The 57,327-nt window shown below is 69.4% G+C and carries 53 protein-coding genes (2 of these 53 running past the window's edge); 27 read left to right on the top strand and 26 right to left on the bottom strand.

From position 1 onward, the window contains the following. A protein-coding gene (locus ACFSJG_RS15635; protein ID WP_378486445.1) for an ABC transporter permease crosses the window boundary here: on the top strand, positions 1-570 show its 3' portion. The gene continues 225 nt to the left of window position 1, outside the view; 570 of the gene's 795 nt are visible here — the last part of the coding sequence; its start codon lies off the left edge, out of view; the stop codon is at positions 568-570. Between the two features lie 17 nt (positions 571-587). Here the strand turns inward: ACFSJG_RS15635 and ACFSJG_RS15630 are convergent, their stop codons facing one another. From ACFSJG_RS15630 to ACFSJG_RS15605, 6 genes are all read right to left on the bottom strand, one after another. Further along, positions 588-1,334: an anti-sigma factor gene (locus ACFSJG_RS15630; protein ID WP_378486150.1), complete on the bottom strand. Its 747-nt coding sequence runs from the start codon at positions 1,332-1,334 to the stop codon at positions 588-590. Further along, positions 1,334-1,900 carry a sigma-70 family RNA polymerase sigma factor gene (locus ACFSJG_RS15625; RefSeq protein ID WP_378486149.1) on the bottom strand — a complete coding sequence of 189 codons (567 nt, stop codon included), beginning with the start codon at positions 1,898-1,900 and terminating at the stop codon, positions 1,334-1,336. Before ACFSJG_RS15625 ends, ACFSJG_RS15630 begins: the two co-directional genes overlap by 1 nt. An 89-nt stretch (positions 1,901-1,989) precedes the next feature. After that, positions 1,990-2,784, bottom strand: a complete 795-nt coding sequence (locus ACFSJG_RS15620; RefSeq protein WP_378486148.1) for a DUF1295 domain-containing protein — start codon at positions 2,782-2,784, stop codon at positions 1,990-1,992. Further along, complete coding sequence (locus tag ACFSJG_RS15615; protein ID WP_378486147.1) at positions 2,781-4,049, bottom strand: class I SAM-dependent methyltransferase; 1,269 nt, start codon at positions 4,047-4,049, stop codon at positions 2,781-2,783. The genes ACFSJG_RS15620 and ACFSJG_RS15615 overlap by 4 nt, the downstream gene beginning before the upstream one ends. Continuing rightward, positions 4,046-4,777 carry a DUF1365 domain-containing protein gene (locus ACFSJG_RS15610; RefSeq protein ID WP_378486146.1) on the bottom strand — a complete coding sequence of 244 codons (732 nt, stop codon included), beginning with the start codon at positions 4,775-4,777 and terminating at the stop codon, positions 4,046-4,048. The genes ACFSJG_RS15615 and ACFSJG_RS15610 overlap by 4 nt, the downstream gene beginning before the upstream one ends. After that, positions 4,774-6,069: an NAD(P)/FAD-dependent oxidoreductase gene (locus ACFSJG_RS15605; RefSeq protein ID WP_378486145.1), complete on the bottom strand. Its 1,296-nt coding sequence runs from the start codon at positions 6,067-6,069 to the stop codon at positions 4,774-4,776. Before ACFSJG_RS15605 ends, ACFSJG_RS15610 begins: the two co-directional genes overlap by 4 nt. A gap of 131 nt (positions 6,070-6,200) precedes the next feature. Here ACFSJG_RS15605 and ACFSJG_RS15600 point away from each other — a divergent pair, with 131 nt between their 5' ends. Both ACFSJG_RS15600 and ACFSJG_RS15595 read left to right on the top strand, forming a co-directional pair. Next, positions 6,201-6,812: a lipocalin family protein gene (locus ACFSJG_RS15600; RefSeq protein ID WP_378486144.1), complete on the top strand. Its 612-nt coding sequence runs from the start codon at positions 6,201-6,203 to the stop codon at positions 6,810-6,812. Between the two features lie 150 nt (positions 6,813-6,962). After that, positions 6,963-8,570 carry an AMP-binding protein gene (locus ACFSJG_RS15595; protein ID WP_378486143.1) on the top strand — a complete coding sequence of 536 codons (1,608 nt, stop codon included), beginning with the start codon at positions 6,963-6,965 and terminating at the stop codon, positions 8,568-8,570. Here the strand turns inward: ACFSJG_RS15595 and ACFSJG_RS15590 are convergent. The 7 genes from ACFSJG_RS15590 to ku form a co-directional block, all read right to left on the bottom strand. Next, positions 8,567-10,051, bottom strand: coding sequence for an SDR family oxidoreductase (locus tag ACFSJG_RS15590; RefSeq protein WP_378486142.1), 1,485 nt, complete (start codon positions 10,049-10,051; stop codon positions 8,567-8,569). The two genes, ACFSJG_RS15595 and ACFSJG_RS15590, sit on opposite strands and share 4 nt — an antisense overlap. Further along, positions 10,048-11,430, bottom strand: coding sequence for a TIGR01777 family oxidoreductase (locus ACFSJG_RS15585; RefSeq protein WP_378486141.1), 1,383 nt, complete (start codon positions 11,428-11,430; stop codon positions 10,048-10,050). Before ACFSJG_RS15585 ends, ACFSJG_RS15590 begins: the two co-directional genes overlap by 4 nt. 54 nt (positions 11,431-11,484) lie before the next feature. Next, on the bottom strand, positions 11,485-13,152 hold the full coding sequence (locus tag ACFSJG_RS15580; RefSeq protein WP_378486140.1) for an SLC13 family permease: 1,668 nt from the start codon (positions 13,150-13,152) through the stop codon (positions 11,485-11,487). A 53-nt stretch (positions 13,153-13,205) separates the two neighbouring features. After that, positions 13,206-14,558 carry a cryptochrome/photolyase family protein gene (locus tag ACFSJG_RS15575; protein ID WP_378486139.1) on the bottom strand — a complete coding sequence of 451 codons (1,353 nt, stop codon included), beginning with the start codon at positions 14,556-14,558 and terminating at the stop codon, positions 13,206-13,208. Next, complete coding sequence (locus ACFSJG_RS15570; protein WP_378486138.1) at positions 14,555-15,604, bottom strand: iron-containing redox enzyme family protein; 1,050 nt, start codon at positions 15,602-15,604, stop codon at positions 14,555-14,557. The genes ACFSJG_RS15575 and ACFSJG_RS15570 overlap by 4 nt, the downstream gene beginning before the upstream one ends. A 68-nt stretch (positions 15,605-15,672) precedes the next feature. Further along, entirely contained in the window at positions 15,673-15,942 is a 270-nt protein-coding gene (locus ACFSJG_RS15565; RefSeq protein ID WP_378486137.1) for a DUF7218 family protein, read from the bottom strand. 198 nt (positions 15,943-16,140) lie between these two features. Then, positions 16,141-17,085, bottom strand: a complete 945-nt coding sequence (ku, locus tag ACFSJG_RS15560; RefSeq protein WP_378486136.1) for a non-homologous end joining protein Ku — start codon at positions 17,083-17,085, stop codon at positions 16,141-16,143. Positions 17,086-17,586: 501 nt separating this feature from the next. On the opposite strand from ku, the gene ACFSJG_RS15555 reads away from it, so the two are divergent. From ACFSJG_RS15555 to ACFSJG_RS15530, 6 genes are all read left to right on the top strand, one after another. Next, the gene (locus ACFSJG_RS15555; RefSeq protein ID WP_378486135.1) at positions 17,587-17,883 is read left to right on the top strand and encodes a hypothetical protein; all 297 of its coding nucleotides are present in this window, start codon (positions 17,587-17,589) and stop codon (positions 17,881-17,883) included. 46 nt (positions 17,884-17,929) lie between these two features. Further along, a complete protein-coding gene (locus ACFSJG_RS15550) occupies positions 17,930-18,373 on the top strand; it encodes a helix-turn-helix transcriptional regulator (RefSeq protein ID WP_378486134.1) in 444 nt (147 codons plus the stop codon). Positions 18,374-18,383: 10 nt separating this feature from the next. After that, a complete protein-coding gene (locus ACFSJG_RS15545) occupies positions 18,384-18,794 on the top strand; it encodes a VOC family protein (RefSeq protein ID WP_378486133.1) in 411 nt (136 codons plus the stop codon). A gap of 120 nt (positions 18,795-18,914) precedes the next feature. After that, entirely contained in the window at positions 18,915-21,305 is a 2,391-nt protein-coding gene (locus ACFSJG_RS15540; protein WP_378486132.1) for an ATP-binding cassette domain-containing protein, read from the top strand. A 47-nt stretch (positions 21,306-21,352) separates the two neighbouring features. Next, positions 21,353-22,228 carry a universal stress protein gene (locus ACFSJG_RS15535; RefSeq protein ID WP_378486131.1) on the top strand — a complete coding sequence of 292 codons (876 nt, stop codon included), beginning with the start codon at positions 21,353-21,355 and terminating at the stop codon, positions 22,226-22,228. A 154-nt stretch (positions 22,229-22,382) separates the two neighbouring features. Beyond that, positions 22,383-22,655 (top strand): hypothetical protein, encoded by a 273-nt coding sequence (locus tag ACFSJG_RS15530; protein WP_378486130.1) that lies wholly within the window; start codon positions 22,383-22,385, stop codon positions 22,653-22,655. Positions 22,656-22,738: 83 nt separating this feature from the next. Here ACFSJG_RS15530 and ACFSJG_RS15525 read toward each other — a convergent pair whose 3' ends face one another. Both ACFSJG_RS15525 and ACFSJG_RS15520 read right to left on the bottom strand, forming a co-directional pair. After that, positions 22,739-22,921, bottom strand: coding sequence for a CDGSH iron-sulfur domain-containing protein (locus ACFSJG_RS15525; protein WP_378486444.1), 183 nt, complete (start codon positions 22,919-22,921; stop codon positions 22,739-22,741). Positions 22,922-22,994: 73 nt separating this feature from the next. Then, entirely contained in the window at positions 22,995-23,621 is a 627-nt protein-coding gene (locus tag ACFSJG_RS15520) for a HemK2/MTQ2 family protein methyltransferase (protein ID WP_378486129.1), read from the bottom strand. A 127-nt stretch (positions 23,622-23,748) separates the two neighbouring features. Here ACFSJG_RS15520 and ACFSJG_RS15515 point away from each other — a divergent pair, with 127 nt between their 5' ends. Further along, a complete protein-coding gene (locus tag ACFSJG_RS15515) occupies positions 23,749-24,702 on the top strand; it encodes a TIGR03557 family F420-dependent LLM class oxidoreductase (RefSeq protein WP_378486128.1) in 954 nt (317 codons plus the stop codon). A 248-nt stretch (positions 24,703-24,950) separates the two neighbouring features. Here the strand turns inward: ACFSJG_RS15515 and ACFSJG_RS15510 are convergent, their stop codons facing one another. Next, a complete protein-coding gene (locus tag ACFSJG_RS15510) occupies positions 24,951-25,811 on the bottom strand; it encodes an LLM class F420-dependent oxidoreductase (protein ID WP_378486127.1) in 861 nt (286 codons plus the stop codon). A gap of 141 nt (positions 25,812-25,952) precedes the next feature. Here ACFSJG_RS15510 and ACFSJG_RS15500 point away from each other — a divergent pair, with 141 nt between their 5' ends. Beyond that, a complete protein-coding gene (locus tag ACFSJG_RS15500; RefSeq protein ID WP_465270024.1) occupies positions 25,953-26,606 on the top strand; it encodes a PaaI family thioesterase in 654 nt (217 codons plus the stop codon). 57 nt (positions 26,607-26,663) lie between these two features. Here ACFSJG_RS15500 and ACFSJG_RS15495 read toward each other — a convergent pair whose 3' ends face one another. Further along, positions 26,664-27,260: a TetR/AcrR family transcriptional regulator gene (locus ACFSJG_RS15495; RefSeq protein ID WP_378486126.1), complete on the bottom strand. Its 597-nt coding sequence runs from the start codon at positions 27,258-27,260 to the stop codon at positions 26,664-26,666. A gap of 158 nt (positions 27,261-27,418) precedes the next feature. On the opposite strand from ACFSJG_RS15495, the gene ACFSJG_RS15490 reads away from it, so the two are divergent. The 4 genes from ACFSJG_RS15490 (at position 27,419) to ACFSJG_RS15475 (ending at position 32,900) form a co-directional block, all read left to right on the top strand. Next, a complete protein-coding gene (locus tag ACFSJG_RS15490) occupies positions 27,419-27,979 on the top strand; it encodes a nuclear transport factor 2 family protein (RefSeq protein WP_378486125.1) in 561 nt (186 codons plus the stop codon). Between the two features lie 184 nt (positions 27,980-28,163). Then, entirely contained in the window at positions 28,164-29,360 is a 1,197-nt protein-coding gene (locus tag ACFSJG_RS15485; protein ID WP_378486124.1) for an ABC transporter substrate-binding protein, read from the top strand. 67 nt (positions 29,361-29,427) lie between these two features. After that, positions 29,428-32,175: an ABC transporter permease subunit gene (locus tag ACFSJG_RS15480; protein WP_378486123.1), complete on the top strand. Its 2,748-nt coding sequence runs from the start codon at positions 29,428-29,430 to the stop codon at positions 32,173-32,175. Then, positions 32,172-32,900 carry an ABC transporter ATP-binding protein gene (locus ACFSJG_RS15475; protein ID WP_378486122.1) on the top strand — a complete coding sequence of 243 codons (729 nt, stop codon included), beginning with the start codon at positions 32,172-32,174 and terminating at the stop codon, positions 32,898-32,900. The genes ACFSJG_RS15480 and ACFSJG_RS15475 overlap by 4 nt, the downstream gene beginning before the upstream one ends. An 860-nt stretch (positions 32,901-33,760) precedes the next feature. Here ACFSJG_RS15475 and ACFSJG_RS15470 read toward each other — a convergent pair. Together ACFSJG_RS15470 and ACFSJG_RS15465 are read right to left on the bottom strand one after the other, a co-directional pair. Further along, entirely contained in the window at positions 33,761-34,132 is a 372-nt protein-coding gene (locus ACFSJG_RS15470; protein WP_378486121.1) for a hypothetical protein, read from the bottom strand. A gap of 46 nt (positions 34,133-34,178) precedes the next feature. After that, the gene (locus tag ACFSJG_RS15465) at positions 34,179-34,814 is read right to left on the bottom strand and encodes a TetR/AcrR family transcriptional regulator (RefSeq protein WP_378486120.1); all 636 of its coding nucleotides are present in this window, start codon (positions 34,812-34,814) and stop codon (positions 34,179-34,181) included. Positions 34,815-34,937: 123 nt separating this feature from the next. Between ACFSJG_RS15465 and ACFSJG_RS15460 the strand changes: the two genes are divergently transcribed. The 3 genes from ACFSJG_RS15460 (at position 34,938) to ACFSJG_RS15450 (ending at position 37,877) form a co-directional block, all read left to right on the top strand. Beyond that, complete coding sequence (locus ACFSJG_RS15460) at positions 34,938-36,392, top strand: NAD(P)/FAD-dependent oxidoreductase (RefSeq protein WP_378486119.1); 1,455 nt, start codon at positions 34,938-34,940, stop codon at positions 36,390-36,392. Between the two features lie 241 nt (positions 36,393-36,633). Beyond that, positions 36,634-37,230 carry a hypothetical protein gene (locus tag ACFSJG_RS15455; protein WP_378486118.1) on the top strand — a complete coding sequence of 199 codons (597 nt, stop codon included), beginning with the start codon at positions 36,634-36,636 and terminating at the stop codon, positions 37,228-37,230. Between the two features lie 2 nt (positions 37,231-37,232). Then, a complete protein-coding gene (locus tag ACFSJG_RS15450; protein ID WP_378486117.1) occupies positions 37,233-37,877 on the top strand; it encodes an RES family NAD+ phosphorylase in 645 nt (214 codons plus the stop codon). A 148-nt stretch (positions 37,878-38,025) separates the two neighbouring features. Here the strand turns inward: ACFSJG_RS15450 and ACFSJG_RS15445 are convergent, their stop codons facing one another. Beyond that, the gene (locus ACFSJG_RS15445) at positions 38,026-38,541 is read right to left on the bottom strand and encodes a hypothetical protein (protein ID WP_378486116.1); all 516 of its coding nucleotides are present in this window, start codon (positions 38,539-38,541) and stop codon (positions 38,026-38,028) included. Positions 38,542-38,639: 98 nt separating this feature from the next. Between ACFSJG_RS15445 and ACFSJG_RS15440 the strand changes: the two genes are divergently transcribed. Further along, on the top strand, positions 38,640-39,668 hold the full coding sequence (locus ACFSJG_RS15440; protein ID WP_378486115.1) for a tyrosine-type recombinase/integrase: 1,029 nt from the start codon (positions 38,640-38,642) through the stop codon (positions 39,666-39,668). A 9-nt stretch (positions 39,669-39,677) separates the two neighbouring features. On the opposite strand, the gene ACFSJG_RS15435 is transcribed toward ACFSJG_RS15440, so the two are convergent. Beyond that, positions 39,678-40,274, bottom strand: a complete 597-nt coding sequence (locus ACFSJG_RS15435; protein ID WP_378486114.1) for a DUF8020 domain-containing protein — start codon at positions 40,272-40,274, stop codon at positions 39,678-39,680. Between the two features lie 352 nt (positions 40,275-40,626). After that, positions 40,627-41,976 (bottom strand): NADP-specific glutamate dehydrogenase, encoded by a 1,350-nt coding sequence (gene gdhA, locus ACFSJG_RS15430; RefSeq protein WP_378486113.1) that lies wholly within the window; start codon positions 41,974-41,976, stop codon positions 40,627-40,629. 344 nt (positions 41,977-42,320) lie between these two features. Between gdhA and ACFSJG_RS15425 the strand changes: the two genes are divergently transcribed. Then, entirely contained in the window at positions 42,321-43,727 is a 1,407-nt protein-coding gene (locus ACFSJG_RS15425; RefSeq protein WP_378486112.1) for an NAD(P)/FAD-dependent oxidoreductase, read from the top strand. Positions 43,728-43,748: 21 nt separating this feature from the next. Here ACFSJG_RS15425 and ACFSJG_RS15420 read toward each other — a convergent pair whose 3' ends face one another. Together ACFSJG_RS15420 and ACFSJG_RS15415 are read right to left on the bottom strand one after the other, a co-directional pair. Next, complete coding sequence (locus ACFSJG_RS15420; protein ID WP_378486441.1) at positions 43,749-44,207, bottom strand: PaaI family thioesterase; 459 nt, start codon at positions 44,205-44,207, stop codon at positions 43,749-43,751. Between the two features lie 225 nt (positions 44,208-44,432). Then, on the bottom strand, positions 44,433-45,257 hold the full coding sequence (locus tag ACFSJG_RS15415; protein WP_378486111.1) for a hypothetical protein: 825 nt from the start codon (positions 45,255-45,257) through the stop codon (positions 44,433-44,435). A gap of 144 nt (positions 45,258-45,401) precedes the next feature. On the opposite strand from ACFSJG_RS15415, the gene ACFSJG_RS15410 reads away from it, so the two are divergent. The 3 genes from ACFSJG_RS15410 (at position 45,402) to ACFSJG_RS15400 (ending at position 48,852) form a co-directional block, all read left to right on the top strand. After that, positions 45,402-46,832, top strand: coding sequence for a FecCD family ABC transporter permease (locus tag ACFSJG_RS15410; RefSeq protein ID WP_378486110.1), 1,431 nt, complete (start codon positions 45,402-45,404; stop codon positions 46,830-46,832). A 95-nt stretch (positions 46,833-46,927) separates the two neighbouring features. Continuing rightward, positions 46,928-47,923, top strand: coding sequence for a FecCD family ABC transporter permease (locus ACFSJG_RS15405; protein WP_378486440.1), 996 nt, complete (start codon positions 46,928-46,930; stop codon positions 47,921-47,923). Further along, positions 47,920-48,852 carry an ABC transporter ATP-binding protein gene (locus ACFSJG_RS15400; RefSeq protein WP_378486109.1) on the top strand — a complete coding sequence of 311 codons (933 nt, stop codon included), beginning with the start codon at positions 47,920-47,922 and terminating at the stop codon, positions 48,850-48,852. Before ACFSJG_RS15405 ends, ACFSJG_RS15400 begins: the two co-directional genes overlap by 4 nt. Position 48,853: 1 nt before the next feature. Here the strand turns inward: ACFSJG_RS15400 and ACFSJG_RS15395 are convergent, their stop codons facing one another. Further along, positions 48,854-51,400, bottom strand: a complete 2,547-nt coding sequence (locus ACFSJG_RS15395; protein ID WP_378486439.1) for a bifunctional lysylphosphatidylglycerol flippase/synthetase MprF — start codon at positions 51,398-51,400, stop codon at positions 48,854-48,856. 8 nt (positions 51,401-51,408) lie between these two features. Continuing rightward, complete coding sequence (locus ACFSJG_RS15390; protein WP_378486108.1) at positions 51,409-52,719, bottom strand: alpha/beta hydrolase; 1,311 nt, start codon at positions 52,717-52,719, stop codon at positions 51,409-51,411. Between the two features lie 116 nt (positions 52,720-52,835). Here ACFSJG_RS15390 and ACFSJG_RS15385 point away from each other — a divergent pair, with 116 nt between their 5' ends. From ACFSJG_RS15385 to gndA, 4 genes are all read left to right on the top strand, one after another. Beyond that, the gene (locus ACFSJG_RS15385) at positions 52,836-53,258 is read left to right on the top strand and encodes a BlaI/MecI/CopY family transcriptional regulator (protein WP_378486107.1); all 423 of its coding nucleotides are present in this window, start codon (positions 52,836-52,838) and stop codon (positions 53,256-53,258) included. 30 nt (positions 53,259-53,288) lie between these two features. Then, positions 53,289-54,233, top strand: coding sequence for a M56 family metallopeptidase (locus tag ACFSJG_RS15380; RefSeq protein ID WP_378486106.1), 945 nt, complete (start codon positions 53,289-53,291; stop codon positions 54,231-54,233). 298 nt (positions 54,234-54,531) lie between these two features. Beyond that, on the top strand, positions 54,532-56,592 hold the full coding sequence (locus ACFSJG_RS15375) for a DEAD/DEAH box helicase (RefSeq protein WP_378486105.1): 2,061 nt from the start codon (positions 54,532-54,534) through the stop codon (positions 56,590-56,592). 159 nt (positions 56,593-56,751) lie between these two features. After that, positions 56,752-57,327, top strand: the 5' portion of a protein-coding gene (gndA, locus tag ACFSJG_RS15370; protein WP_378486104.1) for an NADP-dependent phosphogluconate dehydrogenase. Its footprint extends 876 nt past the window's final position; the window shows 576 of its 1,452 coding nt (coding positions 1-576); its start codon is at positions 56,752-56,754; its stop codon lies beyond the right edge, outside the window.

Raw genomic sequence — 57,327 nt, 5'->3', positions numbered from 1 at the left:
GGACTCGGCATGGTCGAGGACCTGCAGAAGGGGATCATCGACCGGTTCCGGTCCCTGCCGATGGCGCCGTCCGCGGTCCTGATCGGCCGCACCTCCACCGACGTGATCATCAACGTCATCAGCCTGGTGGTGATGTCGCTGACCGGCCTCGCGATCGGGTGGCGCATCCACTCGTCCGTCCTCGAGGCCGCCGCCGGCTACGCGCTGATGCTGCTGTTCGCGTACGCGCTGTCGTGGGTGATGGCGGTCGTCGGGATGTGGGTGCGCACCCCCGAGGTGTTCAACAACGCCAGCTTCATGGTGATCTTCCCGCTGTCGTTCATCGCGAACACCTTCGTCGACCCGTCGTCGATGCCGACGGTGCTGCGGGTGATCGCCGAGTGGAATCCGGTGTCCGCGTTGACGCAGGCGGTGCGAAACCTGTTCGGCAACACGAACCCGCAGATGCCGCCGCCGGAGGCGTGGCCGCTGCAGAACCCGATCCTGGCGTCGCTGCTGTGGATCGCGTTGATGCTGATCGTGTTCGTGCCGTTCGCGATCCACCGCTACAAGAAGGCCGTGAGCCGCTGATCGCCTCGGGCCCCCGGTCAGGTGAGGGGCAGCTGCGCGAAGGGCTGACCCGTCGGCTGCGTGGATCCGCCGGGAGGCTCGACGGTGAACGCGAGCGCGGTGGCGCCGCTGATCCCGTTCAGCACCGCCGTCGTGGACGGGGCGACCGCGGTCGCGTCCATGGTGCCCGCGGACACCATGTCGTCGGACTCTCCGACCAGCCACATCTGGTACACCGTGCCCGGCGCCGGCGGCGTGACGTTGTTCATCACGAGGACTCCGGCGTCGGCGTCCTTCGAGTACACGACCGTCGCGGTGCCGCCGCCCTCGATCGCACCCGACGAGGTGCGGACGTCGTCGGCCGCGAGCACCTGCTCCGCGGTCGGCGCCGGTTCGTCGGTGAGCAGTCGGGTCGCGACCACGCCGCCGCCGACGGCGATCACGACGGCCGCCGCCGCGGCGAGCACCACCGTCCGCAGCCGGCGCCGGGAGCGCCTGGCGGCCAGGTCGATCGGCGGGGAGCCAGCGTCCGGGCGGTCCGCGGCGATCGCCGCGAGGATGCCGGACCGCAGCCGCTCCGGCGGTTCCGTCGCCGTCGCCGCGGACAGCTCGGCCATCGTCTCGCGGGCCTCGCGGACGCGGCGGGTGAACTCGGCGGACTCGGTTGCGGACGCCGCCGCCACGGCCGCGTCGACCTGTCCGCGTTCGGCGTCGGTGAGCGCGTCGAGGGCGTACACCTCGGCGAGGTCGAGGCGGTCGCCGTCGGAGAGGGTCGGATCGGTCATCACTGCTCACCCCCAAGGCACTGGCGCAGACGGAGCAGCCCGTCCCGGATCCTGGACTTCACGGTCGGCAGGGTGGCCGAAAGCTGTTCGGACACTTCCCTATACGTCAAGCCACGGTAGTAGGCGAGTTCCACGGACTGACGTTGCAGGTCGGTGAGGGTCCCGAGGCACCGCACCACCAGGTTCCGGTCCTCCCGGCGGGTGACCTCCTCGGAGACACTGTCGAAGGGGGAGTCGACGGACGCGGCCTGGTACCGCGACTCCCGGTCCGACCCGGCCTGCTCGGCGCGCACCCGGTCCACCGCCCGCCGGTGCGCGAGGGTGATCACCCACGACAACGCCGACCCCTGCGTCTCGTCGAAACTCGCGGCGGTACGCCACACCTGCAGGAACACCTCCTGCGTGGCCTCCTCGCTGTATCCCGGATCGCGCAGCACCCGCAGCACCATCCCGTACACGCGGGCGCGGGTCAGGTCGTAGAAGCGGGCGAACGCGTCCTCGTCGCGATCGGAGACGCGCCGAAGCAGTGCCGCGAGGGTGTCGGTGTCACCGCTCACGCCGGTCATGCGTCCTGTCCGCTCATCGGACGGAAGCCTATAGGCGCGTGTCGGGACGCTCAACACGCCCACCCGGCCGTCCCGCGCCGGCACGGCGATCACCGTCGTGGTGGCCGCGGGACGAAGAACGCGACCCGCCGCTGATAGTCGCGGTAGCCGGGCCGCGTGGCCATCGACTTCTCCAGCAGCCGCGCACCCGTCGCCCACACCAGGAAGTACGTCATCAGCACCGGGGAGGCCGCGGTGAGCACACCGGGCCACACCGACGCGCAGATCAGCCACACGCCCCACCACACGCACGCGTCCCCGAAGTAGTTGGGATGCCGCGTCCACGCCCACAGTCCGCGGTCCATGATGCGGCCCCGGTTGGCCGAGTCGCGGGTGAACCGGAGCATCTGCCGGTCACCCACCGCTTCGAACGTCACGCCCGCCGCCCACAACACCACTCCGACCCAGACCGCGACCGCGCCCACGCCACGGGCCGGACCGAGTACCGCCGACACCTGCAGGGGCAGCGACACGAACCACTGCGCGGCGCCCTGCGTCGCGAACACCCGCAGCACGATCGTCGCCGTCGACGCGCCCCCGGCCCGCTCCAGCAGATCCTCGTAGCGGGGGTCCTCGCCCTTGCCCGCCGACTTGCGGTGCATGTGGGCGCTCAACCGCACACCCCACACCGCGACCAGCGCGAACAGCAACCAGCGGCGGCCGGCGTCACCGTCGCCGAGGACCGCCGCGACCAGGGCGACGAGGACGAACCCGATGCCCCACGCGACGTCGACCACGTTGACGCGGCCGATGCGCCGGCCCACCGCGAACGCGCCCGCCTGCACCACCGCGAGAGCGGCCAGGGACGCCGCCGACACGGCAAGGAAGGTCGCCGCGGCACTCATCGCGCACCGTCCTTCGTCAGGACGAACTGCTGGACGTCGAGGTACCCGGACCGGAACCCGGCCTCCGAGTACGCGAGGTAGAACTCCCACATCCGCCGGAACGTGGCGTCGAACCCCAACTCCGCCACCGTGTCCGCGTGCGCGACGAACCGCTCACGCCACAACCGCAGGGTGTCCGCGTAGTCGTGGCCGAAGCCGAACCGCTCCACCGTTCGCAGTGCGGTGCCTCGGGCGGCGCCCTCCAGCGCCTCGGTGGACGGCAGCAGCCCCCCGGGAAAGATGTACTTGTGGATCCAGGTGTAGGTGCCGCGGGACGCCCGCATCCGCGCGTCCGGCATGGTGATCGACTGCAACGCCACCCGGCCGCCGGGAGACAGCAGCCGGTCGATCGTCGCGAAGTACGTTCCCCAGTACTCGAATCCGACCGCCTCGATCATCTCCACCGACACCACCGCGTCGTACTCGCCGCGCACTGCGCGGTAGTCGAGCAGGTCGATCCGGACCCGGTCCGCGAGCCCGGCGTCGGAGACCCGGCGGCGCGCCCACTCCTGCTGCTCCGCCGACAACGTCACCGACCGCACCGTCGCGCCGCGCCGCGCCGCCCGGACGGCGAGTTCGCCCCAACCGGTACCGATCTCGAGCAGCCGCGTCCCGGGCCCGACCGCAGCCGCGTCGAGCAACCGGTCGATCTTGCGATGCTGCGCCCCCGGCAGCGTCTCCCACGTCGCCCGGATGTCACCGAACAGGGCACTCGAGTAGGTCATCGTGTCGTCCAGGAACAGCGCGAACAGCTCGTTCGACAGGTCGTAGTGCCGGGAGATGTTGGAGCGGGTGTTCTCCTCCGAATTGCGTTCCGTCACCGGCTGACCAGGCAGCACCAGCGGCCGCAGCACCTGCAGCGCCCGCGGCACCAGGGCCGGCGCCGCCGCCGCGAACGGGGTCAGGACGGCCGCCGGGTCCGGGGTGTCCCAGTCACCGGCCATGTACGCCTCGCCGAAGCCGACCAGCCCGGCCGCGGCGACCCGGCGCGCGAACACGCCGGGGCGGTGCACCACCATCCCCGGTGATCCGGGACCGCCGGCACCGACGACGGTGCCGTCCGGGTACTCCACCCGCACGTCGAGGCGCGACGCCGCCCGGCGGAACAGACGATCCGCGATCAGGGCACCCCACCGGGCGCGCGGTCCTGCCGGGACCTGCGCGACGTCGGGCCATCGTGTGGGGTCCGGTGTCGCGTCGATGCCGTGGGTGTGGGTGATGGTCATCGGCTGGCCTCCAACTGCTGGGACGGGACGGTTCGGCGGGGGACGACGGGCAGGCCGCGCAGCCACAGCACGACACCCTGGATGCGGATGCGCGCGGCCACCAGCTGCGGCGCCAGCGGGACCCGGAGCACCGCGCCCGCCACCCGGACGGTGGTCACGGGGGTGCGTTTGCCGTGCATCGACGCGACGAACGGGCGGTGGCCGTCGCGGTGCAGGGTCACCGACACCGCGAGCTGCGTACCCGGTTCCGGCACCTGCAACGTGTACCGGCCCTCGACCGGGTTGAACGGCGACACGTAGAACACCTTCTCGGTCTCGACACGCCCGTCGGCGTCGGGGAACAGCACGTACGGGTGCCTGCCGCCGTACGTGTTGTGCACCTCGGCGACCACGCACCGGACGGCGCCGGTGTCGTCGTGGCACCAGTACAGGCTGAGCGGGTTGAACACGTAGCCGAACGCCCGCGGCGCGAGCAGAGCCGTGACCCGCCACCCGGTCGGGTCCACGCCGGCGTCGGCGAGGACCTCGTCGAGCCCGGCCCGCAGCGACGGTTCGCCGGCGAAGTGGTCCCGCCCGTCGAAGCGGGCGAAGGGCCGCAACCACACCGGCAATCGCGGCAGGTCGTCGAGGTCGACGAACCAGCTGAGACCGCGATAGGTGAACGCGTGCCGCAGCGGCGTGCGCCGGACGTGCCGGATCCGGGTGCGGTACAGCGCGGGCGCCGTCACGACGACACCCCCACCAGATGCGTCGCCCCGACCCGCCGCGCCGCGCGCAGCCCCGACGCGGCACCGTCCTCGTGGAAACCCCACCCGTGGTAGGCGCCCGCGAACGCGACGACGTCGTCGTCGAGTTCCGGCAGGCGCCGCTGCGCCGCCACCGATTGCGGGGTGTACTGCGGATGTTCGTAGGTCATCTCGGCGATGACGGTGGCCGGGTCGATGCGGTCCCCGCCGCCGAGGGTGACGAGGAACCGGCGGTCGGGCACGTCCAGCCGCATCAGCCTGCTCATGTCGTAGGTGACGACGACACCCGCCGCCTCCTCTCGGGGGATCAGGTAGTTCCACGACGCGCGCGCCGCGGCGGCGCGGGGCACCAGCGACGAATCGGTGTGCAGCCGGGCCACGTTCGTCGAGTAGGGGATCGCGCCCAGCACCGCCGACTCGGCCGCCGTCGGGTAGTCGAGCAGCCGCAGCGCCTGCTGCGGGTGCACCGCGACCACCGCGGCGTCGAAACGGCGACGGTGCCCGCCCGCCGTCAGCCACACACCGTCGGTGCGGCGTTCGAGCCGCTGCACCGGGCACCCGGTGCGTACCTCGTCGACGGTGGCGGCGATCCGTTCGACATAGCGGGCCGACCCGCCGGTGACGGTCCGCCACTCCGGCGACCCGAACACGGTGAGCATGCCGTGGTGGTCGAGGAACGTCAGCAGGTACCGCGCCGGATACCGCAGCGCGAGCGCGGGATCGCACGACCACACCGCCGCGACCAGCGGGGTCATGAAGTGGTCGGTGAAGTACCGGGAGAACCGCAGCCGGTCCAGGAACGCACCGAGGGTCTCCTCGTCGCCGTGCACGGCGGAGTCGAGCAGTGTCCGCGCCGCCCGATGGAACCGCAGCACCTCCCCGAGCATCACCAGGTGTCTGCCGCGGGTCAGCATGCGTGCGGTCGGGAACAGTCCCGACAGGCCCTTCGCGCCCGCGTACTCGATCCCGGTCGCCTCCGCCCGCACCGACATCGACATGTCCGTCGGCTGCGTCGGCACGCCGACCTCGTCGAACAGTGCGCACAGCGTCGGGTAGGTGCGGTCGTTGTGGACGATGAAACCGCTGTCCACCCGCACCTGCCGTCCGCCGCCGAGGTCGACGTCGTGGGTGTGGGCGTGCCCGCCGAGCCGGTCGTCGGCCTCGAACAGGGTCACCCGGTCCCGTTTCGCCAACACGTACGCCGCGGTCAGGCCCGCGACGCCGCTGCCGATCACGGCGACGGAACGGCCCGGCGGCGCTGAAGAAGTCGTCATGACCGGTGTTCGGTGCCGTCGCACCCCCGGATGGGTGGGTTCCGCCGAATCCCGGAAGCGCCGACCCATCCGGGCCGGGACCGGCTCCGAACACCGGGCGACACATCCCCGACACGAGAAGGAGCAGCACTGTGCGCACGACCGGGAGACTCGCCAGGATCCTCGCCCTCGGAGCCGCCGCGCCGGCACTCGCCGGTGCCATGGCACTGTCGCCCGCGGTCACCGCGGGCGCCCAGCCGTGGACACCGCTCACCCCGGTCGAACGGGTCGACCTGCCGCGCTATCTCGGGACCTGGCATCAGCTCGCCGCCAACCCGGCACCGTTCAACCTCGACTGCGTCCGCGACACCACCGCCCGCTACGACCTGATCGACGACCGCGACGTGCGGGTGGAGAACACCTGCACCACCGTCACCGGCGACCGCCGCGGCATCGTCGGCAACGCCCGCGTCAACGGGCCCGCCGAACTGCACGTCTCGTTCCCCTCGGTGCCGGGCCAGGATTCACCCGACGGTCCGAGCAACTACCTCGTCGCGCACGTCGCCGACGACTACTCGTGGGCACTCGTCGGCGATCCCAGCCGGCTGTCGGGCTTCGTGCTGTCCCGGACCCCGGCCGTCGACGCGGCCCGCTGGCAGGAGATCCGGCGCGTCGTCGAAGCGAACGGCTACAACTCGTGCCTGATGCTCACGTCCCCGACCACCGGCGGACTGCCCGACATCCGCCCCCTCTGCACCGTCTGACGCCGGACCCGTGCGCGGATTCGGTAGTTCCCACTACGGAATCCGCGCACAGGTTGCGAAGCCGTTCAACCGTTTTACCGTTCCCTCCGGTGAACTGTCGCTACGTTGGTGACACCCGACAGCACCCCGCACCGCCCGAAGGGAATGACGATGCAGTTCAACCTCGCGGACGTCTTCGACACCGTCGCCTCCGCCGTCCCCGACCGTGTCGCACTGACCTACGAGGGTGTGAACTTCACGTACGCCGAACTCGACGCCGAGGCGAACCGGACCGCGCACCTGCTGGCCGGCGCGGGGATCCAGCCGGGGGAACACGTCGCGCTGTTCCTGAAGAACAGCGTCGAACACGTCACCAGCATCCTCGGTTCCGTCAAGATCCGGGCGGTGCCGATCAACGTCAACTACCGGTACACGCACGCCGAACTTGAGTACCTGTTCACCAACTCCGACGCCGTCGCGGTCGTCGTCGAACTGCCCGAACACCAACGTGCCCTCGCCGACCTGCTCGACGTCTGCCCGCTGATCCGGACGGTGTTCGTCGTGGGGGAGACCACCGACGAACTCCGCACCGCCGCCGCGGCCCGGGAAGTCACGGTCACCGCCTTCGCGGAGGCGCGGACGCTGCCCACCAGTGGGGAGTTCGCCCCCCGCTCCGGCGACGACCTGTACGTCCTCTACACCGGCGGCACCACCGGATACCCCAAGGGTGTCATGTGGCGTCAGGACGACTTCTTCCGCAAGCCGCTGTCCGGCGGCAACCCGTACGGTGACGACCCGCGGCGCGACCTCGCCGAGGTCGCCGCCGCCGCGAAGGAGTTCCCCGAGTTCGCATTCCTCATCGCCGCGCCCCTCATGCACGGTGCCGCGCTGTACTCGCTGTTCACCTTCTTCACCCTCGGCGCCCGCGTCGTCCTCAAACGCGACTTCACACCGAAGGAGGTCGTCGAGTCCATCGAGAAGGACCGCGTCCAGGTGATCCTCATCGTCGGTGACGGCATGGGACTGCCGCTGGTCGACGAGATGGAACGACGCCAGGGCGAGATCGACTTCGGTTCCCTGTTCTCCATCACCTCCGGTGGCGCGATCTGGTCCGTCGGCGTGCGGGACCGGATGCTCGCGGTGAAGCCGGACCTGGTGCTGCGGGACAACTTCGGCGCCTCCGAGTCCGGCAACGACGGCGCCTTCACCGTCGACGAGGCGGGCAACCTGCGGATGCCGCCGTCGCCGAACATGATCGTCGTCGACGAGGCCCTGGAGACGATCGCACCGGGAACCGACGAGATCGGCTACATCGCCCGCATCGGCAACATCCCCCTCGGCTACTACCGGGACGAGGACAAGTCCGCCCGCACGTTCCCCGTCCGCGCCGACGGCACCCGACTGTCGGTGCTCGGCGACATGGGCCGGGTGGAGGCCGACGGCACCATCGTCTTCCTCGGCCGCGGATCGCAGTGCATCAACACCGGCGGCGAGAAGGTGTTCGCGGAGGAGGTCGAGGCCGCGCTGCACGCGCACCCGTCGATCTCCGACGCGCTGGTGGTGCCCAAACCCGACGAACGCATGGGACAGCAGGTCGCCGCGGTCGTCGCGGTCTACCCGGACGCGCCCGCGCCGACCCTCGAGGAGATCCAGCGGCACTGCCGAACGACCCTGGCCGGCTACAAGATCCCCCGCGCCGTCGTGCTCGTCGCCGAGGTCAAGCGCACGCCTGCCGGCAAGGCCGACTACCGCTGGGCGACATCGGTGGCCGCCTCCTAGCCGGCACCGGAGGACGGACCCGACCGACCGGCGGCACCGGCGATGTTCTCGAGCATGCCCGTGAAGATCACCCGGTGGAACGGCACCAGCGCATACCAGTAGAGGCGCCCCGCGACGCCACGTGGGAGGAAGACCGCCCGCTGCCGGATCCGCGTGCCGCCGGTCGGCAGGCCCGTCAACCGCCATTCGAGCCACGCGCCGCCGGGGGCACGCATCTCCGCCCGCAGCCGCAGCAGCTCGGGCCGGTCGATCCTCTCGACGCGCCAGAAGTCCAGCGCGTCACCGGTGTGCAGGGTGCGGGGGTGGCGTCTGCCCCGCACCAGACCGACACCGCCGACGGCGCGGTCGAGCCATCCCCGCACCGCCCACGCCAACGGGAACGAGTACCAGCCGTTCTCGCCGCCGATCGCCTCGACCACCGACCACACCGACGCCGGGTCGCTGGCGGCGTCGAAGTCGCGTTCGTCGACGAACGCCGTCGCGCCCGCCCAGTCCGGGTCCGACGGCAGCGGATCCGCGGGTGCGGACGACGCGTTCGCCCACGTCGTCTCCACCTCACCGCGCTCGATGCGGCGCAGCGCCAGCCGGACCGCCTCCCGGTACCCGGTCAGCCCTCCGGGCGGGGGCGGGATCAGCTCGTCCACGGCGTGGTCGTGCATCACGGCGTCGGTGCCGACCGACTCGATCAGGGCCCGCCCCAGACTTGGCGGGATCGGTGTCACCAACCCGATCCACAGCCCGGCGAGCCGCGGCGTCAACACCGGCAACACGACGATGCGCCGCCGCCGCAGTCCCGCCACTTCCGCGTACACCTGCATCATCTCGCCGTACCGCAGGATGTCGGGACCGCCGATGTCGACGATCCGGCTCCGCGGCAGCCGCGCGGTGACCGCGCCGACGAGATAGTGCAGCACGTCCCGCACCGCGATCGGCTGGATCCGGTTGTTCACCCACCGCGGGGTCGTCATCACCGGCAACCGATTGCTCAGGTGGCGGATCATCTCGAAGGACGCCGACCCCGATCCGATCACCACCCCGGCCTGCAGCACCAGCGTCGGAACCGCCGACTCGGACAGGACACGACCCACCGCGGCCCGCGACCTCAGGTGCGGCGACAACGCCCCGGTCTCCGGATGCAGCCCACCGAGATACACGATCCGGCCGACACCCGCGTCCTCGGCCGCGGTGGCGACATTGCGGGCGCAACGCTGCTCGACGTCCTCGAATGCGCCGCGCCCACCCATCGAATGCGCCAGGTAGTAGACGACGTCGACGTCACCGCACGCGCGCCGCACCGACGCGGCGTCGTCGAGGTCGCCGCGCACCACCTCGACGTCCCGCGCCCACGGCACGTCCCGCAGCTTGTCGGGGGTGCGGGCCAGGACCCGGACCCGGTACCCCGACTCGACGAGCAGCGGCACCAGCCGGCCCCCGACGTAACCGGTGGCGCCCGTGACCAGGATGTGCCGCGGCTCGGTCACGGTGTGGCCGCGATGTGTCCGAGCTGGTGACGCAGCGACTCCTCCAGGCTCGCGCGGCGGAAACGGTGCCCGGCGTCGACCAGCGCGGTGGGCGTCACCCGCTGACTCGCGGTCGCCAGCTCACGGGCCCCCTGCTCGCCGAGCAGCAGCCGCGGACCGAGATCGGGGACCGGGAGCAGCGCGGGCCGGCGCAGCACGAACGCCAGCGTGCGTGCGTACTCCGAAGCCTGGACGGGGGTCGGCGCGACCGCGTTCACCGCACCCGACAGCGCCGGATCGGTGAGCGCCCGCCCGTACACGTCGATCAGGTCGTCGACGTCGATCCACGACAGCCACTGGGTGCCCGACCCCAGCCGGCCGCCGAGCCCCGCCCCGAACAGCGGACGCATCAGGCGCAGGGTGCCCCCGCGTGGCGTCTGCACGATCCCGGTCCGCACCCGCACCACCCGCAGTCCCGCGTCGGCGGCGGGCGCCGTGGCGTCCTCCCACTCGGCGACCACGTCGGCCAGGAACCCGTCACCGCGATCGGCGGTCTCGGCGAGCGGTTCGTCGCCGCGGTCGTAGCCGTAGATGCCGATCGCGGACGCGGACACGAACACCCGCGGCCCACCGCGGGTGTTCGCCGCGACCGCGGCGAGCCGCCGCGTCGGCTCGATGCGGCTGTCCCGGATCGCGGCCCGGTGCCCGTCGGTGAACCGGCCCGCGATCGACGCACCGGCGAGGTGCACCACTGCGTCGACCTCGACGAGCAGGTCCGCGGCCGGGTCCTCCGGATTCCACTGCCTCTCGTCGGCAGTGCGGGGTGACCGGCGCACCAGCCGCACCACCCGGTGGCCGCCCGTGGTCAGGTACGCCGCCAGCGCGGTCCCCACCAGACCGGACGCGCCGGTGACCGCGACGGTCGACGGGCGCGCACCACGCTCCCGTGCCTCGCGGTGCGCCGCCAGGTCGTCGGCGCACTGTCGGTGCCGGTATCGGAACATCTGCCGCAGCAACGCTGCCGGGGCGGGCGTCTCGACGCGGTCGGTGATGCGGGTGAATTCGGCGGCGTCGCCCGCGTCCGCCGCCACCTCGGTGAAGGTGTGCTCGTGCCGCCACGGCAGCGACACACCCACCCGAGGCCACACCGGGCCGACCCGGTCGATCCGATCGACGAAACGACGCGGCGGGTCGTATCCGGCGGGGTCGTGCGCGGCGACCCACCGCACCCCGCCGGGCAGCGACACCACCGCGTGCCCGTCGGCCAGCGAATGCGACTCCGCCACCACCCCCACCGGCTGCCACGGCGGCAGCAGACGCTGCAACGCACCAGGGCTGGCATGCCAGTCGAACACCTCTCGGATCGAGGCGGGCACGGTGGACGAGTACTCGATTCCCATCTCCGACTCCTTCGCGGGGGCCTGACTCGACTGTACGGAGCGCAGCCGCCGGCCTCAGCCCACGACCGTCAGCAACACCGAGCCGACACCGATCGCCGACAGCGCCACCGCCACGGTGAGGGGGACACCGAACCGCACGAACGTCGCGGTCGAGTACCCGCCCGGACGCAGCACCATCAGGTTCGACTGGTGGCTGTACGGGTTGAGGAAGGTGAACGAGATGCACGTCCCGATCAACGTCAACAGCACCACGGGATCCAGCCCGGCGACCGCCGCGACCTCGAGCGCGATCGGGGTCAGGATCGCGGCCGCCGCGGCGTTGGTCACCGCGTTCGTCAGCAGCGTCGTCCCGATCACGAAGACCAGGACCACCAGCAGCGCGGTGTCACCCGCCAACGACACCACCGCATCGGAGATGTGACCGCCCAGACCGCTCTGCACGACGATCGTCCCGAGCCCCACCGATCCGGCGATGATCGCCAGGATGTTCCAGTTCAGCGCCCGCACCGCCGATCGCGGGGTGAGGACACCGGTGAACACCATGAGCACCGCCCCCGCCACGGCGCACAGTTCGACCGCCGCGATCCCGAACGACGCCGACACGATCGTGCCGACGAGGACGGCGACGGCGATCCACGTCTTCGCCGTCTGCGGCGCCGTGCCGGACAGCTCCCGCCACATCGCCACGAGCGAGTTCTCGGCCAGCGCGTCCGCGGACGCTGCGGTCACCAGGCACAGCTCGCCCGGCTCGGCGGGCGCGTCCCGCAAGAGGCGGGTCGTCTGCGCCGCGACGACCGCGATGTCCTCGCCCTCCTCGAGGTCCCGCACCGTCTTCTGCTCGTTCGTGGCGATCGTGACCAGGAACAGGCGTTGCGGCGCGAGACCGAATCGCGGATTCGCCCACAGGGTGCGCACCCCGGTCTCCGTCGCCCGGTACACCAGGGTGTCGCCCGCCTCCAGCGGCGTCGCCGCATCGAGGGGGTCACCCCAGCGCCGGATCTCGACGAGCTCGAACTCCGCGGTGGAGTCCACCCCGATCTCGGCCGCCGTCCGCCCGGTCGCGAGGGCGCGCGGAGCGATCGGGATCTCTGCCTGCCACGAGAGGTCCCGGTCCTGCACCTGCGGCCGACGGCCCAGCATCCTCGGCGCCGCCACCATGAGCACCACCCAGCCGACCAGCGCCACCGGGACCGCGACCGGCACGAACGAGAACATCGTCAACTGCACACCGGCCGGTTCCGCGAGGCCCGCGATCACCAGATTCGAGCTCGTGCCGATCAGCGTCGCCGACCCCGCCAGCGTCGTCGCGTGCGCGATCGGCAGCAACAGCCCGCGCGCCGGAATCCCGTTCCGCTGCTGCAATTCCTTCGCCGCCGGAATCAACATGGCCACGATCGGGGTCGTGTTGATGAGCGCGGACACCACCCCCACCGCAGGGATCAGCCTGCCCAGCGCCTGCCCCGCGGTCCGAACCCCCGACAACAGCGCGTGCGTCAACCGGGAGACCGCACCCGTCCGCAGCACTCCCTTCGCGATGACCAGCATCGCGGCGATGGTGATGACGCCGCTGTTGCTCAGGCCGGCGAACAACTCGGCGGGAGTCGCGATCCCCACCACGCCCGCGACCACCAGCGCCGTCGTCAACGCCAGCACCGCGGGCACCGCCCCGGTCGTCATCACCACCAGGGTCACCACCACGATCACCGCTGCGACAACCGCCATACGACCGATCGTGTCAACTCGCACGGCGATCCGCGCGACGTGACACTCCGGGATCAGCGAATCCGGGCGTACCGGTCCAGCGCGACCTGCCGCTCGTGGGCGTGGTCGACGATCGGTTCCGGGTAGCCCGGCGGCGGACCGTCCGGGAGGCGGTGCACCCGCTTACCCGGCACCGACCGCAACTCCGGCACCCAGCGCCGCACGTAGTCGCCTTCGGGATCGAACTTCTCACCCTGCACGGTCGGGTTGAACACCCGGAAGTACGGGGCGGCGTCGGTACCGCAGCCCGCGGTCCACTGCCAGCCGTGCTGATTGGACGCCAGGTCCCCGTCGACGAGATACCGCATGAAGTGCCGTGCGCCGCGCCACCACGGGAGGTGCAGGTCCTTCGTCAGGAACGACGCGACGATCATCCGGACCCGGTTGTGCATCCAGCCCTCGCCGAGCAGCTGCCGCATCCCGGCGTCGACGATCGGGAACCCGGTGCGGCCCTCCGCCCACGCCTCGAACGCCCGGTCCGCGTCCGGACCCGAGTCGTGCACGATAGCGTCGAAGCGGTCGTTGTAGTTGCCGCGCGCCGTGTCCGGGCGGTGGTGCAGGACGTCGGCGTAGAAGTCCCGCCACGCGAGTTCGCTGCGCAGCGTCGCGGCACCGTCGTCGCTGCGACCGGCAATGTCCCGCAACATCGTTCGCGGATGGATGCACCCGAATTTCAGGTACGGCGACATCCGGCTCGTCGCGTCGAGATCGGGGCGGTCACGGCCGTCCGCGTAGCCGGCGAGCTCATCCTCCTGGAACTCGTGCCAGCGCCGCAGTGCGGCCGCCTCCCCGGCCGGGGGCAGCGCGGGGCCTTCGACCGCGGCGGTCGGGATCGGCACCCGGGCCTTCGATCCACGAGGATCCACCCAGGTGACCGTGCCGGCGCTCGTCGCGGCCGGGGCCCGCCAGCCGTGGTCGAGCCAGGCCTTCCGGAACGGGGTGAACACCCGGTACGGGGTTCCGTCCGACTTCACGATCCGTCCGGGGGACACCGCGTACGGCGATCCCGACCGAACCAGTGGCACCGCATCGAGCGCCGCCTCGACCGCCGTGTCACGGCGGGCTCCGTAGGGGCCGTGGTCCGCGCTGACGTGCACGGAGACGGCACCGAACTCGGTGGCCACTGCGGGCACCACGACAACCGGGTCGCCGCGCACGACGAGCAGGCGACCGTCGAGATCGTCGTCGAGGGCGCGGAGACACTCGAACAGGAACCGTCGTCGCGGCCCACCCGACGGGCCCAGCAGCGCGTCGTCGAGCACGAACATCGCGACCGCTGCTGTCGCGTCGTCGGACGCCGCCAGCAACATCGGCAGGTCGTGCAGGCGCAGATCCCGGCGGAACCACACCAGCGTGGGTCTGGTCATCCGTCCATTGTCGCTGGCGCCGCGCCCACCCCATGCAACCGCGACTCGCGCACGGCGAGCAGCGAACTCGCGCCCCCGGACCATGCGTGCAGCAGATGCGCGGCGAGCCTGCCTTCGAGCAGCTCCGTGGCCTGGATCCCGAACACCACGTCGGCCGCCAGCTCCGGTTCCGCGTCCAACAGGCCGCCGACCACATCACGGCGCAACACCTGCTCGTGCACCGCGTCGGCTTCCACGTGCTCGGCGTAGAACCGCACACACTCCGCCGGCGCCGACATCCGCTCGAGCGCGGCGACCAGCGCCTTGGCGCTCGGCGGTGTCGTCGCCTCGGCGGTCGCGAAGTGTCCGACGAGTGCCCCCCGCAGGCCGCGGTGCAGTCCGAACAACGACACCAGGTTCACCGTCGCGAGGGTCTCCGGCGGTACGTCGTCGAGATACCCGAGATAGCTGCTGTCCAGTTCGGCGGCGCGCAACAGATCGGAGAACAGGCGCGAGTGCATACGCTCGCCGTCACCGCCCCCGAACTCGTCGAACTCGACAGCGACAAACGCCGCCTTCGGCGGGCCGTGCAGCCGCGGGATCGCCCACGCCAGCGGATCGGCCTCCTTCAGGTGGTAGATGGACCGGTGCGCGAAGTACTCCCGCATCTGGTCCCAGGACCCGTGGTCACGCAGGTACGCCGCGACCGATCCCTCGCCGGCCTCGGCGACCGAGACCGCGTCCAACTCGGCATCGGCATCACTGCCTCCCGCAACCTCGGCCCGCAGACACCGCAGGAACCGGCGCTCCATGTCGCCCCGTAACCGGATCAGTTCAGGGTCCCACTCCCAGTCCGGGTCGACGCCGACGAACCCGCGGTAGTGGAGCTCGTAACACACGTGCAGCGCCAACTGCAGATCACCACCCAGCGGGTCCGCATGGCCGAGGCCGGAATCCGCCCGCATCGAGCCCGCTGAGCCGTCGGCGAGGGTCGCGATCACCCGGCACGACACCGGGCCGCGGGGCATCGGCAGGGGCCGGGCCCGGACATCAACGCCCGTGGTCATACAGCACCTCCAGGTCGGCGACAGGGAGTTGGACGGCGAGGTCGAACCGCTGCGGGGTGCGCTCGGCGTCAGTGGTTGCGAAGCGCACTGATCAGCTTCGACTTGGTCATCGACGAGTAGCCCGTCAATCCGATCTCCTTCGCCCGCTTCCGCAACTCGGGAACAGTGCGGTCCTCGTACGACTCGCCGTGCCCGCCCTTGCGTCCGACACTGCTGCGGCCACGCGCAGCGGCGGCATTGGATATCCGCGCAGCCTTCTCCTTCGAGTCGCCCTTCTTGCGTAGTTCTTCGTACATCTCCTGATCCTTCAGGTGCGGATCCGAGCTGTTCTTCGGCATCGGCGTTTCTCCTCACTCGTCGAGCGGGTTCTCTCTCGCCTACCCAAAGCACTGGGACGGCAAACATGGATCGGAAGGCCGTGACGCGGAACGTCTCGAGGTTCGGGTCCGAAGGCAGCCTCGCCCGTCGTCGGTTGCCCCGACAGGCGCCACGCCGGACGGCCTGCACGGGGCTGCGCCTCCAGTGCAGGTACTGGGCTACTTCTTCGCCCCGGCCGCCTTCTTCGGTGAGGTCTTCTTCTCCGAGGCCTTCCGGGCCGCGCCGGACTTCTCGGGAGATGCCTTCTTCGACGATGTCTTCCCAGGCGGACTCTTCGTCGACGACGCCTTCCTGGGCGACGTCTTCGTGGGCCGCGACGTCGACGACGTGGACCCGCGAGACGCCTCGATGCTGTTCGAGAGTGCCTCCAGCAGACTCGTGACCTCGTCGTCGGCAGTGACCGCTGCCGAAGGCGGTGTCGTCGTGTCCCCGCCCTCGATCCTGGTGCGCACCAATTCCTTCAAGGCCTTCTGGTACTCGTCCCGGTAGGCGTCGGCGTCGAAGACGGGTTCGGCCATCGTCTCGATGAGCTGCGCCGCCATCTTCATCTCCTTCGCACTGACCTGCGGCGGATCGGCACGCAGGAAGTCGAAGTCGGGGGTGCGTACCTGCTCCGGCCACAGCATCGTCTCGACGACGATGTCGTCCCGGTACACCCGCAGCAGCGCCAACGACTCCCGTTGGCGGATGGCGATCTTCGTCACCGCGACCTGTCCCGCCTTGCTCATCGCGTCCCGCAGCATCACGAACGGTTTGACCGCCGACTTCTCCGGCTCGAGGAAGTACGTGCGGTCGAAGTGGATGGGATCGACGGATTCGATGGGAACGAAGGCGAGCACCTGGACTGTGTGTGCACTCGGCAACGGCAGTTCGGCGAGATCCTCGTCGGTCAGGACCACCATCTGGCCGTCGGCGGTCTCGTATCCCTTCCCGATCTCGTCGTAGGGCACCTCGGAGTCCTCGGCGGCGCAGAAGCGACGGTGCTGGATCCGCGATCCGTCCGGAATGTGGACCTGGTGGAACGACAGGCTCTGATCCTGCGTGGCCGCGAACAGGCGCACCGGGATCGCGACCAAGCCGAAGGTGACCGTCCCCTTCCACATCGACCGCATTCTCGTTCGCCTCCTCCGACACAAAGCGCCGCCTGTACCTCTTTCCCAGTCTTGCCGCACTTCAAACGGCGCGGCGCAGTCGAGGCGATCACTGGACCCTTCGGTGTCTGCGTGGTAGACCGGAACTTGGTTGAGAAAGCAGCCTTCCCTCGGGTCGAGACGGCCTGAGAGTTGCATCGACAGAAAGTCGGCTCACCATGAACCATGTCGTATCTGCGCCGCTCGAAGTCGTTCCTTCTCGTCGGCATGCAGGGATGATCGCCCTGGTGTCCGCATGCCCCGTAGGCGTGACCACCGCGGTCGTCACGACGTCGCCGGTCCTGTCCGTCCTCGTCGCAGCGGGCACGGCAACGTGTGTCGCCGTCGCAGGGCTCATGATCTAGCAATACCGCGCAAAGGCATGTGATTACTCATCGATTCGAGCGGAGACCCGAGAAGGAGTTTCCGACCCTCACGAAGAACGCCCGCGAAGAAGGTGTGGAGGCAACCGAAATGGCCACACACAACCCCGAAGACCTTCCCATCGACCCGGTCCACACCAACCGGGAACACCCGGGAGAGGCGATTGACGACTCCCGTAACTGGCCGGGATACGGTCTCGTGCTACTCGGCATCGCGACGATGGGAATGACCCTCGTCGCCGCGGGCTACGGGTTCGCCGGCTGGGCCACCCTGGGCGCCATCCTGTGTGTGACGTTCTTCGTGGTCGGCGCGAGCATCGTCCTTGCCGAGCACGCCCACGTCAAGCATGTCGAGGGACGGCGACTGACGAGCCAACTCGGCCATTGACCCGTCGCGCTGCATGCCGCCCGGTCCCACGTGACACCATCGGACCGTGACCGCACGACCGGGATCCGACCAACGCCTGCGTGACCTCGCCCTGCTGCGGCGCGTCCGTGACCGCATCGACCGCGACTACGCGCAGCCACTCGACGTGGAAGCCCTCGCTCGCGACGTGAACATGTCCGCGGGCCACCTGAGCAGGCAGTTCCGGCTCGCGTACGGCGAGGCGCCCTACAGCTACCTGATGACCCGCCGCATCGAACGGGCGATGGCCCTGCTCCGCCGCGGCGACCTCAGCGTCACCGACGTCTGCTTCGAGGTCGGCTGCTCCTCGCTCGGCACCTTCAGCACCCGCTTCACCGAACTCGTCGGCGTGCCGCCGAGCACGTACCGGCGTGAGGCCGCGCAGGCAACGGCCGGGATGCCGTCGTGTGTCGCCAAACAGGTCACCCGACCGATCAGGAATCGAGAAGCGACCGCTCCGCACAGCCCCTAGCGTGGATTCCATGAAACTCACCATCCACTCCAGCTTCCTTCCGCAGAACGACCCCGACGCCGCCCTCGCGTTCTACCGCGACACTCTCGGCTTCGAGGTCCGCAACGACGTCGGCTACAACGGCCTGCGCTGGCTGACCGTCGGCCCGGCCGGCCAGCCCGAGACGTCGATCGTCCTGTATCCGCCGGAGGCCAGCCCCGGCGTCACCGACGACGAACGCCGCCTCATCGGCGAGATGATGGCGAAGGGCACCTACGGCAGCCTCCTGCTCGCCACCCCCGACCTCGACGGCACCTTCGAGAAACTGGCCGCCGGTGACACCGAGGTGATCCAGGAACCGACAGACCAGCCGTACGGCGTCCGCGACTGCGCGGTCCGTGATCCCGCGGGCAACATGATCCGGATCCAGCAGGCGAGTTGAACGACGCGGCCGTCACTCGACGGCCGTGACCCACCGAATCGGACATACTCGATGGCGGCGATGCCCTTCGGCGGGCACCGCCGCCGCGGGGAGCGCACCCATGCATCGAACGGAGACACGATGACCACGGCCACCAGGTCCACGAAGCAGCCAACCGCGAAGCATGCGGCCGACAGCCACGACCTGATCCGCGTGCACGGTGCCCGCGAGAACAACCTCCAGGGCGTCGACGTCGAACTCCCCAAACGACGGTTGACCGTGTTCACCGGCGTCTCCGGTTCCGGGAAGAGCTCCCTCGTGTTCGCGACGATCGCAGCCGAATCGCAGCGCATGATCAACGAGACGTACAGCGCGTTCGTGCAGGGCTTCATGCCGACCCTCGCCCGGCCCGACGTCGACGTCCTCGAAGGCCTCACCACCGCGATCATCGTCGACCAGGAACGGATGGGCGCCAACCCGCGGTCCACCGTCGGCACCGCCACCGACGCCAACGCGATGCTGCGCATCCTGTTCAGCCGTCTCGGCACCCCACACATCGGGTCGCAGCAAGCGTTCTCGTTCAACGTCGCCTCGATCAGCGGCGCCGGCGCCGTGACCGTCGAGAAGGGCGGCCGCACGGTGAAGGAACGCCGCAGCTTCAGCATCACCGGCGGCATGTGCATGCGCTGCGAGGGCCGCGGCTCGGTGTCCGACTTCGACCTCACCGCCCTCTACGACGACAGCAAGTCCCTCAACGAGGGCGCGCTGACCATCCCCGGCTACAGCATGGACGGCTGGTACGGCCGGATCTACCGCGGCAGCGGATTCTTCGACCCGGACAAGCCGATCGCGAAGTACACCAAGAAGCAGCTCAACGACCTGCTGTACAAGGAACCGACGAAGATCAAGGTCGACGGCATCAACATCACCTTCGAAGGATTGATCCCGAAGATCCAGAAGTCGATGCTGGCCAAGGACCGCGAGGCCATGCAGCCACACATCCGGGCGTTCGTCGACCGCGCCATCACCTTCCAGACCTGCCCCGACTGCGCCGGCACCCGGCTCAGCGCAGAGGCGCGATCGTCGAAGATAGGCGGCGTCAGCATCGCCGACGTGTGCGCCATGCAGATCAGCGACCTCGCCGACTGGGTCCGCGAACTCGACGAACCGTCGATGGCGCCGCTGCTGAAGTCACTCGGCGACACCCTCGACTCCTTCGTCGACATCGGCCTCGGCTACCTCAGTCTCGAACGGCCCGCCGGCACCCTGTCCGGCGGCGAGGCCCAACGCACCAAGCTGATCCGGCACCTCGGTTCGTCGCTCACCGACGTCACCTACGTGTTCGACGAACCCACCATCGGCCTGCACCCGCACGACATCCAGCGCATGAACGACCTACTGCTCCAGTTGCGGGACAAGGGCAACACCGTCCTCGTCGTCGAACACAAGCCGGAAGCCATCGCGATCGCCGACCACGTCGTCGACCTCGGTCCCGGCGCGGGCAGCGACGGCGGTCACATCGTGTTCGAGGGCACCGTCGACGAACTGCGCGCCAGCGACACCGTCACCGGCCGGCACCTCGACGACCGCGCCACGCTGAAGGAGTCGTTCCGGACGTCGACCGGCGCTCTGGAGATCCGCGGCGCCGACACCCACAACCTCCGCGGCGTCGACGTGGACATCCCGCTCGGTGTGCTCGTTGTCGTCACCGGTGTCGCGGGCTCCGGGAAGAGCTCCCTGATCCACGGCTCGGTGTCCACCCGCGACGACGTCGTCGCCATCGACCAGGGCGCCATCAAGGGGTCCCGGCGCAGCAACCCCGCCACCTACACCGGCCTGCTCGACCCCATCCGCAAGGCGTTCGCCAAGGAGAACGGCGTCAAACCCGCTCTGTTCAGCGCCAACTCCGAGGGCGCGTGCCCGAATTGCAACGGCGCGGGCGTCGTCTACTCCGACCTCGCGATGATGGCGGGGGTGTCCACGCCGTGCGAGGTGTGCGAGGGCAAGCGGTTCCAGGCAGAGGTCCTCGACTACACGTTCGGCGGCAAGGACATCAGCGAGGTCCTCGGCATGTCCGTCGCCGAAGCCGAGGCGTTCTTCGGGTCACCGGATGCGAAACTGCCTGCCGCGCACAAGATTCTGCAGCGCCTCGCCGACGTCGGGCTCGGCTACGTGAAGATCGGCCAGCCCCTGACCACCCTGTCCGGCGGCGAACGGCAACGCCTCAAGCTCGCCACCCACATGGGGGAGAAGGGCGACATCTACGTCCTCGACGAACCCACCACCGGCCTGCACCTGGCCGACGTCGAGAACCTCCTCGGTCTGCTGGACCGGCTCGTCGACTCCGGCAAGTCGGTGGTCGTCATCGAGCACCACCAGGCCGTCATGGCACACGCCGACTGGATCGTCGACCTCGGTCCCGGCGCCGGCCACGACGGTGGCCGCATCGTCTTCGAAGGAACCCCCGCCGATCTCGTCGCAGACCCGCAGACCCTCACCGGCAAGCATCTCGCGGAGTACGTCGGCGCCTGACGACCGGAACCCGGCCGCCGCCACGCCACCCAGGAAGGGAGCAACAAATGACCGACAGTGTCCCGATCGTGGTGGGGGTCGACGGGTCACCGTCGGCAGACGAAGCCGTCCGCTGGGCCGCCGTGACCGCCGACCGTCGCCGCGCCCCACTACACATCGTCGCCGCCGCGTTCGTGCAGGGCAGATCCGGTGTCCCCATCGGACTACCACCCGGATACCTCGAGGACCAGGAATCCGAGCGGCGCGGGCACCTGAGCCGAGCCACGACGATCGCGACGGAGACGGCATCGTCAGGATCGCTCACCGTCAGCACCGAACTGGTCGCCGGGGCCCCCAGCCACGTCCTGGTCGAGCAGTCGTCGTCGGCGCAGATGGTCGTGCTCGGTGCGAGGGGCCGCGGTGAGTTCACCGGCGGACTCGTCGGCTCGGTGAGCACTGCGGTCGCCGCACACGCCGACTGTCCGGTCGCGGTGATCCGCGAGCAGTCCGCGGAGGTCCCCGGCGGTACCGTCGTCGTCGGGGCCGACGGGACAGCGAACAGCGAACCGGCCGTGGAGGAAGCATTCATCGAGGCGTCACTGCGTGGCAGCGGTCTGGTTGCCGTGCACGCCTGGTCGGATTTCAGCCTGTCCGCCCTGACCGCGCACGACCATCCGTTCCACTGGCGGTCCGTGAAGGAGCGTGAGGAGGCGGCACTGGCGGAAAGCCTCGCCGGCTTCGCCGAGGACTATCCCGAGGTGACTGTCCGGCACGTCGTCGTCAAGGACCACCCCGTCGACGCGCTCGTCTCGTTCGCGGCGGACGCGCAGCTGGTCGTCGTCGGGAACCGTGGCCGCGGCGGGCTGTCGCGAACGTTCCTCGGGTCGACGAGTCGAGCGCTGGTGCACAAGACGAACTGCCCCACGCTGATCGTCCGCAACTGACCCCGCCCGTCCACCGCGCCGTCGCCGTCGATCACCCCCAGAACACAACGTGCCGGAGAACCGGACAGAACACGTTTGAACGGCGGTTCACACGGGAACCACTACGCCGTGGGCAGCACAACCGCCGCCCGCGGCGTAGGAAGGGGCGTACCTCGTGACCGAGGAGCACATCGAAGGATCGAACACCATCAGGCCGAACGCCGGAGAAGCAATCCGCAACCCGCGCGGGTGGCCCGGTTACGGCGCCGTCATGCTCGGCGTCATCCTGATCGCCCTGTGCGTGCTGGCAGCCGGGTACGGGTACGAGGGGTGGGCGTGGCTGTCCGGCATCGTCGGTGCCGTCGTACTGGTCCTCGGTGCCCTCGCGGTGCTTGCCACGCAACGCCGCTCGCGGCCACTCGACGCGACCCGCGGACCTCACACGTGACCCGTTGCCCAGCCGGAGCGTTCCAGTGAGCGCTCCGGCTGGGCAACCGGGGTAATGCATATGGGCCCGGCCACCACACCCGGTCAGGAATCATCCTCGTGGGGGTCGTGACCGTGAAGTTCGCGACCGTGCCGGAGGAGGGCTCGATGACTCGTGTCGCACAGCGGGTGAATCGAACTCAAGCGGCAACGACACACCGCCACCACCACCCGGTCCGACACCACCACGCGGCCGTCGGTCCCGGTCATCCGGACCGGTCCACGCACCAGCGCCGGCCCGCCGGGGATCCGGCGAATCACGTGCGCATCGGGTCCGTTCCACTCCGGGACGGACTTCGGGTCAGGCGGGACGGTCGCCACGGATCACCACCACTTCCTCCCAGGACTGACCGGGCTCGATCAACCGCTGCGCCCGAAGATTCGACGACTCCCGCTCCATCACGGGCCCGAACGGAATCCGCGCCCGCGCCACCGTCGCCGCCTTCAACCCGGTCTGCCGCAGCTGATCGACGGTGCGGGCAAGTCCGGTCACCTCGGAATGGACGATCAACGCGAAGCCTCCCGGCCGCAACAACTCCGGCATCACCTCGCACAGGGGATCGACGACACTGCGACCCGTCGGGCCACCGTCCCACGCCCGCGAACCCGCGCCGCTGTTCGGCTCGGCGACCGGCACGTACGGGGGGTTCGCGACCACGACGTCGTACGGACCCGACCGGCGAGCCACGTCGAGACCGCCGCGAGCCACCCGGATCGGCAAACGGCGCAGCTGACCGTTCAGCCACGCCGACACCGCCGCCCGAACGGACACGTCCACGGCCATGACGTCCGAGGCGCCACACTGCGCGGCGGCCACCGCCACCGCACCGCTGCCCGTACAGAAGTCGAGAACCTTCGCACCCGTAGGAACACCGGCGGTGGCGAGCGCCTCCGCGAGAAGCCAGGTGTCGGCCTGAGGTCGATACACCCCAGGCAGGCGCACGATGACCCCGGACTGATCGGCAGTAGTCGGCATTGCCGAGAAATGCCCAACCGACCCCGCCGCGAAACATCCCCCACGTGTGACCGGCGGATGTTTCGGGTAACACACGAGCATGAGAATCGGCTACAAACTGTTCGCAGAAGGCTACTCACCGACCGAACTGGTCCGGCAGGCGCGCCTCGCCGAGGATGTCGGCTTCGACTTCGTCGAGGTCAGCGACCACTACCACCCGTGGCTCGACAGTCACGGCCACTCGGGTTTCGCCTGGTCCGTCCTTGCTGCGATCGCCGCGACCACCGATCGGCTCCTGCTGGCAACCGGGGTCACCTGCCCGTTCCTCCGTTACCACCCGGCGATCGTCGCGCAGGCCGCCGCCACCACAGCTCTACTGTCCGACGGCCGCTTCACCCTCGGGCTCGGCACCGGCGAACGGCTCAACGAGCACGTCGTCGGACGCGGCTGGCCGTCCGTCGACGTCAGACGCGAGATGCTCCGCGAGTCGATCGACATCATGCGCCTGCTCTGGTCCGGCGGATACCACTCGTACCGCGGAACGCACCTGCAACTCGAGGACGCCCGCGTCTTCGACCTACCGGAATCCCCACCACCGATCGTTGTCGCGGCAGGAGGGGGAGCGGCCGCACAGCTGGCAGCCGAGTACGGATCCGGACTCTTCGCCACCGAACCGTCCGCGGACCTCGTCGACGACTACACGCGCGCAGGTGGCAATGGTCCGCGCTACGCCGAGGTGTCGCTGTCCTGGGCGCCGACCGAACAAGCCGCCGCGGAATCGGCGCACACGATGTTCAGGTTCGGCGCACTCGGGTGGCCGGTGCAAGCCGAGCTTCCGAGCATCTCGGGCTTCGAATCCGCCTCCCGATACGTCACCGTCGACGACATCCGCTCCTCGTTCGGGTGCGGACCCGACGTGGATGCGCACCTCGACGCGATCCGCCCCTACAAGGACGCCGGATTCGACCACCTGGCCCTGACCAACGCCGGGCCGGACCCGGACGGGTTCCTCGACTTCTACCGCGACGAGCTGGGCCCTGCGCTGCGCCGTTGAACGGTCGGTACAAGACCACGCCGCAAACCCGGGCGAAACCGCCGATTCCGGGTATCTACCCGTGATTCTGGGACTCCATGCCGTGGTGGCCTTCGTGATCATCACGCGCCGGGACAAGAAGCGGAAAGCCTGAACATCTCGGCAGGCGACTGTTTGAGACTGCAGGACAGCGCGAGGGCATGAAGTGTGGTCATCTCTTTCGAGTGCCCAGGAAGCCTCCTCGCAATCACGTCAACCACGCGATCGCCTCAACGCAGGGCGGCGGCGAGGCGCCGCCACTCCTCCAGGGGAATCTCCCGCTGATCCGCCCGCAGGACCTGCACGCAGACGTGGTCGGCGCCCGCGGCACGGTGCTGCTCGACGCGGGCCAGGACGTTCGCCTCGTCACCCCACACGATCACCGCGTCGAACAGCCGGTCACTGATCGTGGCGAAGTCGTCGTCCGTGAACCCCAGCCGACGAAGGTTGTTGGCGTAGTTCGGCATCGACAGGTACGCGGCCAGCCATCCGGCTCCGACCGCGCGGGCCTCGTCCCGGTCCGCCGCGAAGATCGCGGTCTGCTCGGGGGCGAGCAGGGCACCGTCGCCGAGCGTCTCCCGTGCGATGGCGGTGTGCTCGGGCGTCACCAGGTACGGGTGCGCGCCGCGGCTGCGTTCCGCCGCCAGCTCCAGCATCTTCGGCCCGAGCGCCGCCAGCACCCGGCTGTCCACCGGGACCGGCTGCGGCGCGGAGTCGAGTCCGTCGAGGAATGCCTTCGTCATGGCGAGCGGCTTGCGGTACCGCCCCGGTTCCGTGCTGTCGATCAGCGGCGCATGGCTGATCCCGAGACCGAGCAGGAACCGTGGACCGTGCTCGGCGGTCAGACGGGCGTGCGCCGCGGCGACGTCGTGCGGCTCGTGCATCCACATGTTGAGGATCCCCGTCGCCACCACGGTTCGCGTCGTCGCCTTCAGCAGGTTCTCGACGGCGTCGAGCACCGGGCCCCCGACGTCGGGGATCCACAGCGCCGTGAAACCCAACTCGTCCACTTCGGCGGCCGCCTCCGCCGCCGCACCGGCATCCCCGTATCGCAGGGGGGAACTCCACACACCCACACCGTCAAGGTTCATGGCACGGACGGTACCGGGCTCGACAGTCCACGACATCTGTTCGTTCGGCACCGAAGTCGACATGGTGGCGGAGAGCCGATCCGGGGCGCGTCGACCTGGGGGAGGGACACGGCGGCCGCGCGCCTCGGCTACGGTCCATCCATGAGCGACGGTTCAGCGAGTCCTGACGTGTCCACCGAAATCGAGGGTCCGCACGAGGGCGGCTTCCGCGCACGGGCGGCGATCACCACCGAACGCGGCGGCCCGCGCTACGGCGAGTTCAGCGAACAGGTGCGCACGCTGATGGACAACGTCCGATACGCCTGCCCGACCCCGGAGCTCGCCGACGAACTCATCGACAAGCTGGCAGAGATCAACGACAAGCTTGCGGCAGCGCGCATCGACGAGTGGCATTCGCCGTCCGGAACACGCATCGACCTCCCGGCCCGCGGCAACATCAACCTGCCCCCGTTCGACGTCACCTATCTGAACGACGACGGCGCCTACGCGACACTCACGTTCCGCGACTTCCACCTCGGCGGGAACAACGCCGCCCACGGAGGCCAGATCGCCGTCGCCTTCGACGAACTCGGCGGCTACGCATCCGCGGTCGCCATCCAGGGTGTCAGCCGCACGGCCTACCTCACGGTGCACTACCGGTCGATCACACCCCTCAACACGCCGCTGCAGATCCGGACCTGGGCCGACAGGATCGACGGGCGGAAGGTGTACGTCAAGGGAACCCTGCACGACGGGGATCGCCTGTGCGCCGAGATGGAGGCACTGTTCATCAAGCTCAACCCCGGGCAACGCTGAACAGCGCTGCGGCAGTGGCGGATACGAGCCGGGACCGAATCCGTCCTCGGACGGACGTCAGCCTGCCGACGTCTCCGCGAGGACGAGCTCACCCATCCGCTTGAGTCGCTGCACCATCGCCTCGTAGCTGGTGAACCCCATGCCGGCCTGCAGCATCGCGCCGGACACGGCCATGTTCAGCGCGTCGAGCGCTGCCGGATTCGCGCGATCCCCGAGAGCGTCCACCAACTTCCGGCCGATCAGGTCGCCGGCACTGCCGCGCAGCCGGTGCACGTCAGCATCGTCGGCGAGCATCGCGGCCATCGCCGCGGTGTTCAGTGACGGATCCTCCGCCATGAACTGCCCGAGGCCGGCGAAGGTGTACGCGAGCCGTTCGCCGGCCGTGTCCCCGAAGATCGGCCGCGTGGACCACTCGACCAGGCTGCGGTGGAACGCCTCCGACACCAGATGCTGTTTGGAGGCGAAGTAGCCGTACGCGGTCGCGTGCGTCACGCCCGCCCGGCGGCAGATGTCCCGCATCGACAGTCGGTCGTAGCCGACGTCGCGGAGCGCGTCGACGGCCGCGTCGATGAGTTTGCCGGTGGTGTCCGCCGGGCGTCCGGCGAGCGATCGCCGCGGAGACGCCGACTCACCGCGCATACGTTTCGGTGGCATGCCTTGACACTAGGACAGCCGCGTTCCAGCCCGCAAAAGAATGCTCTCACCTCGATATTTACCTGCGCCCGCGAATCACCGCAATTCGGGAACTTTACAGGTGTCAATACGCTAGCTTCGACACCTGTCAACCAGCATCAGGTGAGAGGTGGAAGTCGATGGCATTCGAGCGCGCAGAACTCGACGACATGATCGAACGTTGGCTGCAGGCCAACCGAGACGGCGAGAAGGCAGGGAACTGGCGGAACCTCGCCGACTACTACACCGAGGACGCCACCTACGGATGGAACTACGGCCCGGAATGGGATTTCATGGCCGTCGGGCGCGACGAGATCCGCGACCTCGCGATCGGACTCGAGATGGACGGCCTCGACGGCTGGACCTACCCGTACCAGTCCTGGGTCGTCGACGAGAAGACCGGCGACATGATCGGCCTGTGGAAGCAGGTGTTCGAGGCAACCCGGCCGGACGGCTCGCACTACGCGCTCGACGGAATCCAGGGCAGCTGGTTCAAGTACGCAGGCGACCACAAGTTCGGCTGGCAGCGGGATTTCTTCGACTACGGCAACGTCACCGCCCTCTTCATGGAGATGATCACCGACGGCGTCATCACCGACGGTATGACCGCGCGCATGACCCGCGTCGTCGAGGCCGCCCAGAAGCGGCAGCCGCTCCCCGGCTGGTACCGGGCCGGACAGTCGCCCGTTCCCATGTGGTGACGGCGCAAATCACCGAAACCACCCCCACCGCTTCCGCCTGTGGGCAGAATCACACGGAAGTCGACGCCGACCCGGATTACCGGAACCTCCAGTCGCACGGCGCAACCCGACTCGGCGCCTGTGCCTCCCGAAAGGAACCAGTGTGAGAGCAACCCACTCACTCAGTCGTAAGCTTCGCTCGACAATGATCGTCGGCGCCGTCGGCGTCCTGGCGTTCGGCGGCGTGACCGCCTGCGCCGACGACGGTTCCACGGACTCCGACGCGGGCTCCACCAGCGCGCTGCCGTCCAACCCCGCCACCGGTGATCCCGTGAAGATCGGCTTCATCACTCCCGAAGGCGGCGCAGTCTCGCTGCCGATGGTCCGCGAAGGCGGCGAGGCCGCCGTCGCGTACCTCAACAACAACGGCGGCGGAATCGGCGGACACAAGGTCGATCTCGTCATCTGTACCCAGCAGGAAGAGCCGGCATCCGCCACCGCCTGCGCCAACCAGATGGTCGAACAGGGCGTCGCGGCGGTCGTGTCACCGCTCGGTGCGCAGGGCGCGGTCATGCTCCCCATCGTCACCGGAGCAGGCATCCCGTTCATCGCACAGGCACCCGTCTCGCAGGTCGAGATGATGTCGCCCAACTCGTTCATGCTGTCCGGCGGAATCGTCTCCATTCTCGGCGGACAGGCTGCCACGGCAGCCAAGGACGGCGTCAAGAAGGTGGCACTGTTCGTCGGCGACTCCGGCGACGCCGCATCGTCGCTCGGGATGGTCGGCAACCCCATCTTCCAGCAGGCCGGCGTCGAACTCGAGATCGTCACGATCCCCAACGCGGTCGCCGACCCGACGCCGCAGATCACCGCCGGACTCGCGAGCAACCCCGACGCCGTCTCCATCGTCGGCGACACCCGACTGTGCACCTCGGCGATCAAGGCACTGCAGTCCGTCGCGCCGGACGTGCAGAAGTACCTCATCGCCAGCTGCCTCGACCAGGCGGTCGTCGAGTCCACCGGCGTCGAGGCGATCGCCGGAGCCAAGGCGTTCACCACCGTCGTCCTCGACTCCGACGAGCCGACCGTCGAGCTGTACAAGAGCGTGATGGCCGAGTACGCCCCCGACACCGACCTCAAGGGTCTCGGCTACCTCGGCTACCAGGTGATGATGTCGCTCGGTGAGGTCGGCAAGTCGCTCACCGGCCCCGTCACCCCGGAGTCCTTCAAGACGGCACTGTCGACCGCCAAGGACGTTCCGATGCCCGCCGCTCCCGGACTCACGTTCACCTGCGACGGCACTGCGGTCCCGATCCTCACCGCGCTGTGCAGCAAGTCGATTCTCGTGAGCACCGTCGAATCCGACGGCACCCTCTCCGAGACCGTCCCCGTCAACACGTAATCCGACGTGATCGGGACCGCCGGCCCCGGCGGTCCCGATCACGAACCCACCCGACAGGGCCTTTCACATGACCGAGCACGTCGCCTTCCTGGCGCTGGGGATCGGCAACGGCGCAGTGTACGCCGCGCTGGGCCTCGCCCTCGTGATGACCTTCAAGAGCTCCGGCGTGGTGAACTTCGCCACCGGGGCCGTTGCCCTCTACGCGGCGTACACGTACGCGTTCCTCCGCAGGGGCGAATTCCTCAATCCGATCCCCGGTTTCGACCCGACCGTCGACCTCGGAAGCAAATGGGGGATCCTGCCCGCACTGGTCGTCTCCGTGGCGATCTCCGCCCTGCTCGGCGTCCTGCTCTACCTCCTCGTGTTCCGGCCACTACGCACCGCTCCCGTGCTCGCCAAGGCGGTCGCGTCCATCGGCGTGATGCTCGTGCTGCAGGCACTGATCGCGCTGCGCGTCGGAACGATCACCCCCGCCGTCGGCCCGATCTTCGACCAGGGCCGCATCACGATCGGCGACAGTCCCGTCGCCACCGACCGGCTGTGGCTGGCGGCCGTCGTGATCGGACTCGCGGTCTGTGCGGCACTCGTGCTGCGGTACACACGGTTCGGCGTCGCCACCGAAGCAGCAGCCGAATCCGAGAAGGGCGCACTGCTCACCGGGCTCTCCCCGGACCGGATCGCGATCGCGAACTGGGCCCTGTCGTCCGCCACCGCCGCCATCGGCGGCATCGTCATCGCCCCTCTCGTGCCGCTCAATCCGGTCGCGTACACGATGTTCATCGTGCCCGCCCTCGCCGCGGCGCTCGTCGGCAACTTCGCCAGCATCACCCTCACCGTCGGCGCCGGACTCGCCATCGGCATGCTCCAGTCCGAGGCCACGAACCTTCAGGTGACATGGGACTGGATGCCGAGCACCGGTGTCGCCGAGGCCGTTCCGCTGGTGCTGATCCTCGGCTTCCTCCTCGTGCGCGGGCAGCCGCTGCCCGGGCGCGGAGCCGTGATCCGGCACGACCTCGGCCGATCCCCGCGTCCCCAGCGCATCGCCCTGCCCACCGTCCTCGGGCTCGTCATCGGGCTCGTCGCACTGCTGACCACCTCTGGCAGCCTCCGCCTCGCCGTCATCGGGACGATGATCTTCGCAGTGATCGCACTGTCCCTCGTGGTCGTCACCGGCTACGCCGGCCAGGTGTCCCTCGCTCAGCTCACGCTCGCCGGTGTCGGCGCCTACGCACTCAGCAGGTTCTCCACCAACCTGGGCATCCCGTTCCCGATCGCGCCCCTCCTCGCCGCCCTCGCCGCGATGGTCGTCGGAGTGATTGTCGGGTTGCCCGCACTTCGGGTCCGCGGCCTCCCGTTGATGGTCGCGACACTCGCGCTCGCCGTCTTCGCGGAAGCGTTCTGGTTCCGTAACCCCGACCTCAACGGCGGGCTCCAGGGTGCGCCGATCGACCCACCCAGCCTGTTCGGAATCGAACTCGGCATCGGGGCAGGGGAGGGCTACCCGCGCATCGCCTTCGGCGTCGTCTGCCTCGTCGTCGTCACCGCTGTCGCGCTCGGTGTCGCCGCCCTGCGCCGCAGCACCCTCGGCGCGGCCATGCTCGCCGTCCGCACCAACGAACGCTCCGCCGCCGCGTCCGGCGTCAACGTCGGCCTGACGAAGCTGACAGCGTTCGCCATCGCGTCGTTCGTCGCCGGTCTGGGTGGTTCGTTGCTGGCGTACCAGCAGACCCTCGCCACCGCAGGCACCTACACGGTGTTCGCGGGCATCGGCCTGTTCGCCGTCTTCTACATCGCCGGCGTGACGTCGGTGTCCGGCGGCCTGCTCGCCGGGGTGCTCGCACCCGGCGGACTGCTGTACTTCGTCACGGAGCGATACCTGCACTTCGGTGACTACTACATGCTTCTCAGCGGCATCCTGCTGGTCGTCACGGTCGTCACCAGTCCCGACGGCATCGCCGGGCACCTCCAGCGGATCCCGATTCCCGGTAGACGAGCTGCCGACCGGAGTCGGACAGTGCCCACGCCCGCACCCGCCGCCCCCACGACCCCGACACCTGCGGACGGCACCACCGTCCTGTCGGTCCAGGGTGTCGGTGTCCGATACGGAACGGTCCGAGCCGTCGACGACGTCGGCTTCGACCTGCGGGCGGGCGAGATCGTCGGCCTGATCGGACCGAACGGCGCAGGCAAGACCACACTGGTCGACGCGATCAGCGGATTCGCCGAAGCGGAGGGACGAATCATCCTCAGCGGGAACGACATCGGCACGCTCCCACCGTTCCGGCGCAGCCGAGCAGGACTGGGCCGCACCTTCCAGGACATCGAACTCTACGACGAACTGACGGTCGCAGAGAACGTCGCCGTCGGCGCGATCCGCCACCGCGGCGACACCGACACCTCGGTGGCATCGGTGCTGGCGCTCCTCGACATCGCCGAACTCGCCGACACCACCGCGGCAGACCTCTCACAGGGACAACGGCAACTGGTGTCGGTGGCACGAGTGCTCGCAGGACGCCCGACAGTCGCCCTGCTGGACGAACCCGCCGCCGGCCTCGACAGCTCGGAAAGCCGATGGCTGGGGGAGAGGCTGCGATCCGCCCGGGGCCTGGGAGTGACCATGCTCCTCATCGACCACGACATGGACCTCGTGCTGAACGTGTGCGATCGGGTCGTCGTCCTCGACCTAGGCAAGGTGATCGCCGTCGGAACGCCCGAGGAGATCAGGAACGACCCCAGGGTCGTCGGCGCCTACCTCGGATCACCTGCGCACCAGCCGGAAGCTCCCGAAACCGTTCCCACGGAGGTGAACTCGTGACCGTGCTCCAGTGCACCGGCCTCCAGGCCGGATACGCGAAATCGGCACCGTGCGTGCGCGGGTTGGATCTGACGGTCGACGCGGGGGAGATCCTCGCCCTCGTGGGCCCGAACGGCGCCGGGAAGACGACACTCCTGTCGACTCTCGCCGGACTGCTTCCGCGCCTCGGCGGCACCGTCGCCGTCGAGAGTGATCCTCTCGCCTCGGGACGCCCACGCGACGCCGTCCGTGCGGGCCTGGTGCTCGTGCCCGACGACCGAGCCCTGTTCCGCCGCCTGTCCACGGAACAGAACCTGCGACTCGCGATTCGCGGTCGCGGCAACCGACGAGCCGGTGTCGACCGGGCGCTCCAGTACTTTCCGGCCCTGGAATCCCGTCTGCGTGTCGCCGCCGGACAACTGTCCGGCGGCGAACAGCAAATGCTCGCCATCGCACGGGCGCTGCTGCAACAGCCGAAGATCCTGCTGATCGACGAACTCAGCATGGGCCTCGCACCGGTCGTCGTCGAGTCGATCCTGCCCGTGCTCCGCCAGGTCGCCGAAACCGACCGCACCGCAGTCGTGCTCGTCGAGCAACACGTTCGCCTCGCGCTCGAGATCGCCGACCGCGCGATCGTCCTCGTCCACGGCGAGATCGCGCTGACGGACACCGGCGCCGCGCTGGCCGCGGACATCGGACGCGTCGAACGTGCCTATCTCGGAGTCGGTGCATCGGCCGGAGCATGAGGTCGTGCGTCCCGCCCAGCCCACGTCAATACGTCACTGTGACGTATTGACGTGGGCTGGCGGGACGCAGTGGGGAACCAGGTTCGGGAGTTCACAGACAACGGTCGGGCCGCAAGAGGCATCCGTCCGATGCCATTCACATGCAACCGCGGGGCGTGCGAGCGTCGACGAACCGATCCCGCCGGAGTCATCCGTGTCGCCGTCTGCGCCGGCCGGGCACACGACGCTTCGATCCAAGAGAAAGCGCATGCGCGAGATGCTCGGCGAGGACCGAGCCGGCTCGGGTGGACACCAAACGTGGCGCGAACTCGATTATCACGCCAGATCAGCGTGCACCCGATAAGGGACATTATGTCACTTTGTGTGGGGAAGGCCGTCCCCTGAGGAGAGACTGCGGCCGGCCGCCGGCGGCAGCCTGGATGAAGTCGACCCGTCTCACGCGGCGGCAACCTCGCCGACCCCTTCCCGGGAACTCCACCTGCCCTGCACATCCGACTGAAGGTCGCATTCGTTCGGTCTGATCGGACGAATGCGACCTTCAGCCCGTACTGCGGCGCCGGCGCGCCGAACGCCCGACGATTCGGCGCCGAGAACGATGTGACGAGCTGTGCGCGGTCGACGCTCCCCGCGTCCCAGCCACCGCCGACCACTTCCGACTTTCGTGGATAATTGCGATTATCCACGAAATATACAGTGCTGCAACATCTTCGGAGGCGCGCTGACCGATGGTGGTCGATGTTGATCGCCCGACCGTTACCAAGTCTGCGATCCCCCAGGACATGTCGGACGGCTGTGGCATCCTTTCCGACATGACGAACGAACGATGCCGCCTGCTCACGCGGGCCCGCGACGGGGCGGAGCTACCCGTGCCCCGGCGCGTCCCCATCCGGGGGTAACGGGCCGGGGCGCCCGTCACGAAAGGCATTGCCTTGTCGCGTACCGATGCCCACGCTCCCCTTGTCGTCCGCATTGCCCGTCGCGAGCTTGCCGCGGCCGTCGAGCACGATCATCGTCTCGGCGTCTGCGACCTGCCCGACGACGCGATCCACAACTCCTCTGGTGGATGTTCCTGGGAGTTCCACTTCACTGGCGAACACATCTGCTGCTGCTCGCTGTGCCGCGACAGCGTCGGTCATCGGAGGGATCTGCGCCGCGAACGTCGCCGGAATGCAGCCGCTCTCGTAGCGGCAGGTCGGCGGTGGCGGTTCGGCGACCCGGAAGCGTTCGATCACCTGGTCACTCCGTCCCGCCGCCGGGACTGGTGGTACTGACCAGCCTCTACCTCGAGCCCTGCGAGAACGTCAACCAGATCGTCCTCGCCAGGGCTCGAACCAACCCCTCGTCGGTGACGGCGCCGTTCGGATGAAGAACATGTTGCGTGACAGCCCGTTCGACCATCCACGTCACCGCAGCCACCGACTCCGGCCCGACCGCTGGATCCACCCTCCCCTGCTCACGCCAGCACTCGACGTGCGATGCCGCGACCTCGATGAAGCCGTTGATCCGACCGAACCAGAACGCCGCGACCTCGGAGTCGTACGCGGCGAGTTCACCCAGCGCACGCATCACGGTCCAGTGCTCCCGGAAGCCCGCCACCATCTCTCGGATCACGCGTTCCACGCCTGGCAACCCCTGGTCGAGAGCGGAATCGTCCGCGAACCACCGAGCCGGCGCATCGAAGAACGCCGCCGAGGCCACTTCGGCTACGTGGACCAGCACCTCGCTCTTGTTCGGGAAGTACTGATAGAAGTTCGTCCGCGACATCCCGGACCGCTCAGCGATCCGCATGACCGGGATCTCGGTGTACCGCTCACCGCCTGCGAGCAACTCCTCGACCGCGGTGAGTACCCGCTCGGTCACCTCGACACGCCGCTCACGTGCCGCGACACCATCTGACCTGGTCACCGATCCCATACGCCGATCGTACGCCCCAACCATTCTTGACACCCGCCATGACCAGGCATAACGTCAATCTGACACCGTGTCGGACATTACGTCGGGTCAGAAGTCCTTCGACGAGCCGAGAGGTCGGTCCGCATGATCGGAAGCAGTGAGCAACACCCCGGTGCCGACGGAACCGGCACCGTCGAGCAGTTCGACGCCGTGATCGTGGGAGCCCGGTGCGCAGGCTCCGCCACGGCGATCGCCCTTGCGGAACGCGGACTCCGGGTGCTCGCGATCGACTCGGCGCGATTCCCCTCGGACACGCTGTCCACCCACCTCCTGTGGCCGAGCACCATGGCCGAGATCCAGGCGCTCGGCGCCCTTGCTGCGGTCGAAGCCATCGGTGCACCGAGGCTTCCCGTCGCGCAGGCGGTGCTCGACGACATCGGCTGGGAAACCGGCTACTCCCCCGTGTCCGGTATCGACTATGCGATGTGCGTTCGACGAACCAAGCTCGACGAGGCAATCCGGCACACCGCCGTCGCATCCGGCGCCGACCTCCGCGAGCAGTGCGCGGCGACGGGCCTGATCCGGTCCGCGGGCCGCGTCGTCGGCGTCCGGTACACCGATCCGGACGGGTGCGCACGCGAGACTCGCGCACCGATCGTCGTCGGCGCCGACGGCCGGAAGAGCATGGTGGCCAGGGAGGTCGGGGCCGAAGCACCCCTGATCTGCGCACCCAGTGGACGCGCCTGCTACTTCGGATACTGGACGGACCCGCACACGTCGTTGCGTCACATCGCCACGCAATGGCGAGTCGAGGGACTGCTGGGCACCGCATTCCCCTGCGACGACGGACAGTTGCTGTCGCTGCTCCAGCCTCCGATCGCGCTCGCACCCGACTTCCGCGGGAGGAAGGTGCACGACGCGTACCTCGCCGGTATCGACGCCATCCCGGGGCTTGCGCGACGCCTCAAGGGCTGCGAGCTGACGTCGAAGGTCCGTTCCTGCACCGGAATCGAATCGTACTTCCGGCGGTCGAGCGGTCCGGGCTGGGCGCTCCCCGGCGACGCCGGCCACTTCAAGGATCCCGTCACCGCCCAGGGCATCCGCGACGGCTACCGCTACGGCCGACTGCTCGGCGAGGCGCTCGCGCCGGTCCTCGCGTCACGAGCCGGAGTCACTGCGTCCGCGATCGACGAGGCGACCGCGCAGTGGGCGGCGACACGAGAACGGGACTGTATCGAGATCTACCAGTGGACGAACTTCCTCGCCGCGGGCGCTTCTCCGTCACCGATCGAGTACGAGCTCTACCATCGGGCGCAGTCCCGGCCCGAGTACGCGGCGATCCTTGCCGACATCTACAACCGTGTCCAGCGCCCGGCCGCGATGACTGCGCCGGCGACGGTCGCGGCATCGTACGCACGCGCCCTTCGACGTCCGAACTTCACGGCCCGGGACGTCCTCGCCGACCTCCGCGAGCAACTCGAGCGGATGAGTTCCGACTGGCAGATGCGACACACCTTCCTCCGCGGTCACGCGACGTCCGCTCTCCCCCACGGTGATTCCGCGACTCCACCGGCGATCGGTGTCGCCGCAACCCTGTGACCCCTCCCCTGTCGATGCTGCTTGTGACGGTCGACGATTCGGGAGTCTCCACTTCGGGCTGATAAATGCAGCGTTATGCCATTATCGCTGGAGAGGCCTGCGCTGCCGCTCGCAGCGATCGGTGACCACGGCGCGCTCGCAGTTTCAGCGTGCGCGTCGCGCAGCGCGCCTTCCCTACCGATCCACACTGGCTCGACACGGTTGACACGCGGTACACTACCGGCACAAGGAGGTGATGGCCATGCTCGCCGACAGGGACACGGCTCGCGATTCGATCCACGCGCTGTCCGACCAGGATCTCGTCGCACTGCTCAGCGAGGAGTTCGCGCGCCGCCCGACGCTGCGCCCCGTGCGCGACGACGTGACGGCACTGCTCGCGATGAGCCCCACCCTCGCCCACACACAGGAACGTGCCGTGGCCAATCCCGCGGCCGCGGCCGTTGCGCGCACGCGGATCGTGGCCTCGGCGCTCGGCGCGATCGTCGACCAGCACGACATGCTGGACTCGACCGCCGTCAGCCGGATCCTCGGGAAGTCGGCGACGAGCAGGAACACCGCGAGCCGGCTCGCCACGTCGGGGTCCGTGATCGCACTCCCCGCCCCAGGACAGAAGCTCTATCCGGCCTTCCAGTTCGACGCTGCCCGCCAGGAGGTCCGACCGATCGTCCGTGAACTCAACCGGCGACTCGGCGCCAAGGACGATCCGTGGGGCGTCGCGTCGTGGTGGCTCTCCCCCACCGACTTCGCGGACGACCCCCGCTCCCCCGCCGAACTCGCCGTCGCCGGCGACCACGACGAGGATCTCCGCGACCTGGCGGACGACATCACGCAGGATTGAGTGTGGCGGCACATCATCCGGATCCGCCCACACCCCTGCCCTCCGCACTGATCGTGTCGGTCCCGAGCGGAACACCGTTGTGGCGCATACACAGCGCGAAGCGCGGCGCAGCGGACCTCAATCCGACTGCGAGCCCTCGGCCACGCAAGGGTGGCCGCTTCGACAGCATCGACGGGTCGTACGCCTACACCTACGTCGGCGACAGCCCGGCCGCGGCCGTCGCCGAGACGCTGTGCCGCAACCTTCCCGTGGACCAGTCACCCCGGCTCGTCCCTCGAGTGCAGATCGCAGGTCGAGTGCTGAGCGAGCTCCGCACCACCCGCGCGTTGCGTGTCGTCGACCTGACCGGTACCGGGTCCTCCCGTATCAACGCCGGGGTGTGGCTCACCAAGTGCGATCCATCGGGATACCTGCAGACCCGGCGTTGGGCGGCAGCGATTCTCGCCGCCAATCCCGACGTCGACGGCATCCAGTTCCGACCGCGCCACGACGAGAACACACTGTCGTGGATGCTCACCGGCGCACCGACCGTCCACGTCCACCCCGGCATCACGCCGGTCGGCGGAGTGGTCCCCCTCGACTCCAGCGACGGCCACTACCTGCTCGGCGCACTGCTCACACCGCACAACGCGGCCCTCGGTCCGTAGCGGGTCACCACATTCACCGATCGGCAGGCCGGGCACCCGCCCGTCAGGGCGGGTTGCGGTTGGTCGTGAACTGCCCGGCCCCAGTGCCGATAATCCGCCTTATGACATTATTCTGTGGAACACTCGAAGGATTCGACAGCTTCCCAGGTCACAGCGCCCTGGCTCGGTCTGCCGCCTCCCGGTACTCGGCGCGGTTGTGCGCGATGTGCGAATCCACGCGCATGTGGTCCCGCATCGTCGGAATCGCCGCAGTGTCCTCGCTTCCCATCCCCCGCCGCAGCAACCATGCCTGTACCTCTCCCCACAGCCACGACTGCCCGAGCGTCAGGTTGAACGGCGACGGGAACGGATCAGCCTGGTGCCGTTGCCCGTTCACCCAGAGGGCGACGGCCTGACGGGTACAGCCGGCCCGGTCGGCGATGATCCTGCGATTCACCAGCTCCGGCTGCGTGCGCTCGACGTGGACACCCGCTCCGCTCAGCCTGGCGACGAGGTCGACCCCCGCAGCATACCCACGCATCGCGTGCGCACTCGCCGTGATCACCTGCAACGGTCCGTGATCGGCGATGTCGGCGTCCAGTTCACCGCGCACTCGCTCCTCCACCCGAAGCGGCAGCACCGACGCGACGAACGAGTACCGGAACGGGCGCGTGTTCGACTCCACGCTGCCAGCCTAGTGTTGACGTACGTCAACGATGCGAGCGACGCCGCCGATCCGCCCGGCCACCGAACGTGACGGTGCGGTCCGGCACAATCGAACACGTGACCGAATCGCTCGACGACTGGTTCGAGGAGTTCCTCGTCTACCGGAGCACCGCCAAACCGTCACCGAACACTCTTCGGGCCTACCGTCAGGACTATCGGACGGTGGCCGACAGCCTGGCGCGCGCAACGGGCGTGCCGCCCGAGCGACTGTCCCCGACCGTCATCGACAAGGGGGCGATGCGCGGCGCCTTCGCCGAGTACGCCGACACCCGACAGCCCGCTTCCATCCGTCGATGCTGGTCGACGTGGAACATGCTGTGTGACTTCCTGTTCGCCGCCGACATCATCGTCGCGAACCCGATGTCGTCGGTGCTCAGACCCAAGGCACCGAAGACCGTACCCAAGGCATTCCACGCGGATGCGGTCGAGCGCCTGATCGCCTCGCTCCAGGCTCCGGACGAGGGAACCCGCGCCTGGCCCGAACGCGATCTGGCACTGATCCTCACCGGCCTGCTGACCGGGCTCAGGTCGGCCGAACTGATCGCGATCGATCTCGGCGACCTCCGTGATTCCGCGGGCGACCGGATCGAGGCCGCCAAGGTCATCCACGTACACGGCAAGGGGAACAAGGAACGTGTCGTGACCGTGGAGCCGGTCGTCGTGGAGGTGCTCGGCGACTATCTCGACAGCCGTGCGCGGCGGTTTCCGGCGACCACCCGTCGGCGTGCCGCCACCGACCCGTGGCAGCGCTTCGCCCCCACCGACCCGATGTTCGTCGGAGGGAGCGGAGCGCGGATCACCCGTGGCACACTCCAGTATCGCGTCGAGCGCGCCTACCGGCGGGCAGGCATCAACGGCGATCGCGCGAAAGGCGCTCTCGTGCACCAGCTTCGTCACACCTTCGCCACGGCGATGGCCGATCAGAACGTCAGCGTGTACACACTGATGCGGATGCTCGGCCACGAGTCCATGACGACAACGCAGCGCTACACGTCGGGCGCCGGTACCGAGGTTCGCGGAGCCGCGGCCCTCAACCCGGCGTACGACCTCGTTCGTCGTGCCGCCGGGACGACCACCGAGCCCTGACAGCTGCTGTCAGGGCAGCGTGGCGAGGTACGCGAAGATCGCGGGCTGCAACTCGGGGTTGGCGTTGATCGTGCCGGTCACGGCGCCGATGGTTCCACCGATCACAGCACCGAGCGGGCATCCGACGAACAGGAACAGCACGCAGCCGACTACGAGGCCGATCGCGGCTCCGGTGTTCGCGTTGAGCTGACCGCCGTTCAACCAGCCCTTCTCGGCCTGGTCGACCATGTTCTGGTAGGCGGCAGCGTCGGCAACCGGCTGGATGCCGAGCGGCGGTGACTGCGGCGTCAGCATCAGCTGGCGTCCGTCCTGACCGATGGTCGCCGAGACCGGAACCGGGTGTCCGCCCATCGAGTACGCGAGGGGCAGCGTCGTCAGCGCGGTACCCGCGTTGTCGACGACGTCGACCGCTCCTCCCCCGGCCGTCAGCCGGAATGCCCCCGAATCGAGAATCGTGGACACCGTGCCGCCCGGCGACACCGTCTGGGTGTAGCCGATCGAGCTGTCACCTTGCGCCGGAGCCGCATTGGCGACCGAAGTGCCGGCGCCGACACTCACAGCCGCTGCAATGGCCACGGAGACCACCGCGGCCTTGTGAAGTTTCATGGTGGGGCTCCTTCGATCACGTCGAGGACGGCCCCGATCTGGTCGAAAGACCGTCCGGAACATCACCTAGAATAGAGTCCGAACGGCCCCGCGTCTGCCCCTTACAGCGTTCTGACGTCGGCCGATCCACCTGACGAACGAAAACGCGCCAGGCGATTGCCGGATGCCTTTCGGTGTCGAAAATTCATGGTGCGAAGCGGTCGATCGGATCCCGCCGAGCGCAACGATCACATCACGTGCACAAACCAGGTCCCACTGCGACTGCACTGCAAGGCTTTTCGTACGCCGCTATGAACGGAACGCAAGACGGGGCGCCGGGCGATTGCCCGACGCCCCGTCACGAACCGTTCGCTCAGATGACTCCGAGTGCGAACATCGCGTCGGCGACCTTCACGAAGCCGGCGATGTTGGCTCCGAGGACGTAGTCACCCGACTTGCCGTACTCGTCGGCAGTGGTGACGCACCGGTCGTGGATGTCGCGCATGATCTTCGAGAGTCGCTCGTCCGTGTACTCGAAGCTCCACGAGTCCCGGGACGCGTTCTGCTGCATCTCGAGGGCGGAGGTTGCAACGCCGCCTGCGTTGGCGGCCTTTCCGGGAGCGAAGGCGACGCCCGCATCGCGGAACACGGCGATGCCCTGCGGGGTGGTCGGCATGTTCGCGCCCTCGGCGACGACCTTGACACCGTTGTTGACGAGGGTCTTCGCGGACAGGTCGTCGAGTTCGTTCTGCGTCGCGCAGGGCATCGCGACGTCGCAGGGCACGTTCCAGATGTTGCCACCCGAGTAGAACTGGGCGTCGCCGCGCTCGTCGACGTAGTCGGAGATCCGGCCGCGCCGCACCTCCTTGATCTCCTTGAGCAGCTCGAGGTCGATGCCCTTGTCGTCGACGACGTAGCCGGACGAGTCGGAGCACGCGACGACGGTTCCGCCGAGCTGGTGCACCTTCTCGATCGCGTAGATGGCGACGTTGCCGGAGCCGGAGACGACAACCCGACGTCCGTCGAGGCTGGTGCCCGCGGTCTTGAGCATTTCGGCGACGAAGTACGCGGCGCCGTAGCCCGTGGCCTCCTTGCGGACCATCGAGCCGCCCCAGGTGAGGCCCTTGCCGGTGAGGACGCCGGATTCGTAGGAGTTGGTGAGCCGCTTGTACTGACCGAAGAGGTAGCCGATCTCGCGGCCTCCGACGCCGATGTCGCCTGCGGGGACGTCGGTGTACTCCCCGACGTGCCGGTGGAGCTCGGTCATGAAGGACTGACAGAACCGCATGATCTCGCCCTCGGATCGCCCCTTGGGGTCGAAGTCCGATCCGCCCTTGCCTCCGCCGATGGGCAGGCCGGTGAGCGAGTTCTTGAAGATCTGCTCGAACCCGAGGAACTTGACGATGCCGAGGTTGACGCTGGGATGGAACCGCAGGCCGCCCTTGTAGGGGCCGAGTGCGCTGTTGTACTGGACGCGGAAGCCGCGGTTGACGTGCACCTGGCCGTGGTCGTCCTGCCAGGGGACGCGGAAGATGATCTGCCGCTCCGGCTCGCAGAGTCGTTCGATGAGGGCGCCGTCCGCGTAGTTGGGGTGCCGCTCGAGGACCACGGTGAGCGATTCGAACACCTCGGCGACGGCCTGGTGGAACTCGGGTTCGCCGGCGTTGCGCCGCGTGACGTCCTCGAAGTACCGGTCGACTCGCTCACGGACCTGCCCACTCACGTGACAGCCCTCCTCATCAATCACGGGACACACGCCCCGTACACACAGGAATGGAGCCTCCAGCGAATCACAGCGATCCGGGCAAATCACGACTTCCGCAGCGTGACATTTCGCTCAGGTTAACAATTGTGAACTTTTCCTCACGTCTGCTAGAGCAGGGTCGAGCGTCACGCGACACGCCGCCGACCACCCGCTCGTCAGGACGGCGCGACCACGCGGCGCTACCGTGATCACCAGTGCCCGGACGGCGTTCCCGCAGCCACCAGTTCCCACTCGGTCGGCGGGTGCGGAGGGCGACGTCCGACGGTGGCGCCCACCCCCTGCCCTCGTGGAGGAGCCCGCACATGAGCATCCAGTCGGCACACCCGGCCCGTCACCGCGTCGTCGTGATCGGCTCCGGTTTCGGTGGCCTGTTCAGCGCCCAGGCGCTCAAACGGGCCGACGTCGACGTCGTCCTCATCGCACGCACGACCCATCACCTGTTCCAGCCGTTGCTGTACCAGGTCGCGACCGGCATCCTGTCCGTCGGCGACATCGCACCCGCAACCCGACTCGTCCTGCGTAAGCAGAAGAACGCACAGGTCATCCTCGGTGACGTCGAGAAGATCGACCTCGAAGCGAGAACCGTGACGTCGAGGCTGCTGGAGCGGGAGACCGTGACCGAGTTCGACAGCCTGATCGTCGCGGCAGGCGCAGGCCAGTCCTATTTCGGGAACGACCAGTTCGCGAAGTTCGCGCCGGGAATGAAGACGATCGACGACGCGCTGGAGTTGCGCGGCCGCATTCTCGGTGCCTTCGAGCAGGCCGAGCTGACGAACGACCCCGAGGAACGGGCGCGGCTGCTCACGTTCGTCGTCGTCGGGGCCGGACCGACGGGCGTCGAGCTCGCGGGGCAGATCGCGGAACTCGCCCATCGCACGCTCGAGGGCGCCTTCCGTCGAATCGATCCGAGCGAGGCGCGGGTGATCCTCCTCGACGGCGCCCCCGTGGTGCTTCCCGTCTACGGCGGGAAGCTCAGCGAGAACGCGGCGAAGAGGCTGGAGAAACTCGGAGTCGAGATCCAGCCGAACGCGATGGTGGTCGACGTCGACGCCGACGGTCTGACCGTGAAGGAGAAGGACGGCACCATCCGTCGGGTCGACAGCCAGTGCAAGGTGTGGTCGGCGGGCGTGCAGGCGAGCGGACTCGGAAAGCAGCTCGCCGAGCAGTCGGGCGCGGAGCTGGATCGCGCGGGGCGGGTCCACGTCAATCCCGACCTCTCGTTGCCCGGCTTCCCGAACGTCTACGTCATCGGCGACATGATGTCGCTCGACAGCCTTCCCGGGTTGGCCCAGGTCGCGATGCAGGGCGGCAAGCACGCCGCGAAGCAGGTCAAGGCGACGATCGCGGGGACGCCTCCCGAGGAGCGGGCGCCGTTCAAGTACTTCGACAAGGGGTCGATGGCGACGATCTCACGGTTCAGTGCGGTCGCGAAGGTGGGGAAGCTGGAGATCACCGGCTTCATCGGCTGGCTGATGTGGCTGGTCGTCCACTTGATGTACCTGGTCGGGTTCCGGAGCAAGTTCTCGACCGTGCTGTCGTGGACGGTGACCTTCCTCGGTCGTGGCCGGGCCCAGATGGCGTCGACGGAGCAGCAGGTCTTCGCGCGGACGGCGATCGAGGATCTTCAGGACTACGAGCGGGCGAGGGCGGCCGGCCTGATCGGTGATCCGGCCGCCGTCGCGACGGGCGAGGAGCGCGAGGCCGGCTGACGGATCGCCCGCGTCGTCCGGTCAGCTCTGGGCGAGCCGTTCGGTGTTCTCGATGTTCGCCAGGCGCACCTGTCCGCGCGAGACGAGTCGATCCTGTTCGTCGCGGATCTCGGCCTGCCACAGCTGCTGGGTTCGGCCGCGGTGGACGGGCGTGGCGGTGACGGTGAGCGTTCCGGTGCGGACCGCGCGCAGGAAGTCGGTGTTGTTGTTGACGCCGACGACGTGGCCGCGGTCGCCGATCCAGACGGTGCCCGCGGTGCTGACGACCGTTTCGATGACGGTGCAGTAGACGCCGCCGTTGACGATCCCCGCGGGCTGGTGGAGGTGCGCTCCGACGGTCCACCGTGCGACGGCGCGGTCGCCGGTCAGTTCGAGGTACTCGAGTCCGATGGTCTCGCAGAACCCCTGGTTCAGCAGTGGGGAGACCTCGGCGAGGGGAAGTCGGGTGAGTGCGGCTTCGAGTGTGGTCGCGTCCGACACGGCGGAGTGGTTCTCGGGCACGTGCGCTCCTTCGGTGTGTTCACGTCACGCTCCGCGATCGGGAGCGGCACACCGGCAGTCAAGCACGCAACGTCAGAGGGCCCCGCACCGGTGATCGGTGCGGGGCCCTCCGTGGAAGGGACCGGGAGTCTCTGCAGCCCTCAGGACTCCGGCGCGGTCCAGTGGTTCAGTGCGCCGCTGGAGATAACTATAGGCAAGGCTTTCCTAACTAGCAAGGGCTTCGCTCGCCAGTCGCTGCGGGACCGGGCGACGGAAGGCGCGGCGCCCGGGACGAGCGCGAACCGGCAGACCCACGGCTTCGAACGCATCGAGCAGTGCCTGCCCGCGGCGGTCCGCGACCGACGGGGCGAGACTGCTCCGCAACGGCACCATCGTCGTGGCACCCAGCACGGCCTCCCCCACCATCGCCCACAGCATCGTGCGGTCGAGCGGCACCAGGCGGTCCAGGGCGTCGAAGATCGCGGCCAGCGCGGTGCGACTCCGGCATGCGGTCCACATCGCGAGTGAACGCTCGCACGGCAGGGTCACGGCGCAGGGCGAGCCGTCCCAGCGGTCGCCGGGCAGCACCCGCAGGACCGGGTCCCAGACACCCGCCCAGTCGATGCAGTTGTCGCTGTCCATGTGGATCGAGAGGTTGTCCAGGCCCGCATCCCAGGCCCGGCCGTCGAGCACGACGAGCGCGGCGACCCGACCCACGACCGCGTGGATGAGGGCCGAGGCGACGGACACGGCGGCGGCCTCGCGGTCGGGAATGTCCTCGAGGGCCCTGACGAGCATCCTCTCGAGGCGGTCGCCGCGGATGCCCTGGGACACCGCCCACCACCGCCGCTTGGGCTGCTCGGACATCTGCGCGACGGCGTAGACCCGCGGATAGTCCGGGTGCAGCGCACGCAAGTGGGTACAGGACTCGACGAGTGCGGCCGCGGTGGCGCGGGCGGGCGTGGTGAACGAGGCCCGCAGGGGCATCGGGGCGATATCGCGGATCGAGGCGGCCCGGGCGGGCGGGTCGAGCACGAGAGTCGTCGGCACTGCTCACTCCTTCGTCGTCGAGCAAGATCGAATGTAGGTTAGCCTAACCACAAGAAGAACGGGAGTGCCGAGCCGGGGTGTCTGGTTTGGATAGGGTTACGTAACCTCAGTCTCCGTGAGATCCACCCCAGCAGGAGCGTGCCCGTGACGACCACCCCCGGCGACGTCGACTACGCGCACAGGGAGATTCCACGCGGCCCGGCACCGCGTCCGCGCCGCGCGGCAGCGGCCGCGATCGACCTCGCCGCCGTCGCGCTGCCGCTCATCCTGGGCTGGTTCGTCGTCGAATCCCTCCGCGACGCCAACGGCGGCGGACAGATGGACCGCGTCGTCTTCGGCGGGTTCGCCCTCGCTGCCGCTGTCGGCGTGCTCGTCTGGAACCGGGGCTACCGGGAGGGCCGGACCGGCGCGAGCATCGGCAACGAGTGGCTCGACCTCGTCACCCGGGACGCGGCGACGGGCGCGCCGCTCGGCGCCCGACGCGCCCTGCTCCCCCGCAACGGCGTCGAGGTCGTCCGCCGCGCCACCGCCCTGGACGAAGGCTTTGCACCGATCCCCGCCGACACCTCCGTCGCCGCCATCCGGAATCGGCGACTCCGGGGACTTGCGGCCCTGCTGCTCATCCTGCTGGCGACCGTCCTCGCGAGCATCGCGGTCGGCGCCAGGCCGATGGACTTCGGCGAGATCGCACACGCCCTCCTCCACTCCACGGGCACGGACACGGACCTCGTGGTCCGGACGCTGCGCATACCCCGCACGGCACTCGCAGTGGTGGTCGGTGTCGCGCTCGGCATCGCGGGCGCACTCATCCAGGGCCACACCAGGAATCCGCTCGCCGACGCTGGGCTCCTCGGCCTCAACGCCGGCGCCGCGCTGTTCGTGGTCCTGTCGATCTACCTGCTCGGCTTCGCCACCCCGAGCCAGTACCTGTGGTTCGCGTTCGCGGGCTCACTCGCCGCGAGCGTGGTCGTCTTCGGCATCTCCTCGGTCGGCGGCGGCGGAGCCAGTCCACTCAGCCTCGCTCTCGGTGGCGCGGCCGTCGCGATGTTCCTGTCGGCGATGACGCAGACGGTCATCATGCTCGACCAGGAGAGTCTCGACGGCTACCGCTTCTGGGTCGTCGGCTCGGTCGCCGGGCGCGGACTCGACGTGCTGTGGCAGGTGCTCCCGTTCATCGTCGTCGGGGTGATCGTCGCGCTGGCCAGCACGCCGAGCCTCAACGTCCTGAGCCTCGGTGACGACATCGCGCGCGGGCTCGGCACCAACATCGTGCGCAGCCGCGTGATCGGTATCGCCGCGATCACCCTCCTCACCGGCGCCGCAACCGCGGCCTGCGGGCCGATCGCCTTCGTCGGACTGGTCGTGCCGCACATCGCGCGGTTCGTGACGGGACCCGACTACCGGTGGCTCGTCCCCTACGCGGGTCTCCTCGGCGCCATCATGATCCTGCTCGCCGATGTGATCGGACGGGTCGTGGTCCGGCCGGGCGAGCTCCAGGTCGGCATCGTGCTCGCGATGTTCGGCGCGCCGTTCTTCATCGCGCTGGTGCGGCGCAGGAAGCTGGTGTCCCTGTGAGCCTCCTCGACGACGACGCACGCCCGCTTCCGACGACCGTTCCGTCGCGGACCGCGTTCCGGGCCGGCCCGGTGTCACTGGTGTGGCGCGGCACCATGGTCGCGATCACCCTCGCACTGCTGCTGGCCGCGTTCCTGCTGCTGTGCATCAACATCGGCCGCGGCGAGTACTCCATCCCGATTCCCACCGTCGTGGAGGTCCTCTTCGGTGGCGGCGAGAAGGTCGAACGATTCATCGTCATGGACCTGCGCCTGCCGCGGGGGCTGACGGCACTTCTGACGGGCCTCGCGCTCGGGATGGCGGGCGCGATCACCCAGTCGATCCTGCGCAACCCCCTCGCCAGCCCGGACATCCTCGGCATCACCGCGGGCGCGAGCGCCGCGGCCGTGACCCTCATCGTGGTCGGGGGCGGTGGGAGTTTCGTCGGACTGCTCGCGGTCCTGGGGATCCCGATCGCGGCACTGCTCGGTGGCATCCTGACGGCGGTGGCGATCTACCTGCTGGCATGGCGCGGCGGGGTGCAGGGATATCGCGTCGTGCTCATCGGTATCGGTGCGAACGCGATGCTCATCGCGTTGATCCAGTGGCTGCTGATCTCCGCCGACATCAACGACGTCTCGCGGGCGCAGGTGTGGCTGAACGGATCACTCAACGGCAGCGACTGGGAGCAGGTCTGGCCCGTCGCGATCGGGGTGGCCGTGGTGGGGACCGCGGCGGTGATCTCGTCGTTCACCCTCGGTGCGCTGCAACTCGGTGACGACACGGCCCGCGCACTCGGGGTGCGGCTGCAGACCGGGCAGGGCGCGCTGCTGCTGGCCGCGGTCGCGCTGGCCGCCATCGCGACCGCGGCGGTCGGCCCGATCGGTTTCGTCGCGCTCGCCGCTCCGCAGGTGGCGATGCGACTGCTTCGCACGCCGGGGCCTCCGCTGATCGCGTCCGCCCTGACAGGCGCCGTCCTCGTGCTCGGCAGTGACATCATCGGACGCACGGTCCTGCCGGTCGAGTTGCCCGTCGGCATCGTCACCTCGGCGCTCGGCGGCCCGTTCCTGATCTACCTGCTCATTCGCAACAATCGGAAGGTGACCGCATGAGTCTCCACAGCACCGACACGACTGCGCAGGCCGGTGCCGCGCAGTCGGGAGACTCCGGCGCGCAGCCGGCCACCGATCACGTCGCGGCCGTCTCCGACGGTGATCCGCGGCTCGCCGTGGACGGTCTGGTCGTGGGGTACGGGGACCGGATCATCATCGACGGGCTCGATCTGGAGATCCCGACCGGCGTCGTCACCACCGTCATCGGGCCGAACGGGTGCGGCAAGTCCACGCTGCTCCGGTCGATGGGGCGACTGCTGAAGCCTCGTCACGGGCAGGTTCTCCTCGACGGCAAGGCGATCTCGGCGATGCGCACGAAGGACATCGCGCGGACCCTCGGGATGCTGCCGCAGGCGCCCGTCGCGCCGGAGGGTCTGACCGTCGGCGACCTGGTGTCCCGGGGCAGGCACCCGCACCAGTCGTGGCTGCGGCAGTGGTCCTCCGACGACGAGGGCGAGGTGGCGAAGGCGCTGGCGTTGACCGGGGTGTCGGATCTCGCCGATCGGCCGGTCGACCAGCTGTCGGGTGGTCAGCGTCAGCGGGCGTGGATCTCGATGGCGTTGGCGCAGGGCACCGACATCCTGCTGCTCGACGAGCCGACCACCTACCTGGATCTGGCGCATTCGATCGAGGTGCTCGACCTGGTGGACCGTCTGCACTCGGAACTCGGTCGCACTGTGGTGATGGTGCTGCACGACCTCAACCTCGCGGTCCGGTACAGCGACCATCTGGTGGTGATGGCTCAGGGTTCGATCGTCGCGCAGGGCGCGCCGGGCGAGGTGATCACGCCGGAGCTCCTTCTGGACGTCTTCGGTCTGGACGCGCGGGTCGTCGACGACCCGGTGTCCGACCGCCCGCTCATCGTGCCGGTGGGCACACGGCACGTCTACGGCGCGATCGGCGGGCCCGCCGATTCTCCGGAGTCCTGAGTCACCTGCTGCGGATCATGGTGCGCACCAGACGCATTCCCTGGCCGACGGACACCTCGGGCAGGTAGGCACGGCCGACGGCGTTGCCGATGCTGGGCAGGGCCGCCGGATCGGCGAAGGTCATGTACATCGGCACGTAGTCGGGCTGGAACTTGGCCTTGAACGCGAGCAGTGACCGAAAGCCGTATACCGGTTCGAGGGTGCGGCCGAGCACGTCGAGGAGTCGGTCCAGGAGTACGGCGAGGGTCACCTGGTCGCGCGGCTGCGGGTCGTCGTCGGCGGGTCCGGCGTCGTTCTGCACCGTCGCGAGCGGGGCGCCGGACAGGCTGACGAACTCCGCGCCCTCCTCCTTCAGGGACTGGGCCGCGGACGCGATGAGGAACTCCATCGCGGGCCGGAACCCTTCGGAGCGCCTGCGCATGAAGTCCAGTGTCCAGCCGACGATCCGGCCGTCGCGGTACACCGGCATCCACGAGGTGACGCCGTGCACGGTGCGGGCCTCGTCGACGGCGATCAGGCACCGCACCTGCGGGTCGTCGATCTCGTCGATGCCGCCGAGGGTGAATCCCATCTCGGGCATCCCCTTGTCGGCCACCCACTCCTCGGAGATCGCGGTGATCTGGTCGGTGAGCGACAGCGGGGCGTCGGGGAATCGGATCCATTCCGCGGTCACACCGGATTTCGCGGCCCGGTTGAGGGCGGTGCGGACGTCCTGGAACTTCTTGCCGGTGAACTGCAGCCGGTCGAGGCGCAGGACGGTTTCCTCCGCGACCTGGATGGCGGTCCAGCCCATCGCGTCGGTCGCCTGTTTCAGGTTCCCGGTGACGGAGTAGAAGCACGGGGTCCAGCCGTTGGCGGTCGCGAAGTCCGCGAACCCGGTCACGTTCGCGCGCAACGACTCCGGCGGTCCGACCGGGTCGCCGGTGGTGAGTGCAACTCCCGCGATCACCCGGTACGCGACATAGCTCCTGCCGTCCGGAGCGAACCAGTAGCGGTTCCCCCGCCACGTCGTCATCCACGACAGCGGGCTGCCCGTTCCGGTCGTCAGCAGGGTTCGGGCGCGCTCGGTGTCGTCGCTCCGCTCGCCGTGCGCGGGTGCGAGGAACGTCGCGGCGACCGACACGCACAGCACCGCCCACACCAGGACGCCCGTCCACTCGTAGAGCAGGGTCGTGGGGGCGCTGTCGGGCAGGAACCGCGGATCGAGCCACTGGAGGTACACCGGTGGGACGAGCCGTTGCGGGTAGTCCGCCGCCAGGGACGCCAGGTTGGGTTCCCGGTCGAAGCCGCCGCGAGCGAGCATTCCCAGCGCGACATAGGCGACGCCGACACCGGCGACGAGCGCGGCGATCCGCACCCAGAGCGTGCGGATCACCGATCGGGGGGCGGTGACGGTGAACCAGCGCCGGGTCGCGAGGAGGAGCAGCAGGATCGCGATCGGCACCAGGAAGGGCGTGGCGGTGCGGTATACGTTCGGCGAGTCCAGCCCGTAGAACAGGGTCTGCTCGTCCGCGAATCCCGCGTAGCGGATGCCGAAGTCGACGACCGACAACGCGAGGAGCACGACCTGCGCGGCGACGGCGGCGATCCACGCGAACCGGCGGCCGCGCCGCAGCCCGTCGGCGAGGACGAGCAGGAACAGCGACGGCATGACGCTGAGGATGGTCGGGCCGACGCCGCCGAGCCGCAGTTCGAGCAGTCCGCGACGGCAGTCGAGGGCGGTCGCGTCGGTCGCACACAACTCACGGACCTCCGCGGGTGTCCACGGGACGCCGCGGAACAGTTCGCGGAGCACCGCGAGCGGCCCGACGGCGTGCGGTGACAGCGCCGCGAGTACCGGGCCGATGGCGCCTGCGGCGACGACGAGCGCGACGAGGACTCGTCCCTCCCGGCGGGTTCCCGCCAGGTGCGTGCCCCGCGCGCTGCGGGTCACGATCCACGGCCCGATCACCAGGCCCGCGACGGCGGCGCCGAGCCGGACGAGGTCGATGAGGTGACCGCTGAACAGGGCCAGGGTGAGCAGCAACGCGAGGCCACCGACCCGGACGCGTCGCCGCCACAGCGTGGTCATGCCCGCGGCCGCGACCATGGCGGAGCCGATGATCCAGGTGGTCGGGCTGACGGCGGTGCCGATGTGCAGCCGGAAACCCCAGGTCTCGTCGACTGTGCGCACGAGTGCCGCCAACCCGAGGGCGAACAGGGTGCCGCACACCTGTGTGGACGCGGCGGCCGCGACGAACCGGCTGCTGCCGATGCGATGTTCGACGGGTGCCGCGACCACCAGGACCATGAGGGTCGCGGCGAGATACCCGGCGAGGCTCGGCGCCCACAGTCCGGACGTGAGCAGCGTCCACACCCGTCCCTGTTCGAGTGCGGGCACGGAGGCCGCGAAATGTCGCTCCACGTAGCCGCTCGGCCCGGTCAGACTCGACGTCGCCGCGCCGAGCACCCAGATCACGACGAGGAGCGTCATGCTCGCGGGGGCGCCGGACACTCCGAAGCGGACGAGTTCGGCGACGCGGCGCGACTGGCGCCGGACGGCGGTCATCGGTGACGTCACGAGATCAGCCCCATCCTCTTCGCGAGCCAGTCCGTCTGGCCGGCCAGGCCGGCGGACCACACCGCGAAGCTGTGGCCGCCGGGCAGTTCCACGAGGTGCACGTCCATCCCCGCCTTCAGTGCCGCCTCGTACAGGGTGTGCACGCCTGGTGCGTAGTCGTGGTCGTCGGAGCCGACTACGAACACGCCGGCGGTGTCCGGGTACTGCCGGTTCGCCATCAGGTCCATCGGGTTCACCGCGGTGAATGCGGCGTCGTCGCCGCCGAACGCGGCGTCGACGGTCCGTTCGCGGTCGCCGAGGGTCGGTTCCAGCTGCCCGGACAGGTCGACGAACGTCGGGTACACGTCGGGATGGTTGGTGGCGAGTTGCAGCGAGCAGGTGCCGCCGTAGGACAGTCCGCCGACCGCCCACGACTGCGGGTTCGGGTCCACCTGGAGGTTCGACTTCACCCAGTTGGGGACGTCCGTCGCCAGGTAGGTGTCGACATTGCCGAGTTCCGAGTCGAGGCACAGCGGGTTGGCGAGGGTGGAGCCGGTGCCGTCGGCGACGACGACCACGGGTGCGAGGCCGCCGTGCTGTGCGGCGAACGCGTCCATCGTCTCGGCGAGGCGACCGCCGGCGAACCAGTCGCCGGGGCTTCCCGGCTGGCCTGCGAGGAGCACCAGGACGGGCAGCAGGGGCCTCGGGTCGGCGAAGTAGGCGGGCGGCAGGTAGATCTGCGCGTCCCGGGCGGCGAACCCGGACTCGGCGCCCGGGATGGGCACGGTCGTGACTCTGCCCTGGTCGGGCAGATCGGCGGGCGGCTGCCAGTGCGCGTCGAGGGGCCTGCCGGTGACGGGGTCTGCGACCGGGCCGGGGACGTCGGCGAAGTCGACGGCGTTGGCGGCGGGCAGGCCGAGGACGTCGCGGAGCGTCGGGTAGGCGTCGAAGACGAGGTTCACCTGGGAGGCCGCGCCGGCCACGACGGCGAGTGCCGCCACCACCGAGACGACGCCCCGGAGCAGGTGCCGGTCGGTGACGAGCCGCGCGGCGACGAGCAGGACCGCGAGCAGTCCGCCGCCGATCCACGCGTACACCTCGGGTTCGACCGGATCGGGGAACGGGCGCCACCACTTCTCGACGACGATCCATCCGGCGGCGGTGAGCGCGATCGCGGCGAGGACGCATCCCGGAACGATGCGCAGCCGGTACCGCCGGGGGTTCGTGGTCGGCGCGACGAGAAGCCACAGCGCGCCTGCGACGGCCAGCGCTGTCGCCGCCCAGGGCACCACGCCCGTCAGCAGTGGGCGGTCGTACAACCAGTCCACTTCGGCTCCCTCCTGCGCCCGCGGTGGCGGGACTGTGACCCTTATCCCATATACACCGCGAGTGTTACTACTGCGGGTAGTACGCACAACTGTCGGACGGTACGTAAGATGTACGCATGGCAGGACTTGGCGAGCTCGAACGTGCAGTGATGGACCACCTCTGGTCCAGTTCCGAACCCCAGACGGTCCGTCAGGTCCACGAGGCCCTGGCGGAGCGGCGTGAGCTCGCGTACACCACCGTCATGACCGTGTTGCAGCGGCTGGCGAAGAAGAACCTGGTGATCCAGCAGCGCGACGACCGCGCGCACCGCTACCTCCCCGTCCAGGGTCGCGACGAGCTCGTCGCGTCACTGATGGTCGATGCCCTCGACCAGGCACATGCCTCCGACGGCCGGGTAGCCGCACTGGTGAACTTCGTGGGACGGGTCGGCGCCGACGAAGCCGCCGCGCTGCGGGAGGCGCTCGCCGCGCTGGAGGCGTCCGACGCGTCGTCGCGGCATCTGCGCAGCGTCGACACCGGTACCGATCGAGCCAGCTGACCTCCGCCCGTCGTGCATGATGGGTAGGCCATGAACCCCACCACCGCGCTGGCCTTCGCTGTGTTGGCCCTGCTTCTGACCGGTCCGGTCCCTGCGCTGCTCGCGCGTGCGACCTGGCCGTACCGTGCGCCCGGCGCTGCCCTCGTCCTGTGGCAGGCGATCGCCGTCGCCGCGGTCCTGTCAGCGTTCAGTTCCGGTCTCGTGATCGCGTCCCAGTTGCTCGTGCCCGGTCCCGACGGCCGTCCCACCACGGCTCCCCTCGAGGAGATCGACGCGCTCGGCCTCCCGTTGTGGATCGCCTACGTGGTGGTGTTCGCGATCACGCTCCTGATCGGCGCGAAGTTGATCTTCTCCATCGCCTCGGTCGCGGTGCGTACCCGGCGTCGGCGGTCCCGGCACCGGATGCTGGTCGACCTCCTCGACCAGGGCGAACCGCATCGCAGTCGCAATTCCAACCTGCGGGTGCTCGACACCGCCGAACCGATCGCATACTGCCTGCCCGGACTCCGGCACCGTGTCGTCGTCAGTGCGGGAACCCTCGACAATCTCAGCCGTGAGGAGATCACCGCGATCCTCATGCACGAGCGCTCGCACCTGCGGTCCCGGCACGATCTGGTGATCGAGGCGTTCACCGCCGTCAACGAGGCGTTCCCGAAGGTGGTGCGCAGCAAGTCGGCGCTGGGGTCCGTGCGGCTGCTCGTCGAACTGCTCGCCGACGACTCCGCCGTGCGGGTGACAGGCCCCACTCCACTGGCGCGCGCGCTCGTCGCGTGCGCCGGTTCCAGCGCCCCGGACGGCGCGCTGGCAGCGGGTGGCCCGCACACCCTCACCCGTATCCAGCGGTTGGCCCGTCCCGGCACGAGCCTTCCGATCGCGCTCGGCGCGTATCTCGCGTCGGTCGCGATCCTGGTGGTGCCGACGATCGCGGTCGCAGTTCCGTGGCTCGTCGAGTTGGAGCGCCTCTTCCGCGGGTGACGCCTCGGCGGACCCCTATGAGGCGGGTGACGCCTCGGCGGAACCCCATGGGACGCGTGCCGCCTCGGCGGAACCCGTGCGACAGGTGACGTGAGGGTCACAGTCACGCGGGAGGAGTAGTCCGCCCGCGTCCCGTACACTGGACAACGGCCGTCATCGCGGCCCGTTTCGATTTGTCATTCATTTTCGGCGCGACCCTGGCAGGACCAGGACGACCGCGCCCGGCTCGTCTCTTTCTGCGCGACTGTTCACAGCCCGCTCTCCGCGACGCGCCCGACGCCCGGAGAGGTATACACGCGTGACCAACGCTGCCCAGTTCGACGCTGCCCAAAACGACGCCGCCACCGACGAGGTTCAGGCGGCCAGCCCCACGTTCGCCGAGATCGGCCTGCCCGCACCGGTGGTCGCCGGGCTCGCGCGTGACGGCATCACCGTGCCGTCGCCGATCCAGGCGATGGCGATTCCGGATGCGATCGCTGGCCGCAACGTGCTCGGCCGGGCGCAGACCGGATCCGGCAAGACCCTCGCCTTCGGCCTGCCGATGCTGGCCCGTCTCGCCGGCCGCGAGGACCGTCCCGCCGCGAAGCGTCCCCGAGCCCTCGTCCTGGTCCCGACCCGCGAGCTGGCGGTTCAGGTGGTCGACTCGCTCCTCCCGTACGCGTCGACCGTCGGGCTGAAGGTTCGATCGGCCGTCGGTGGCATGGTCTTCACCAAGCAGGTCGACCAGCTGGCCCGCGGCGTCGACATCCTCGTCGCCACCCCCGGACGCCTCGGCGACCACCTGCGGCAGGAGACCTGCGTTCTCGACGAGGTCGAGATGATCGCCCTCGACGAGGCCGACCAGATGGCGGACATGGGATTCCTCCCCGAAGTGCGGTCCATCATCGAGCAGACCCGTCCGGACGGTCAGCGCCTGCTGTTCTCCGCGACCCTCGACCGTGAGGTGCAGTCGCTGGTTCGCCGGTTCCTGCCCGACCATGTGGAGCACGCCACCGCCGACGGACGCGCCAGCGTCACCACGATGGAGCACTACGTGCTGCACGTGGACCGCGGTCAGAAGGACGCCGTCCTGGCCGAGATCGCGTCGCGTCGCGGCGGCCGGACGATCATGTTCGCCCGCACCAAGCTCGGTGCCGAGGGCATCACCGAGCGCCTGCGTGAGGTCGGTGTCTACGCCGAGGCCCTGCACGGCGGCAAGGCGCAGAACCAGCGCACCCGCGTCCTTGAGCGGTTCAAGAGCGGCCGCTCGTCGATCCTCGTCGCCACCGACGTCGCGGCCCGCGGTATCCACGTCGACGGCATCGACCTCGTCGTGCACGTCGACCCGCCCGCCGACCACAAGGACTACCTGCACCGCGCGGGTCGTACCGCGCGCGCCGGCGAGAAGGGCACGGTCGTGTCGATCGTGCTCCCGAACCAGCGCCGCATGGTGCGCCGTCTGACGGACAGCGCCGGAGTCGAGGCCGTCGAGGTCAACGTCCATCCCGGTTCCGAGGAGCTCGCCGCCATCACCGGTGCGCAGGCTCCGAGCGGCGAGCCGGTTCGCGAGCGGCGTGAGCGCTCCGACCGCAACTTCGGCGACCGTCCGCGTCGCGAGGGCGGCTACCAGCGGGGCGGCGAACGCTCCTACGGCGACCGTCCGCGTCGCGAAGGCGGATACCAGGGCAACGACCGCGGATTCGGCGACCGCCCGCGTGGCGACCGCTCCTACGGCGACCGCCCGCAGCGCAGCGACGGCGGCTACCAGCGCAGCAGCGACCGTTCCAACGGTGACCGTCCCCGCAACGACCGTTCGTACGGCGACCGTCCGCAGCGCAGCGAGGGCGGCTACCAGCGCGGCGGCGACCGGCAGTACGGCGACCGCCCGCAGCGGGACGGCGGCTACCAGCGCGGAAACGATCGCTCCTACGGTGACCGCCCGAACCGTGACGGCTTCCGCAACAACCGCAGCGAGGGCGGCCGCCAGCGCAGCGACCGCTCGTACGGCGACCGTCCGCAGCGCGACGGTGGCGGCTACCAGCGCGGCAGCGACCGTCCCCGTGGCGACCGGCCGTACGGTGACCGTCCGCAGCGCAGCGACGGCGGCTACCAGCGCGGCGGCGACCGCTCCTACGGTGACCGCCCGCGTAACGACCGTCCGTACGGCGATCGACCGCAGCGTGACGGTGGCTACCAGCGGAACGACCGGCCGCGGAGCGACCGGTCGTACGGTGACCGTCCGCAGCGCGACGGCTACCGGAGTGATCGTCCGCAGTACAACGACCGCCCGCAGCGCACCGAACGGACGTCCGGTGGGTTCCGCAGCCGCACCGAGCGCCGGTCGTACGACGGGTTCGACGGCCCGGCCCGCGAGCGCTGATCCGGCCTGGGGCATGTCTCCCTCCGACGCCGCGATCCTTCCGGGTCGCGGCGTCGGCCTTTTTCCGGCCCTCTGACGTGCCGCGTAGCTTCCCGGCGCCATCCCACGTTGCGAGACCCTGAAGTGTCGCTCGTTTCCCGGGCAGGGAATGCTTGTCGCATGACCGACACAACTGCCTCGACCGCGCGCGCCCAGATCGGCGTCACCGGACTCGCCGTCATGGGTTCGAACATCGCCCGCAACTTTGCCCGTCACGGGCACACGGTCGCGCTGCACAACCGCAGTGTCGCCAAGACCGACGCCCTGATCGCCGAGCACGGCGACGAGGGCGATTTCGTCCGGACGGAGTCCGTCGACGAGTTCGTCGCGGCGCTGCAGCGTCCCCGCCGCGTGCTGATCATGGTGAAGGCCGGTGACGCCACCGACGCGGTGATCGAGGAGCTCGCCGCCGCGATGGAGCCGGGCGACATCATCATCGACGGCGGAAACGCCCTGTACACGGACACGATCCGCCGTGAGGCGTCGCTGCGTGAGCGGGGGCTACACTTCGTCGGCGCCGGCATCTCCGGTGGCGAGGAGGGTGCGCTGAACGGGCCGTCGATCATGCCGGGTGGCCCGAAGGAGTCGTACGAGTCGCTCGGGCCGCTGCTGGAGTCGGTGGCCGCGGTCGTGGACGGCGTCCCCTGCTGCACGCACATCGGTCCGGACGGTGCAGGCCATTTCGTGAAGATGGTG

This window comes from Rhodococcus gannanensis, from assembly GCF_042681175.1.
GTDB lineage: Bacteria > Actinomycetota > Actinomycetes > Mycobacteriales > Mycobacteriaceae > Rhodococcus_G > Rhodococcus_G gannanensis.
Note: the sequence above shows the minus strand (reverse complement) of the source record. Positions and strands in the feature narration are given on the sequence as shown.

What these genes read in the sequence shown, in the direction of transcription:
- ACFSJG_RS15580 (WP_378486140.1), bottom strand. Translation starts at nt 13,152, where the DNA reads ATGGCGGTTGTCGCAGCGGTGATCGTGGTGGTGACCCTGGTGGTGATG.
- ACFSJG_RS15405 (WP_378486440.1), top strand. Translation starts at nt 46,928, where the DNA reads ATGGTCGCGATCACCCTCGCACTGCTGCTGGCCGCGTTCCTGCTGCTG.
- ACFSJG_RS15510 (WP_378486127.1), bottom strand. Translation starts at nt 25,811, where the DNA reads ATGAACCTTGACGGTGTGGGTGTGTGGAGTTCCCCCCTGCGATACGGG.
- ACFSJG_RS15630 (WP_378486150.1), bottom strand. Translation starts at nt 1,334, where the DNA reads ATGACCGATCCGACCCTCTCCGACGGCGACCGCCTCGACCTCGCCGAG.
- ACFSJG_RS15480 (WP_378486123.1), top strand. Translation starts at nt 29,428, where the DNA reads ATGACCGAGCACGTCGCCTTCCTGGCGCTGGGGATCGGCAACGGCGCA.
- ACFSJG_RS15395 (WP_378486439.1), bottom strand. Translation starts at nt 51,400, where the DNA reads ATGACCGCCGTCCGGCGCCAGTCGCGCCGCGTCGCCGAACTCGTCCGC.
- ACFSJG_RS15400 (WP_378486109.1), top strand. Translation starts at nt 47,920, where the DNA reads ATGAGTCTCCACAGCACCGACACGACTGCGCAGGCCGGTGCCGCGCAG.
- ACFSJG_RS15495 (WP_378486126.1), bottom strand. Translation starts at nt 27,260, where the DNA reads ATGCCACCGAAACGTATGCGCGGTGAGTCGGCGTCTCCGCGGCGATCG.
- ACFSJG_RS15605 (WP_378486145.1), bottom strand. Translation starts at nt 6,069, where the DNA reads ATGACGACTTCTTCAGCGCCGCCGGGCCGTTCCGTCGCCGTGATCGGC.
- ACFSJG_RS15425 (WP_378486112.1), top strand. Translation starts at nt 42,321, where the DNA reads ATGAGCATCCAGTCGGCACACCCGGCCCGTCACCGCGTCGTCGTGATC.
- ACFSJG_RS15435 (WP_378486114.1), bottom strand. Translation starts at nt 40,274, where the DNA reads ATGAAACTTCACAAGGCCGCGGTGGTCTCCGTGGCCATTGCAGCGGCT.
- ACFSJG_RS15380 (WP_378486106.1), top strand. Translation starts at nt 53,289, where the DNA reads ATGAACCCCACCACCGCGCTGGCCTTCGCTGTGTTGGCCCTGCTTCTG.
- ACFSJG_RS15460 (WP_378486119.1), top strand. Translation starts at nt 34,938, where the DNA reads ATGATCGGAAGCAGTGAGCAACACCCCGGTGCCGACGGAACCGGCACC.
- ACFSJG_RS15545 (WP_378486133.1), top strand. Translation starts at nt 18,384, where the DNA reads ATGAAACTCACCATCCACTCCAGCTTCCTTCCGCAGAACGACCCCGAC.
- ACFSJG_RS15465 (WP_378486120.1), bottom strand. Translation starts at nt 34,814, where the DNA reads ATGGGATCGGTGACCAGGTCAGATGGTGTCGCGGCACGTGAGCGGCGT.
- ACFSJG_RS15385 (WP_378486107.1), top strand. Translation starts at nt 52,836, where the DNA reads ATGGCAGGACTTGGCGAGCTCGAACGTGCAGTGATGGACCACCTCTGG.
- ACFSJG_RS15490 (WP_378486125.1), top strand. Translation starts at nt 27,419, where the DNA reads ATGGCATTCGAGCGCGCAGAACTCGACGACATGATCGAACGTTGGCTG.
- ACFSJG_RS15500 (WP_465270024.1), top strand. Translation starts at nt 25,953, where the DNA reads ATGAGCGACGGTTCAGCGAGTCCTGACGTGTCCACCGAAATCGAGGGT.
- ACFSJG_RS15625 (WP_378486149.1), bottom strand. Translation starts at nt 1,900, where the DNA reads ATGACCGGCGTGAGCGGTGACACCGACACCCTCGCGGCACTGCTTCGG.
- ACFSJG_RS15565 (WP_378486137.1), bottom strand. Translation starts at nt 15,942, where the DNA reads ATGCCGAAGAACAGCTCGGATCCGCACCTGAAGGATCAGGAGATGTAC.
- ACFSJG_RS15620 (WP_378486148.1), bottom strand. Translation starts at nt 2,784, where the DNA reads ATGAGTGCCGCGGCGACCTTCCTTGCCGTGTCGGCGGCGTCCCTGGCC.
- ACFSJG_RS15540 (WP_378486132.1), top strand. Translation starts at nt 18,915, where the DNA reads ATGACCACGGCCACCAGGTCCACGAAGCAGCCAACCGCGAAGCATGCG.
- ACFSJG_RS15595 (WP_378486143.1), top strand. Translation starts at nt 6,963, where the DNA reads ATGCAGTTCAACCTCGCGGACGTCTTCGACACCGTCGCCTCCGCCGTC.
- ACFSJG_RS15585 (WP_378486141.1), bottom strand. Translation starts at nt 11,430, where the DNA reads ATGGGAATCGAGTACTCGTCCACCGTGCCCGCCTCGATCCGAGAGGTG.
- ACFSJG_RS15455 (WP_378486118.1), top strand. Translation starts at nt 36,634, where the DNA reads ATGCTCGCCGACAGGGACACGGCTCGCGATTCGATCCACGCGCTGTCC.
- ACFSJG_RS15575 (WP_378486139.1), bottom strand. Translation starts at nt 14,558, where the DNA reads ATGACCAGACCCACGCTGGTGTGGTTCCGCCGGGATCTGCGCCTGCAC.
- ku (WP_378486136.1), bottom strand. Translation starts at nt 17,085, where the DNA reads ATGTGGAAGGGGACGGTCACCTTCGGCTTGGTCGCGATCCCGGTGCGC.
- ACFSJG_RS15485 (WP_378486124.1), top strand. Translation starts at nt 28,164, where the DNA reads ATGATCGTCGGCGCCGTCGGCGTCCTGGCGTTCGGCGGCGTGACCGCC.
- ACFSJG_RS15555 (WP_378486135.1), top strand. Translation starts at nt 17,587, where the DNA reads ATGGCCACACACAACCCCGAAGACCTTCCCATCGACCCGGTCCACACC.
- ACFSJG_RS15515 (WP_378486128.1), top strand. Translation starts at nt 23,749, where the DNA reads ATGAGAATCGGCTACAAACTGTTCGCAGAAGGCTACTCACCGACCGAA.
- ACFSJG_RS15615 (WP_378486147.1), bottom strand. Translation starts at nt 4,049, where the DNA reads ATGACCATCACCCACACCCACGGCATCGACGCGACACCGGACCCCACA.
- ACFSJG_RS15535 (WP_378486131.1), top strand. Translation starts at nt 21,353, where the DNA reads ATGACCGACAGTGTCCCGATCGTGGTGGGGGTCGACGGGTCACCGTCG.
- ACFSJG_RS15570 (WP_378486138.1), bottom strand. Translation starts at nt 15,604, where the DNA reads ATGACCACGGGCGTTGATGTCCGGGCCCGGCCCCTGCCGATGCCCCGC.